58 protein-coding genes are annotated in these 54,494 nt (G+C 73.9%); 35 read left to right on the top strand and 23 right to left on the bottom strand.

Features of this window, described 5'->3' with window-relative positions; genetic code table 11:
* Positions 1-101: 101 nt before the first annotated feature.
* The 10 genes from ABZ914_RS01780 (at position 102) to ABZ914_RS01735 (ending at position 10,305) form a co-directional block, all read left to right on the top strand.
* Positions 102-1,628 (top strand): ABC transporter substrate-binding protein, encoded by a 1,527-nt coding sequence (locus ABZ914_RS01780; protein ID WP_500190964.1) that lies wholly within the window; start codon positions 102-104, stop codon positions 1,626-1,628.
* 28 nt (positions 1,629-1,656) lie between these two features.
* Complete coding sequence (locus ABZ914_RS01775; protein WP_500190963.1) at positions 1,657-2,328, top strand: TetR/AcrR family transcriptional regulator; 672 nt, start codon at positions 1,657-1,659, stop codon at positions 2,326-2,328.
* Entirely contained in the window at positions 2,322-3,263 is a 942-nt protein-coding gene (locus tag ABZ914_RS01770) for an ABC transporter permease (RefSeq protein ID WP_500190962.1), read from the top strand. Before ABZ914_RS01775 ends, ABZ914_RS01770 begins: the two co-directional genes overlap by 7 nt.
* Positions 3,260-5,056 (top strand): dipeptide/oligopeptide/nickel ABC transporter permease/ATP-binding protein, encoded by a 1,797-nt coding sequence (locus ABZ914_RS01765; protein WP_500190960.1) that lies wholly within the window; start codon positions 3,260-3,262, stop codon positions 5,054-5,056. Before ABZ914_RS01770 ends, ABZ914_RS01765 begins: the two co-directional genes overlap by 4 nt.
* Positions 5,053-5,913, top strand: coding sequence for an ATP-binding cassette domain-containing protein (locus ABZ914_RS01760; protein ID WP_500190959.1), 861 nt, complete (start codon positions 5,053-5,055; stop codon positions 5,911-5,913). Before ABZ914_RS01765 ends, ABZ914_RS01760 begins: the two co-directional genes overlap by 4 nt.
* A gap of 45 nt (positions 5,914-5,958) precedes the next feature.
* Complete coding sequence (locus tag ABZ914_RS01755) at positions 5,959-6,432, top strand: nuclear transport factor 2 family protein (protein WP_500190957.1); 474 nt, start codon at positions 5,959-5,961, stop codon at positions 6,430-6,432.
* Between the two features lie 108 nt (positions 6,433-6,540).
* A complete protein-coding gene (locus ABZ914_RS01750; RefSeq protein WP_500190956.1) occupies positions 6,541-7,749 on the top strand; it encodes a hypothetical protein in 1,209 nt (402 codons plus the stop codon).
* Positions 7,749-8,534 (top strand): SDR family oxidoreductase, encoded by a 786-nt coding sequence (locus ABZ914_RS01745; RefSeq protein ID WP_500190955.1) that lies wholly within the window; start codon positions 7,749-7,751, stop codon positions 8,532-8,534. The genes ABZ914_RS01750 and ABZ914_RS01745 overlap by 1 nt, the downstream gene beginning before the upstream one ends.
* A gap of 29 nt (positions 8,535-8,563) precedes the next feature.
* Positions 8,564-9,724: a sulfotransferase family protein gene (locus tag ABZ914_RS01740; RefSeq protein ID WP_500190953.1), complete on the top strand. Its 1,161-nt coding sequence runs from the start codon at positions 8,564-8,566 to the stop codon at positions 9,722-9,724.
* Between the two features lie 125 nt (positions 9,725-9,849).
* Positions 9,850-10,305: a tellurite resistance TerB family protein gene (locus ABZ914_RS01735; RefSeq protein ID WP_433142912.1), complete on the top strand. Its 456-nt coding sequence runs from the start codon at positions 9,850-9,852 to the stop codon at positions 10,303-10,305.
* 21 nt (positions 10,306-10,326) lie between these two features.
* On the opposite strand, the gene ABZ914_RS01730 is transcribed toward ABZ914_RS01735, so the two are convergent.
* Positions 10,327-10,710 (bottom strand): nuclear transport factor 2 family protein, encoded by a 384-nt coding sequence (locus ABZ914_RS01730; RefSeq protein WP_500190951.1) that lies wholly within the window; start codon positions 10,708-10,710, stop codon positions 10,327-10,329.
* A gap of 88 nt (positions 10,711-10,798) precedes the next feature.
* Here ABZ914_RS01730 and ABZ914_RS01725 point away from each other — a divergent pair, with 88 nt between their 5' ends.
* The gene (locus tag ABZ914_RS01725; protein ID WP_433142906.1) at positions 10,799-11,551 is read left to right on the top strand and encodes a helix-turn-helix domain-containing protein; all 753 of its coding nucleotides are present in this window, start codon (positions 10,799-10,801) and stop codon (positions 11,549-11,551) included.
* Between the two features lie 86 nt (positions 11,552-11,637).
* Here the strand turns inward: ABZ914_RS01725 and ABZ914_RS01720 are convergent, their stop codons facing one another.
* Positions 11,638-12,024, bottom strand: coding sequence for a nuclear transport factor 2 family protein (locus ABZ914_RS01720; protein ID WP_500190949.1), 387 nt, complete (start codon positions 12,022-12,024; stop codon positions 11,638-11,640).
* A complete protein-coding gene (locus tag ABZ914_RS01715) occupies positions 12,021-13,211 on the bottom strand; it encodes an MFS transporter (protein WP_500190947.1) in 1,191 nt (396 codons plus the stop codon). Before ABZ914_RS01715 ends, ABZ914_RS01720 begins: the two co-directional genes overlap by 4 nt.
* A gap of 90 nt (positions 13,212-13,301) precedes the next feature.
* On the opposite strand from ABZ914_RS01715, the gene ABZ914_RS01710 reads away from it, so the two are divergent.
* Positions 13,302-13,853: a TetR/AcrR family transcriptional regulator gene (locus tag ABZ914_RS01710; protein ID WP_500190945.1), complete on the top strand. Its 552-nt coding sequence runs from the start codon at positions 13,302-13,304 to the stop codon at positions 13,851-13,853.
* A gap of 112 nt (positions 13,854-13,965) precedes the next feature.
* Here ABZ914_RS01710 and ABZ914_RS01705 read toward each other — a convergent pair whose 3' ends face one another.
* Entirely contained in the window at positions 13,966-14,244 is a 279-nt protein-coding gene (locus tag ABZ914_RS01705) for a hypothetical protein (protein WP_500190943.1), read from the bottom strand.
* Positions 14,245-14,407: 163 nt separating this feature from the next.
* On the opposite strand from ABZ914_RS01705, the gene ABZ914_RS01700 reads away from it, so the two are divergent.
* Positions 14,408-14,677, top strand: a complete 270-nt coding sequence (locus ABZ914_RS01700; RefSeq protein WP_500190942.1) for a winged helix-turn-helix domain-containing protein — start codon at positions 14,408-14,410, stop codon at positions 14,675-14,677.
* 154 nt (positions 14,678-14,831) lie between these two features.
* Positions 14,832-15,404 carry a dihydrofolate reductase family protein gene (locus ABZ914_RS01695; RefSeq protein WP_500190940.1) on the top strand — a complete coding sequence of 191 codons (573 nt, stop codon included), beginning with the start codon at positions 14,832-14,834 and terminating at the stop codon, positions 15,402-15,404.
* A 9-nt stretch (positions 15,405-15,413) separates the two neighbouring features.
* Here ABZ914_RS01695 and ABZ914_RS01690 read toward each other — a convergent pair whose 3' ends face one another.
* Entirely contained in the window at positions 15,414-16,349 is a 936-nt protein-coding gene (locus ABZ914_RS01690; RefSeq protein ID WP_500190939.1) for an alpha/beta hydrolase, read from the bottom strand.
* 154 nt (positions 16,350-16,503) lie between these two features.
* On the opposite strand from ABZ914_RS01690, the gene ABZ914_RS01685 reads away from it, so the two are divergent.
* The gene (locus ABZ914_RS01685; protein ID WP_500190937.1) at positions 16,504-17,373 is read left to right on the top strand and encodes a helix-turn-helix domain-containing protein; all 870 of its coding nucleotides are present in this window, start codon (positions 16,504-16,506) and stop codon (positions 17,371-17,373) included.
* Between the two features lie 24 nt (positions 17,374-17,397).
* Here the strand turns inward: ABZ914_RS01685 and ABZ914_RS01680 are convergent, their stop codons facing one another.
* Entirely contained in the window at positions 17,398-17,868 is a 471-nt protein-coding gene (locus tag ABZ914_RS01680) for a VOC family protein (RefSeq protein ID WP_500190935.1), read from the bottom strand.
* A gap of 77 nt (positions 17,869-17,945) precedes the next feature.
* The gene (locus ABZ914_RS01675) at positions 17,946-18,557 is read right to left on the bottom strand and encodes a TetR/AcrR family transcriptional regulator (RefSeq protein ID WP_500190934.1); all 612 of its coding nucleotides are present in this window, start codon (positions 18,555-18,557) and stop codon (positions 17,946-17,948) included.
* 74 nt (positions 18,558-18,631) lie between these two features.
* Here ABZ914_RS01675 and ABZ914_RS01670 point away from each other — a divergent pair, with 74 nt between their 5' ends.
* A complete protein-coding gene (locus ABZ914_RS01670) occupies positions 18,632-19,084 on the top strand; it encodes an ester cyclase (protein ID WP_500190932.1) in 453 nt (150 codons plus the stop codon).
* A gap of 6 nt (positions 19,085-19,090) precedes the next feature.
* Complete coding sequence (locus ABZ914_RS01665) at positions 19,091-19,585, top strand: DUF3237 domain-containing protein (protein WP_500190930.1); 495 nt, start codon at positions 19,091-19,093, stop codon at positions 19,583-19,585.
* Here ABZ914_RS01665 and ABZ914_RS01660 read toward each other — a convergent pair.
* From ABZ914_RS01660 to ABZ914_RS01650, 3 genes are all read right to left on the bottom strand, one after another.
* Complete coding sequence (locus ABZ914_RS01660; protein ID WP_500190929.1) at positions 19,561-20,616, bottom strand: AF_0692 family protein; 1,056 nt, start codon at positions 20,614-20,616, stop codon at positions 19,561-19,563. The genes ABZ914_RS01665 and ABZ914_RS01660 overlap by 25 nt on opposite strands.
* Positions 20,617-20,715: 99 nt before the next feature.
* On the bottom strand, positions 20,716-21,381 hold the full coding sequence (locus ABZ914_RS01655; RefSeq protein WP_190866937.1) for a response regulator: 666 nt from the start codon (positions 21,379-21,381) through the stop codon (positions 20,716-20,718).
* The gene (locus tag ABZ914_RS01650; protein WP_500190927.1) at positions 21,378-22,496 is read right to left on the bottom strand and encodes a sensor histidine kinase; all 1,119 of its coding nucleotides are present in this window, start codon (positions 22,494-22,496) and stop codon (positions 21,378-21,380) included. Before ABZ914_RS01650 ends, ABZ914_RS01655 begins: the two co-directional genes overlap by 4 nt.
* Positions 22,497-22,673: 177 nt before the next feature.
* Between ABZ914_RS01650 and ABZ914_RS01645 the strand changes: the two genes are divergently transcribed.
* On the top strand, positions 22,674-24,170 hold the full coding sequence (locus ABZ914_RS01645; RefSeq protein ID WP_500190925.1) for a sigma-70 family RNA polymerase sigma factor: 1,497 nt from the start codon (positions 22,674-22,676) through the stop codon (positions 24,168-24,170).
* A 13-nt stretch (positions 24,171-24,183) separates the two neighbouring features.
* Here ABZ914_RS01645 and ABZ914_RS01640 read toward each other — a convergent pair whose 3' ends face one another.
* A complete protein-coding gene (locus ABZ914_RS01640) occupies positions 24,184-24,972 on the bottom strand; it encodes a CAP domain-containing protein (protein WP_500190924.1) in 789 nt (262 codons plus the stop codon).
* A gap of 237 nt (positions 24,973-25,209) precedes the next feature.
* On the opposite strand from ABZ914_RS01640, the gene ABZ914_RS01635 reads away from it, so the two are divergent.
* Entirely contained in the window at positions 25,210-26,616 is a 1,407-nt protein-coding gene (locus ABZ914_RS01635) for a hypothetical protein (RefSeq protein ID WP_500190922.1), read from the top strand.
* A 45-nt stretch (positions 26,617-26,661) separates the two neighbouring features.
* Here the strand turns inward: ABZ914_RS01635 and ABZ914_RS01630 are convergent, their stop codons facing one another.
* From ABZ914_RS01630 to ABZ914_RS01610, 5 genes are all read right to left on the bottom strand, one after another.
* Complete coding sequence (locus tag ABZ914_RS01630) at positions 26,662-28,020, bottom strand: sensor histidine kinase (RefSeq protein WP_500190920.1); 1,359 nt, start codon at positions 28,018-28,020, stop codon at positions 26,662-26,664.
* Positions 28,021-28,159: 139 nt separating this feature from the next.
* Positions 28,160-28,837 carry a response regulator transcription factor gene (locus ABZ914_RS01625; RefSeq protein ID WP_500190919.1) on the bottom strand — a complete coding sequence of 226 codons (678 nt, stop codon included), beginning with the start codon at positions 28,835-28,837 and terminating at the stop codon, positions 28,160-28,162.
* A 91-nt stretch (positions 28,838-28,928) separates the two neighbouring features.
* A complete protein-coding gene (locus ABZ914_RS01620; RefSeq protein ID WP_500190918.1) occupies positions 28,929-29,792 on the bottom strand; it encodes an SDR family NAD(P)-dependent oxidoreductase in 864 nt (287 codons plus the stop codon).
* Positions 29,783-30,757, bottom strand: coding sequence for an alpha/beta fold hydrolase (locus tag ABZ914_RS01615; protein ID WP_500190916.1), 975 nt, complete (start codon positions 30,755-30,757; stop codon positions 29,783-29,785). Before ABZ914_RS01615 ends, ABZ914_RS01620 begins: the two co-directional genes overlap by 10 nt.
* 79 nt (positions 30,758-30,836) lie before the next feature.
* Complete coding sequence (locus ABZ914_RS01610) at positions 30,837-31,307, bottom strand: MaoC/PaaZ C-terminal domain-containing protein (protein ID WP_387030809.1); 471 nt, start codon at positions 31,305-31,307, stop codon at positions 30,837-30,839.
* A gap of 213 nt (positions 31,308-31,520) precedes the next feature.
* On the opposite strand from ABZ914_RS01610, the gene ABZ914_RS01605 reads away from it, so the two are divergent.
* Positions 31,521-32,246, top strand: coding sequence for an HD domain-containing protein (locus ABZ914_RS01605; RefSeq protein ID WP_500190914.1), 726 nt, complete (start codon positions 31,521-31,523; stop codon positions 32,244-32,246).
* Positions 32,247-32,272: 26 nt separating this feature from the next.
* Here the strand turns inward: ABZ914_RS01605 and ABZ914_RS01600 are convergent, their stop codons facing one another.
* Positions 32,273-33,820, bottom strand: a complete 1,548-nt coding sequence (locus ABZ914_RS01600) for a class I adenylate-forming enzyme family protein (RefSeq protein WP_500190912.1) — start codon at positions 33,818-33,820, stop codon at positions 32,273-32,275.
* Positions 33,821-33,833: 13 nt separating this feature from the next.
* Positions 33,834-34,412 (bottom strand): VOC family protein, encoded by a 579-nt coding sequence (locus ABZ914_RS01595; protein ID WP_433142834.1) that lies wholly within the window; start codon positions 34,410-34,412, stop codon positions 33,834-33,836.
* A 147-nt stretch (positions 34,413-34,559) separates the two neighbouring features.
* Here ABZ914_RS01595 and ABZ914_RS01590 point away from each other — a divergent pair, with 147 nt between their 5' ends.
* The 10 genes from ABZ914_RS01590 (at position 34,560) to ABZ914_RS01545 (ending at position 45,371) form a co-directional block, all read left to right on the top strand.
* Complete coding sequence (locus ABZ914_RS01590) at positions 34,560-35,204, top strand: TetR/AcrR family transcriptional regulator (protein ID WP_500190911.1); 645 nt, start codon at positions 34,560-34,562, stop codon at positions 35,202-35,204.
* A gap of 160 nt (positions 35,205-35,364) precedes the next feature.
* Entirely contained in the window at positions 35,365-36,912 is a 1,548-nt protein-coding gene (locus ABZ914_RS01585) for a long-chain-fatty-acid--CoA ligase (protein ID WP_500190909.1), read from the top strand.
* A complete protein-coding gene (locus ABZ914_RS01580; RefSeq protein WP_500190907.1) occupies positions 36,909-37,757 on the top strand; it encodes an HpcH/HpaI aldolase family protein in 849 nt (282 codons plus the stop codon). Before ABZ914_RS01585 ends, ABZ914_RS01580 begins: the two co-directional genes overlap by 4 nt.
* On the top strand, positions 37,754-38,869 hold the full coding sequence (locus ABZ914_RS01575; protein WP_500190906.1) for an alpha/beta hydrolase family protein: 1,116 nt from the start codon (positions 37,754-37,756) through the stop codon (positions 38,867-38,869). The genes ABZ914_RS01580 and ABZ914_RS01575 overlap by 4 nt, the downstream gene beginning before the upstream one ends.
* Positions 38,866-39,879, top strand: coding sequence for a phosphotransferase family protein (locus ABZ914_RS01570; protein ID WP_500190904.1), 1,014 nt, complete (start codon positions 38,866-38,868; stop codon positions 39,877-39,879). The genes ABZ914_RS01575 and ABZ914_RS01570 overlap by 4 nt, the downstream gene beginning before the upstream one ends.
* Positions 39,876-41,159, top strand: coding sequence for a phosphopyruvate hydratase (gene eno / locus ABZ914_RS01565; protein ID WP_500190902.1), 1,284 nt, complete (start codon positions 39,876-39,878; stop codon positions 41,157-41,159). The genes ABZ914_RS01570 and eno overlap by 4 nt, the downstream gene beginning before the upstream one ends.
* Positions 41,156-42,112 carry an NAD(P)-dependent oxidoreductase gene (locus tag ABZ914_RS01560; RefSeq protein WP_500190901.1) on the top strand — a complete coding sequence of 319 codons (957 nt, stop codon included), beginning with the start codon at positions 41,156-41,158 and terminating at the stop codon, positions 42,110-42,112. Before eno ends, ABZ914_RS01560 begins: the two co-directional genes overlap by 4 nt.
* Positions 42,109-43,509, top strand: a complete 1,401-nt coding sequence (gene leuC, locus ABZ914_RS01555; protein ID WP_500190899.1) for a 3-isopropylmalate dehydratase large subunit — start codon at positions 42,109-42,111, stop codon at positions 43,507-43,509. Before ABZ914_RS01560 ends, leuC begins: the two co-directional genes overlap by 4 nt.
* Positions 43,509-44,108, top strand: a complete 600-nt coding sequence (gene leuD / locus ABZ914_RS01550; RefSeq protein WP_500190898.1) for a 3-isopropylmalate dehydratase small subunit — start codon at positions 43,509-43,511, stop codon at positions 44,106-44,108. The genes leuC and leuD overlap by 1 nt, the downstream gene beginning before the upstream one ends.
* A 96-nt stretch (positions 44,109-44,204) precedes the next feature.
* Positions 44,205-45,371 carry a cytochrome P450 gene (locus ABZ914_RS01545; RefSeq protein WP_500190896.1) on the top strand — a complete coding sequence of 389 codons (1,167 nt, stop codon included), beginning with the start codon at positions 44,205-44,207 and terminating at the stop codon, positions 45,369-45,371.
* An 11-nt stretch (positions 45,372-45,382) separates the two neighbouring features.
* Here the strand turns inward: ABZ914_RS01545 and ABZ914_RS01540 are convergent, their stop codons facing one another.
* Complete coding sequence (locus ABZ914_RS01540) at positions 45,383-45,775, bottom strand: nuclear transport factor 2 family protein (protein WP_500190895.1); 393 nt, start codon at positions 45,773-45,775, stop codon at positions 45,383-45,385.
* A 4-nt stretch (positions 45,776-45,779) separates the two neighbouring features.
* Positions 45,780-46,931: an MBL fold metallo-hydrolase gene (locus ABZ914_RS01535; RefSeq protein WP_500190893.1), complete on the bottom strand. Its 1,152-nt coding sequence runs from the start codon at positions 46,929-46,931 to the stop codon at positions 45,780-45,782.
* 131 nt (positions 46,932-47,062) lie between these two features.
* Here ABZ914_RS01535 and ABZ914_RS01530 point away from each other — a divergent pair, with 131 nt between their 5' ends.
* The gene (locus tag ABZ914_RS01530; RefSeq protein WP_500190892.1) at positions 47,063-48,538 is read left to right on the top strand and encodes an aldehyde dehydrogenase; all 1,476 of its coding nucleotides are present in this window, start codon (positions 47,063-47,065) and stop codon (positions 48,536-48,538) included.
* Between the two features lie 53 nt (positions 48,539-48,591).
* Here ABZ914_RS01530 and ABZ914_RS01525 read toward each other — a convergent pair whose 3' ends face one another.
* Positions 48,592-49,155 (bottom strand): MarR family winged helix-turn-helix transcriptional regulator, encoded by a 564-nt coding sequence (locus ABZ914_RS01525; RefSeq protein WP_190864598.1) that lies wholly within the window; start codon positions 49,153-49,155, stop codon positions 48,592-48,594.
* A gap of 214 nt (positions 49,156-49,369) precedes the next feature.
* On the opposite strand from ABZ914_RS01525, the gene ABZ914_RS01520 reads away from it, so the two are divergent.
* Genes ABZ914_RS01520 through ABZ914_RS01505 form a run of 4 tightly spaced genes read left to right on the top strand, consistent with a single transcriptional unit; the run spans position 49,370 to position 53,360 of the window.
* On the top strand, positions 49,370-50,455 hold the full coding sequence (locus ABZ914_RS01520) for an ABC transporter substrate-binding protein (protein ID WP_500190891.1): 1,086 nt from the start codon (positions 49,370-49,372) through the stop codon (positions 50,453-50,455).
* Positions 50,456-50,458: 3 nt separating this feature from the next.
* Positions 50,459-51,241, top strand: a complete 783-nt coding sequence (locus tag ABZ914_RS01515) for an ABC transporter ATP-binding protein (protein WP_190864594.1) — start codon at positions 50,459-50,461, stop codon at positions 51,239-51,241.
* On the top strand, positions 51,238-52,164 hold the full coding sequence (locus tag ABZ914_RS01510) for an ABC transporter permease (protein ID WP_500190889.1): 927 nt from the start codon (positions 51,238-51,240) through the stop codon (positions 52,162-52,164). The genes ABZ914_RS01515 and ABZ914_RS01510 overlap by 4 nt, the downstream gene beginning before the upstream one ends.
* The gene (locus ABZ914_RS01505) at positions 52,161-53,360 is read left to right on the top strand and encodes an alcohol dehydrogenase catalytic domain-containing protein (RefSeq protein ID WP_500190887.1); all 1,200 of its coding nucleotides are present in this window, start codon (positions 52,161-52,163) and stop codon (positions 53,358-53,360) included. The genes ABZ914_RS01510 and ABZ914_RS01505 overlap by 4 nt, the downstream gene beginning before the upstream one ends.
* 154 nt (positions 53,361-53,514) lie before the next feature.
* Here ABZ914_RS01505 and ABZ914_RS01500 read toward each other — a convergent pair whose 3' ends face one another.
* Positions 53,515-54,027 (bottom strand): cupin domain-containing protein, encoded by a 513-nt coding sequence (locus tag ABZ914_RS01500; RefSeq protein WP_500190885.1) that lies wholly within the window; start codon positions 54,025-54,027, stop codon positions 53,515-53,517.
* A partial coding sequence (locus ABZ914_RS01495) for an alpha/beta fold hydrolase (protein WP_500190884.1) occupies positions 54,024-54,494 on the bottom strand: 471 nt, incomplete at its 5' end. The genes ABZ914_RS01495 and ABZ914_RS01500, both read right to left, overlap by 4 nt.

The raw sequence follows: 54,494 nt of genomic DNA, 5'->3' as shown, positions 1-54,494 counted from the left end.
AGATTACGGTTTTCGCCAATCGACGGACCGCCGTCCCCGCTGCGGCGCCGTCCCGGACGTCCGCCGGCGACGCTGGTCCCGGCCCTCCAGACGGAGAGATCATGACGAGGTACTCCACCCGGATCGCGGCCTCGGCGGCCTGCGCCGCGGCCGCGCTGGTGCTGACGGCCTGCGGAGGCGGCGGCTCGGCGAGCGGCGGCGCCGCCGAGCTCGACGTCGCGACGCTGACCAACGCGCAGAGTCTGGACCCGGCCGACGCCATCGGCAGCGCGCTGCCCTTCTTCCAGGCGACCTACGACACGCTGATCAAGCGGGACGCCGACGGCTCGTACAAGCCGATGCTCGCCACGCAGTGGTCCTACGACAAGGACCGCACCCACCTGTCGCTCACCCTGCGCACCGGCGTGAAGTTCACCGACGGGACGGCCTTCGACGCCGCCGCCGTCAAGGCGAACCTGGACCACTTCAAGAACGGCGGCGGGGGCGGCGCCAAGTACGCGAAGTCCGTCAAGGACGTCAAGGTCCTCGACCCGGCGCACGCCGTGCTGGAGCTGTCCGAGCCCGACCCGGGCCTGCTGTTCTACCTCAGCGACGCCGCCGGGCTCATGGCCAGCCCCGCCAAGCTCAAGGACGGGAGCCTGAAGACCGCCCCGGTCGGCACCGGCCCCTACGTCCTGGACAAGTCCAAGACCGCGGTCGGGACCAAGTACGTCTACCAGCGCCGCGACGACTACTGGGGCGACAAGGCGAAGTTCACGACGCTGACGATCAGCGTCTTCGACAACGAGACCGCGGTCGTCAACGGGCTGAAGACCGGGCAGATCGACACCGCGGTCCTCCAGGACGCGGGGCAGCAGCAGGCCGTGGCGTCCGACGGCCGGCTGACCAGGACCCCGTTCGCCTTCGACTTCCAGGGCCTGCTGCTGTTCGACCGGAACGGCGTCCGCACCCCGGCGCTGAAGAAGCCCGAGGTGCGCCAGGCGATCAACTACGCCCTCGACCGCAAGACGATGCTGGACAAGATCCGGCAGGGCCGCGGCGAGGTCACCGACCAGGTGTTCGGGCCCCGGACCAAGGGCTACGACCCGAGCCTCGACGCCTACTACCCGCACGACCCCGCCAAGGCCAAGCAGCTCCTCGCCCAGGCCGGGTACGGGAGCGGGTTCACGCTGAAGCTGCCGCGCGTGCCGTCGATGGGCGACGCGCTGGCCTCCTCGATCCAGACCGACCTCGGCGCGGTCGGCATCAAGGTCGCCTGGGACCAGATGGACGCCGCGGGCGCCGTGCAGAAGGTGTACCGCGACCGCGCCTACTCGGCGATGGTGATGAACATCGGGCAGCCGGACGTCGACTGGCTGACCGACCAGGACCTCGTGACGCCCGGGGCGTTCAACATGTTCGGCACCACCGACCCGGCCGTGCAGCGGCTGCTCGGGCAGGTGCAGGCCGGCGACGACGCCGCGGCCGCCGCCGCGTCCAAGGAGCTGAACAAGCACCTGGTCGAGCAGGCGTGGTTCGCGCCCTTCTACCGGATGAAGTACCTGCTGGTCGCCGGGGACGGCGTCAAGGCGGTGCCGCAGTCGGGCATGGGCGTCCCGTCGATCTACGACTACGCGCCCGCGTCCTGACGCGGCGGAAGCGCGAGCCGACACCGCCATGGCGAGACGGGGGCCGTACGAGAAGGGCCAGGCCAAGCGCAAGGAGATCCTCCTGGCCGCGCTGGAGGTCTTCGCGGCGGAGGGGTACCGGGGGACCTCCCTGCGCAAGGTCGCGGACCGGTGCGGCCTCAGCCTGCCCGGCCTGATGCACTACTTCGAGTCCAAGGAGGACCTCTTGGCGCAGGTGCTCCGGATGCGCGACGAGACGGCCCGCCTCCGGCATCCGGACCACACCCCGGAGACCTACCGGCGGATCGTCCGGGAGGGGACGTCCACGCCCGGGCTCGTGGAGCTGTTCGTGTCGATGGCGGCGGCGGCCGGCGACCCGCGGCATCCCGCGCACGGCCACTTCGCGGAGCGGTACCCGCTGATCCGCGGCCAGGTCGCCGCGTTCCTGCGCGGCCGCATGGACGAGGGGCGGATGCGCTCGGACGTCCCGCCCGACCGGCTCGCGGCGCTGTTCGTCGCGGTCGCCGACGGCGTCCAGATGCAGTGGCTCGTGGACCGCTCGATGGACATGGAGCAGCCGATCGCCGACGTGATGCGGCTCCTCACGCCCCCGGACGCGGTCGCGGTCCCGGCCGCCGACGCGGTCCCGGCCGCAGACGCGGCGGGGGCGGCCCACGCCGGGGACGGGGCCGGGGACGGAGAAGGAGGAGGGCGATGCTGAGGTTCGTCGTGCGGAGGCTGGCCGGGGGAGCGGTGCTCCTGTTCGTCATCTCCCTGCTGTCGTACCTGCTGCTGTCGATCCCGGACAACGACGTCGGGCGGCAGCTGCTCGGGCAGAGCGCGGACCAGGCGGCGGTCGACGCGAAGAACGCCGCGCTCGGCCTCGACCGGCCCGTGCTCGTCCAGTACGCCGACTGGCTGTCGCACGCCGTCCGCGGCGACCTTGGCGCGTCCTGGTTCACCAGTGAGGACGTCACGCAGGCGATCGCCAACCGGCTGCCGGTGACCGTCAGCCTGATGGTGGGCGTCACGCTGGTCACCGCCGTCGTGTCGTTCCTGCTCGGCGTGTGGGCCGGGGTGCGGCGCGGCGCCGTCGACCGGTTCGTGCAGGTGCTCGGCGTCGCCGGGTACGCGCTGCCGGGCTTCCTGGTGACGCTCGTCCTCGTGCTGGTGTTCGCGGTGAAGCTGGACTGGTTCCCCGCGATCGGCTACACCCCGTTCGCCGAGTCGCCCGGCGGCTGGCTGTCCACGATCACGCTGCCGGTGGCGTCGCTGTCGATCGCGTCCGTCGCGGGCGTCTCGCAGCAGGTGCGCGGCGCCGTCATCGACGTCCTGCGCCAGGACTACGTCCGGACGCTGCGCGCCCGCGGCCTGTCCGCGCCGCGGATCGTGTTCAAGCACGTGCTGCGCAACGCGTCCGCGCCGGCGCTGGTGCTGCTCGGCATGCAGTTCGTCGGGCTGCTCGGCGGCGCGGTGCTGGTGGAGCAGATCTTCGGGCTGCCCGGCATCGGCAGCATGACCGTCACCTACACCTCGCGCGGCGACATCCCGGTGGTCATGGCGCTCGTCATGCTCACCGTCGTCGGCGTCGTCCTGATCAACCTGGTCACCGACGTGCTGATCGGCTGGCTGAACCCGAAGGCGAGGCGGTCATGACCGAGGGAGTGACCGAGGGCGTGACCAAGGGCGTGACCGAGGGCGTCCGCCGCCGGGGCGCGTTCGGCCGGCTGGTCCGCAACCCGCTCGGTGCCGCGTCGCTGCTGCTGCTGGCGCTGCTCGTGGTGGCCGCGGTGCTGGCGCCGCTGCTCGCGCCGCAGGGCCCGCAGGCCGCGTCGCTCGCCCACGCCTTCGACGGGCCGAGCGGCGGGCACCCGCTCGGGATGGACTCGGCGGGCCGCGACATCCTGTCCCGCCTGCTGTACGGCGGTCGCGCCACGCTCGGCGGCGCGGTCGTCAGCGTGGTGATCGCGCTGGTCCTCGGCGTCCCCGCGGGCCTGTACGCGGGGTACCGCGGGGGCGGGTTCGACGCCGCCGCGAGCTGGACGGCCAACCTGGTGATGGCGCTGCCCGCGATGGTGGTGCTGCTCGCGTCCCGCGCCGTCCTCGGCTCGAACGTGTGGGTCCTGATGGTCGTCCTCGGGTTCCTCGTCGCGCCGTCGTTCTTCCGGCTGGTGCGCGGCATCGTCGCCGACGTGCGCGGCGAGCCGTACGTGGACGCGGCGCGCGTGTCCGGGCTGTCCGACCTGCGGATCGTCGCCCGGCACGTGCTGATGGTGGTGCGCGGGCCCGTCATCATCCAGATCGCGCTGGTCGCGGGGCTGGCCATCGGCCTGCAGGCGGGCCTGGAGTTCCTCGGCGTCGGCAGCGGCTCCGCCGCGACCTGGGGCGCGATGCTGAACGAGGCGTTCCAGAACATCCAGCGCGCCCCGATGCTGCTGCTGTGGCCGGGCCTCGCGCTCGGCGTGACGACCGGCGCGCTCGTCCTGCTCGCCACCGCGCTGCGGGACGCGTTGGAGGACCGCACCGGCACGCCGCCCGCCCGGCGCCGCCGCCGTGCCGCCGCCCCGGCTCCGGCCGAGGTCCCGGCGGGGGAGGTCTCCGAGGACGACCGCGCCGAGCTGCTGTCGATCCGCGGGCTGGCCGTCGCCTACGCGCGTCCCGACGGCTCCGAGGCCGAGGTCGTCCACGGCATCGACCTCGACGTCCGGCCCGGCGAGATCGTCGGGCTGGTCGGCGAGTCCGGGTCGGGGAAGACGCAGACCGCGTTCTCGGTGCTCGGGATCCTGCCGGACGGCGGGCGCGTCACCCGCGGCAGCGTGATCGTCGCGGGCCAGGAGGTCGCCGGGCTGTCCGAGCGGCGGCACCGCAGGCTGCGCGGGACGACCGTCGCGTACGTCCCGCAGGAGCCGATGAGCAACCTCGACCCGGCGTTCACCATCGGCAGCCAGCTCACCGAGCCGATGCGGCACGTCATGGGCCTGTCCCGCAAGCAGGCCGCCGAGCGTGCCCTCGACCTGCTCCGCATGGTGGAGATCCCGGAGCCCGAGCGGGTGCTGCGCCGCTTCCCGCACCAGATCTCCGGCGGGATGGCGCAGCGGGTGCTCATCGCCGGGGCGATGTCCTGCGACCCTGCGCTGCTCGTCGCCGACGAGCCCACCACCGCGCTGGACGTTCGCGTCCAGGCCGACGTCCTGGACCTGCTGCGCCGCCTCCAGGCCGAGCGCGGCCTCGGCGTCCTGCTCGTCACCCATGACCTCGGCGTCGTCGCCGACCTCTGCGACCGCGTCGCGGTGATGAACGGCGGGCGGATCGTCGAGACGGGCCCCACCGACCGGGTCCTGCGGGACCCGCGCGACCCCTACACCCGCAGGCTGCTGGACGCCGTGCTGGACGACGCGCCCCCGCGCCCGCCCTGGCGGCCCGTCGAAGCGAGGAGCGAGACCGCGTGAGCACCGCATCACCGCAGGCCGCGGCACCGGAGGACGGGGCGCTGCTGTCGCTGCGCGACGTCCGCGTGTCCTTCCCGGGCGGGCGGCGGCGCGCCCGCACCGAGGTGCTGAAGGGCGTCGACCTGGACGTCCGGCCCGCCGAGACGCTCGGCCTCGTCGGCGAGTCCGGCTCGGGGAAGACGACGATCGGCCGGGCGATCCTCGGCCTCGTCCCGGTCGCGTCCGGCACGGTCGTCTTCGCCGGGGAGCGCATCGACACCGCGACCGCCGCCCGCCGCCGCGCGCTCAGCCGCGACCTCCAGGTGATCTTCCAGGACCCGTACACGTCGCTGAACCCGTCGCTGACGATCGGCGACACCCTCGCCGAGCCGCTCATCGCGCAGGGCGGCGACGCGCGCGGCACCCGGGCCCGCATCGCCGCGCTGCTCGACCGCGTCCACCTGCCCGCCGACGCCGGGCACCGGCTCCCGCGCGAGTTCTCCGGCGGGCAGCGGCAGCGGATCGCCATCGCCCGCGCGCTCGCGCTGCGGCCGCGGCTGATCGTCTGCGACGAGCCCGTGTCCGCGCTCGACCTCACGACCCGGCGCACCATCCTCGACCTGCTGCTGGAGATCCAGGAGGAGACCGCCGTCGCCTACCTGTTCGTGTCGCACGACCTGTCGGTGGTGCGCTCCATGAGCCACCGCGTCGCGGTGATCCACCGCGGCCGGATCGTCGAGACGGGCGAGTCCGCACAGGTCACCGCGGCCCCCGAGCACCCGTACACCCGCACGCTCCTGCTGTCGGCCCCGGTCGCCGACGTGGCGGAGCAGCGCCGCCGCCGCGCGGCGCGGGCCGCCGCGTCCGGGGATTTTTAGAACGTGTTCTTGTCTTGTGCGGGCGGACCGGTCAGGCTGTCTCGCATGGACCTGGAAGCCCTGGAAGAGATCCGCCGGCTCAAGCACCGCTACCTGCGCTGCGTCGACCTCAAGCAGTGGGACGAGTTCGCCGGGCTGTTCCTCCCCGGCGCCGTCGCCGAGTACGACACCCCCGTGCTCCGCAAGACCCTCCGCCTGGAGGGACGGGACGCGATCGTCGAGTACATGCGCGGCAACCTGGGCGACGACAAGATCAGCGCGCACACGGCGGGCGCCCCGGAGATCGACATCGACGGCGACCGGGCGACCGGCGTCTGGTCCCTCGACGACACGATCATCATTCCGGAGCACCGGCTGCTCATCCGGGGCGCCGCGTTCTACCACGACGTCTACCGGCGCGGCGAGGACGGCCGCTGGCTGGTGGAGCGGACCGGGCACAGGCGTACGTACGAGTACATGGTGTCGCTCGACGACGTCCCGAGCCTGAAGTTCACCACGCCGGTGCCCGGCTCCCGGTGATCGGGACCCGTCCGTTGACCCGCACATAGAACGCGTTCTACCGTCCGGTCCGATGCGCGCGAGCAGCGCCCCGCGCACGCGCCGATCCCGCGTCCCCAGGAGAGCCCGGTGGCCACCGACGCAACAGACCGTTCCGACGCCGCGACGCGCCCGTTCGCCGACGCGATCGTCGAGGCCGAGCAGATCATCCGCAACGCGCCGTTCGTCAAGACGGACCAGGACCTCGCCGAGGGGCTGGACTACCTCGCCGGCAGCATCAAGGCGTCGCTGCACATGGTCGGCGCCTACCAGCACGACCACCCGTACTTCGCCTCGTCCACCGGCCCCTACACCAAGCTGGGCCTGGACAACCCGGACACGCTGTACTTCCACGCCTACCTCAGGGACGACGCCGAGTACGTCGTCACCGGCCGCCGCGGCACCACCGCCGACCTCAGCTTCCAGATCATGAACGGCGACTACTCGCCGACGCAGTCGCCCGACAGCCTCACCGCGTTCGACGACCGCAAGCTGACGATCGGTGAGGACGGCAGCTTCCGGCTGCGGTTCGGCCCGCCGAAGGACGGCGAGGGGGGTGACTACGTCGCGCTCGCCCCCGGTTCGGCGATGCTGATCGTCCGCGAGGTGTTCTCCGACTGGGACAACGACCGGCCCGGCGAGATCCGCATCCACCGCGCCGACACCCTCGGGACGTCCCCGGAGCCCGTCCCGTCGTCCAAGATGGCGCGGCGGTACGCGGTGGCCGGGAAGATGCTGGTGTCCCGCATCAAGACCTTCCTCGCGTTCCCGGAGTGGCACTACCTGAAGCTCCCGGTCAACACGCTGACCGAGCCGCGCGCGACGCCGGGCGGCCTCGCGACGCAGTTCTCGTCCGTCGGGCACTACGACCTGGCCGACGACGAGGTCATGGTCATCACCGCGCCCGCCGCCGACCCGTCGGTGGCGCCGTACATGGGCTTCCAGCTCGGCAGCATGTGGTACATCTCGCTCGACTACATCAACCACCAGACGAGCCTCACCCGCGACCAGGCCCGCGTGGACCCGGACGGCAAGATCCGGTACGTGGTCAGCGAGCGCGACCCCGGCCTCGCCAACTGGATCGAGCGGACCGGCCACAGCCGCGGCTACCTGCAGTTCCGCTGGCAGCGGCTCACCCGCGACCTCACCCCCGCGGACGGCCCGACCGCCGAGATCGTCAAGTTCGACGAGCTGCCGCGCGTCCTGCCGCACTACGAGGCCCAGCGCGTCACCCCCGGGGAGTGGAAGGAACGGATCGCGGCCCGCCAGGTCGCCGTGGCGCGGAGGATGCTCGGCTGATGGGTTCCGGACTGCTCAAGGACAAGGTCGTCGTCGTGTCGGGCGTCGGCCCCGGGCTCGGCCGCGGCCTCGCGCTCCAGTGCGCCAAGGCCGGCGCCGACGTCGTCCTCGCCGCGCGCAACGAGACCCGGCTCGCCGAGGTCGCCAAGGAGGTCGAGGACCTCGGCCGCCGCGCCGTCACCGTCCCGACCGACATCAACGACGCCGCGGCCTGCGAACGGCTCGCCGAGACCGCCGTCTCCTCGTTCGGACGGGTCGACGGCCTCGTCAACAACGCGTTCGCGACGCCGCCGCTGCGGGACCTGATGAAGGTCGACATCGACGCCGTGCGGGCCGGGTTCGAGACGAACGTGCTCGCCGCGCTGCGCCTGACGAAGCTGCTCGTCCCCGCCCTGGAGGAGCACGGCGGCTCCGTCGTGATGATCAACTCGGCGGTGCTGCGGCACTCGCGGCGCACCTTCGGCGCCTACAAGATGGCGAAGGCCGCGCTGCTGGCGATGACGCAGAACCTGTCCACCGAGCTCGGGCCGCGCGGCATCCGCGTCAACACCATCGCGCCCGGCTACATCTGGGCCGACAACCTCCAGTGGTACTTCAACCACCTCGCCGAGAAGCGCGGCGTCCCGACGCAGCAGGTGTACGACGAGAACGCCGCCACCACCGACCTGCGCAGACTCCCGGAACCGGACGAGGTCGCCGACGCCGTCGTGTTCATGCTGTCGCCGCTGGCACGCGCGGTCACCGGGCAATGCCTGGACGTCAACTCCGGCGAGTGGCACCACTAGGAAGGCGCCCTGTTGAGGAAGGCACAGCGATGAGCGCAGGCCGCGACAGCGTGGGGACCGTCGAGGACCTCCACGCGTCCGCGAGCAAGGTCACCGGCATGACGGAGTTCGGTGACGACGACTACCTCGGCGGGCTGGAGGTCCTGCTCGACTCGCTGGCGAAGGACGCCGGCCTCACCCCGGCCGGGAACAAGGCGCAGCGCGCGATGCTGCGCGGCGCCCTCGCCGCCCGGCAGTTCTCCGAGGCCGCCTGGAAGAAGCATCCCGGGTACGCGGACGTGCCGATCGAGCGGCCCATCTTCGTCACCGGGCTGCCCCGCACCGGCACCACGGCGCTGCACCGGCTCCTCACCGCCGACCCCGCCCACCAGGGCCTCGACCTGTGGCTCGCGGAGATCCCGCAGCCGCGCCCGCCCCGCGAGACCTGGGCGGACGACCCGCTCTACCAGGCGATCGACGCCGCGTACCGCAAGCACCACGTCGAGAACCCCGAGTTCATGGGCGTCCACTACATCTCGGCGGACTCCGTCGAGGAGTGCTGGCAGCTCCTCCGGCAGAACATGCTGTCGATCTCGTTCGAGTGCCTGGCGCACCTGCCGACGTACTCGTCCTGGCTCGCCGCGCAGGACTGGACGCCCGCCTACGCCCGGCACCGCCGCAACCTCCAGCTCATCGGCATGAACGACGCCGGCCGCCGCTGGGTGCTGAAGAACCCGAGCCACCTGTTCGCGCTCGACGCGCTGCTGGAGGTCTACCCGGACGCGCTGATCGTCCAGACGCACCGGACGCCGCGCACCGCCATGGCGTCCATGTGCAGCCTCGCCGCGCACGCCACCGCCGGCTGGTCGGACGTCTTCACCGGCGCGACGATCGGCCGTGACCAGCTCGACCTGTGGAGCCGCGGCCTGGAGGCGTTCCGCGCCGAGCGGGCCAAGCACGACCAGGCGCGGTTCGCGGACGTGCACTACGACGACTTCGTCCGCGACCCGATCGGCACGGTCGAGGGCGTCTACGCGCACTTCGGGCTGCCGTTCACCGACGAGGCCCGGACGGCGATGGCGCGCCTGCACGGCGAGAGCACCACGAGCGCCGCGAAGCCCGCGCACCGCTACTCGCTGGAGGACTTCGGCCTCACCGCCGAAGAGGTGGACGAGCGGTTCGCCGACTACACCAGCGGCCTGCGGGCCTGAGACACCGGACGCGAGGGCGGGGCCGCGGCGGCCCCGCCCTCGTTCCGTGCCCGGGAACCTTCCCTCAATTACTACAGTTGTAGAAGAAGGTGCGGACCGTCCGCACGGCGATGGGAAGGGAAGCGATGGCTCTCTGGAACAGGCTCCGCGAGTCGACCCAGACGATGCAGACGCAGCTGCTCAACAAGAAGAACGAACTGACCAGCGGAGCGTTCCGCGACGCGAGCATGGCGATGTGCGCGCTGGTCGCGGCGGCCGACGGCAGCGTGGACCCGGCCGAGCGGCAGCGCACCGCGTCGCTCATCATGGGCAACGAGGTGCTGCAGAACTTCCCCGCCGACGACCTGCAGCGCCGCTTCAACGACTACGTGGCCAAGCTCACCGCCGACTTCGACTTCGGCAAGGTCGCGGTCCTCCAGGACATCGGCAAGGTGAAGAAGAAGCCTGCCGAGGCCCGCGCCGTCATCCAGATCGGCATCGTCATCGGGGGCGCCGACGGCGACTTCGACGACGCGGAGAAGGCCGTCGTCCGCGAGGCGTGCTTCGCCGTCGGCCTGCCGCCCGCCGAGTTCGAGCTGTAGCCACCGGCCCCGGTCGGCGGGTCACCGGGCGGCGGGCTCCCACCAGGTGAGGTTGGCCGCGGCGTGGGCGGTCGGCTCGATGATCTCCCACGCCTCGGCGATCAGCCCGCCGTCGACCCGCCAGATGTCGACGACCGCGATCTCCGGCCCGCCGTCCGGGAGCCGGCGCCGCGTGTGCAGCACCACGTGGTCCCCGTCGGCCAGCAGGTGCCGGATCTCGACCTGCATATCGGCGAGCGGGGTGAGCGCCGCCTGCACGTTGGCGAGCCATTCGGCCTTGGTCGAGGAGGTCGCGTCCGGCCTGTGGTGGACGAAGTCGTCGCTGAGCAGCGGCGCGAGCCCGGCGGTGCTGCCGGTCGCGATCAGTTCGGACAGTGCCTGCCGAACGGTGTCCTTGTTCGTCATGGATCGCAGTGTTTCCGCGGCGGCCGCGGATTGTCGATGAAATCCCATTTCATGGCGTCCGGCGCCACGATGAGTACGCTCGGGAACCGTGCACACGGTCGGGGAGCTCCTGCGGCAGTGGCGGCATCGCCGGCGGCTCAGCCAGCTCGACCTCGCGATCGCGGCCGACGTGTCGGCGCGGCACGTCAGCCTCGTCGAGACGGGGCGCTCCAACCCGAGCGCCGACATGGTGTTGCGGCTCGCCGACCAGCTCGACGTGCCGCTGCGCGACCGCAACCGGCTGCTGCTCGCGGCCGGCTTCGCGCCCCGGTACGCCGAACGGCCGCTCGACGACGCCGCGCTGTCCGCCGCCCGGAACGCGGTCGAACGGGTGCTCCGCGCGCACGAGCCGTACCCGGCGCTGGCGTTCGACCGCCGCTGGAACATCGTCATGACCAACGCCGCCGTCGAGCCGTTCCTCGCCGAGGTCGACCCCGAGCTGCTCCGGCCGCCCGTCAACCTGCTGCGGCTCGGCCTGGATCCGCGCGGGCTCGCCCGCCTCGTCGTGAACATGGCCGACGTCCGCGCGGTGTTCCGCTCCCGGGTCCGGCGCCAGCTCGCCGCCGCCCCGGACCCTGGCCTGGCCGCCCTCTACGAGGAACTCCTTGAACCCGGCCCGGACGACCCTCCGGCGGACTCCGACGTCGTCATCCAGATGATCGTCCGCCACTCCGGCCGCGAGCTGCGGCTCTTCTCCACCATCACCACGTTCGGCACCCCACAGGACATCACCCTCGACGAGGTCGCCATCGAGTCCTACTACCCGGCCGACGCGGAGACCGCCGCCCACTTCGAGCGCTGACCTGTGGCGTGTTGCGCCGATGCGATCCGACCGAAGGGCAACACGCCACAACTCAACGAGAACAACGGCGCGCGGTGCTCTCCGCGTCAGCCGAGTTGTGCTTGGAAGATCCTCTGGTCGAAATAGGCCCGCGCCTCGCGGATGAGGCCGTCGCCGTCCAGTTCGTAGACGTTGATGCCCGACCAGTTCACGGGTGCCCCCGACAGCGAGACGGCCGCGCCGCGCCAGGCGACGGCGACGGACCGGCCCACCGTGTGGGCCTCCATCGGGGTCAGCCCGAGGAAGGGCCGGAACCTCGGCAGCACCGAGGCGATGAAGTCGCGGATCGCGTCCCGGCCGACGATCGGCGGCTGCCCGACCGGGTCGTGGAACGCGCCGTCCTCGGCGAAGGCGGACGCCCAGGCCGCGGCGTCGCCCTCCTGCGAGGCCGTGAAGAAGCGCAGGACGGCTGCGGGCATGGCGGGGAAGGTCATGACGATCCTTTCGAGTCGTGGCGCCGGACGGCGGGAACCACCGCCAGCCCGGCGAGGGCGAGCAGGGCCTGCACGGCGCAGACGCCGCCCCATCCGTACGAGCCGTAGACGGCGCTCGCCAGCGCCGCGGAGACGGCGCCGCTCAGGAACGCCGCGACCATGTAGACGGTGTTGGCGCGGCTGCGCGCGTCCGGGACGCGGGCGAAGATGCGCGCCTGGTTGGCGAGCTGACTCCATTGGATGGCGAGGTTGCCCAGCAGGATGGCCGCCACCATGCACGCCAGGACGGCGCGCCCGGCGGCGTAGGCCCCGGCGGCGACCAGCGTCAGCACGGCCGACGCCGCCAGGATCGGGGTCGGCCCGCGCCGGTCGACGAACCGGCCCGCCCATGGCGCCCCGACCGTTCCGGACAATCCGAGCAGGCCGAACAACCCGGCCTCCGCGCTGCTGTAGCCGTACGGCTCGTGCGTCAGGACGAGCACCAGCGTCGTCCAGGTGGCGGTGTAGGCACCGAACAAGGCGCCGTGCAGAAGGCAGGCGTGCCGTAGTGCGGGCTCTCGCCGCACCAGTCCTGGCAGTGACGCTAGAAGCCGTCCGTAGGACGCGCCGCCCCGCTCGCTCTCCGCGGGAAGCAGCCACACGGTGACCAGACCCGCCAGGCCGGTCAGCAGGGCCGCCAGAAGGTAGACGGACCGCCAGCCCAGCGCCTCGCCGACGACGCCGCCCACGACCCGCGCGCCGATGATGCCGGTCATCAGGCCGATCTGGACGTTGGCGACGACGCCGGCCCGCCTCTCGGGCGGCGCCAGTTCGGCGGCCATCGGAATCAGCACCTGCGGCACCACCGTCGCACCGCAGGCCAGAGCCGTCGCCGCGGCGAGCACACCGAGGCCGGGCGCCGCCGCTGCCGCCAGCAGCATCACCACGGTGACGCCCAGCATCGCGGCCAGCAGCGGCCTGCGGCGGCGCGCGTCACCGAGCGGCACCAGGAACAGGATGCCGCCCGCGTACCCGAACTGTGCGCAGGTGACGACGGTTCCGGCCGCCGCAGGCGAGACGCCGAGCCCGCGGGCGAACAGGTCCAGCAGCGGCTGGGCGAGGTAGACGTTGGCGACGGCGGCGCCGCTGCACACCGCCATCGCCGTGAACAGCGCCGGCCGTGCCGCCGGCGCCCGTACTGCGACCATCCGGTCCTCCAATCGAACGAACTAGTTGGTTCGATCTTGGAGTACGACGGTGCCCCGTGTCAAACGAACCGGTTCGTTAGAATGCCGGGCATGGGCTATGACTCAGCGGCGACCCGGGAACGCATCCTCGCGGCGGCGTCCGCCGAGTTCGCCGAGCACGGTGTCGCCGGCGCCCGCGTCGACCGCATCGCCGCGAACGCCGAGGCCAACAAGCGGGCCATCTACGACTACTTCGGCGACAAGAACCGGCTCTTCGCCGCCGTCCTCGAACGCCTCATGACCGACCTCGCCGCGGCGGTCCCGGCGGACGGCGGCGACCTCGGCGCCTATGCCGAGCGGCTGTTCGACTACCACCGCGACCATCCCGAGGCCCTGCGCCTGCTGCTGTGGGAGGCGCTCGAACTCGGCGACGGCCCCGTCCCCGACGAGGCGGCCCGGACGGCCCACTACCGGGACAAGACCGACGCCGTGGCCAGCGCCTCCGGCGACCCGGCCACCCTGATGCTCCTCACCCTGGGCCTGGTCGCCTGGCCCCTGGCGATGCCCCAGATCAGGCGCATGCTCCTCGGCCCCGACCACTCCCTGGACGAGCTCCGTCCCGCCATAGCCGACGCCGTCCGGACCCTCGCCACCGAGCGCTAGAACGGCGCGCGGTGCCTGCCGACGTACCTGGGGCGGCGGCCGACGGTGAGCGCGGTCGCCCAGCTCGCCGACACCGCCGCGGCGAGCGCGATCGCCGCCGTCACGAGCGCGGTCACGGCGCCCCGTCCAGCAGGCCCTTGATCGCGAGGACGGCGTCCGCCACCCGGTCCGCCTCCGCGACCGGATGGCGCCACCCCGTCCAGAACCACGGCCGCCCCGCGTCCTCTGGGCGGGGTTCCACGGTCATGACGAGGCAGGGGTGGACGGTGCAGCAGCCCTCCGCGTCCGGGTTCTCCACATGAAGGCCGTCCGGCGTGAACCGCGCGCTCAGCCCGTGCGCGCGCAGAACGGTCCCGAGCGCCTCAAGCCGCGCCCTAGCATCGGGTGTCATGGGTCGTTCGCCTCCCAGGGCGTCCGGTCCTAGCCCCGTTCGGACGGTCGCAACGTCCGGACGGGGCGCTTCTGTTTCGGCACCCCAAGCTTAGGCAACCTACGCACGCTACGCAGCCTATGCGAGCTAAGAAGCATACGCGACATGCGCATACCGTTGGATCATGGTCGAGCTGGACGGCGAGGCGCCGCTGCGGGTGCAGCTGGCGGACCTGGTCGCCGCGCGCATAGCGGACGGGACGTACCCGCCCAGGACGGCCATCCCCTCCGGGGCCGAGCTGGCCGAGGAGTGCGACGTCTCCCCGCGCACCGCGACGGAGGCGGTGAAGATCCTCAAGGCGCGGGGTCTGGTGCGGGGTGTGCCGGGTAAGGCCGTCATCGTGAAGGCGGACGCGCTGGACGTCCTGAAGAGCGCGGCGCCGGGGGCCGGGTAGCGGCCGACCGGGGTGCGGGCGGCCGGAAGTGGTCTTCGGCGGCGATGAGTTCTGAACCGGCGGGCGGTCTGCCAAGGTGGGGCGAATGGCCCCAGGGTGGACGTGATCCCGTCCGCCCGTTGAGAACCATCACGAGAGGCTCGGGAGATCCCAGATGCGCACTCTGATCAGCACCGCTTTCGTCTCGCTCGACGGCGTCGTCGAGGGTCCCGGCGGCGAGCCGGAGTACCGCAACTCCGGATGGACCTTCAAGGACATCGAGTTCCTCCCGGAGGCCTACGAGCTCAAGGGCCGGGAGCAGAAGGAGGCCGCCGCGATGATGATGGGCCGGGTCAGCTACGAGGCGTTCAGCCCCGTCTGGCCGGGCATGGCGGAGTTCGCCGACTACAAGGTCATGCCGAAGTACGTCGTCTCCACCACCCTCACCGACGGCGACCTCGTCTCCGACTGGGGCGAGACCACGATCCTGCGCTCGCTGGACGACGTCGCCGCGCTGAAGGAGACCGACGGCGGCCCGATCATCATCCACGGCAGCGCCACCCTCAACCGGGACCTCTCCGACGCGGGCCTCATCGACCGCTACCACCTGCTCGTCTTCCCGGTGCTGCTCGGCGCGGGCAAGCGGCTGTTCAGCGGCACCGACAAGGACGCGCAGAAGCTGAAGCTCGTCGAGCACGAGGCGTACGCGAACGGCATCCAGAAGAACGTGTTCGACGTCGTCCGCTGACGCCCCCGGCTAGGCGGCCCGCGCCCGGGACTCGGCGAGCGCGGCGGTGAAGAACGCGGCGAGCTTCTCCACCGCCGGCCCGACGTACCGCTCCCTGTCGTAGAGGTCGACGTGGCTCGCGCCGTCGATCCAGTGGATCTCCTTGGGGCCGGTGGCCTTCTGGAACGCCTCGACGCTCATCCAGGACGTGACGGCGCGGGTCCCGACGATCATCAGCAGCGGGCGCGGGCCGATCAGCGGGACGGGCGCGAAGGCGTCGAAGGCGGCGATCCGGTCGACGCTGGACCAGGTGAGGGCCGTCGCCGAGCGCGGGTGCTCGGCGCGCGGGGTCCGGTAGTAGTCGAAGCCTTCGGCTCCGTGCTCGCCGCCGAGCCGGCGCGCCTCCTCGACGGTGGCGGGGAACAGGGGCAGCGCGCCCGGGTCCTCGCCGCGCGCGGCGGTGGTGCGGGCGACGGCGGCGGCGTCGAGCATGCCCTGGAAGACCGCCGGGGCCTGGGTGCCGTCGGCGCCGAGCCGGAACTGGCGGGCGATGTCGACGGCGCTGACGGTGGCGACGGCCCGGACGCGGTGGTCGCCGGCGGTGGCGGGCAGCACGTAGCCGCCGGAGGCGCAGATGCCGAGCGCGCCGATGCGTCCGGCGTCGATCTCGGGGCGCGTGGTAAGGAACGAGACGGCGGCCTTGAGGTCCTCGACGCGCTGGGCCGGGTCCTCCAGACCACGGGGTTCGCCGCCGCTCTCGCCCTGGTAGGCGGCGTCGAAGGCGAGGGCCGCGAAGCCCCGGGCGGCGAGCCGGGACGCGTAGAGTCCCGCGGTCTGCTCCTTCACGCCGGTGCCGGGGTGGCCGACGACCACGCCCGGCCACGGGCCGCCGTCCGGCGCGTCGGGCAGGTGGAGGTGGCCGGCGAGGGTGATGCCGTTGCTGTCGAAGGCGACATCGATCTTCATGGGATTGCTCCAGTGCTTCGTGGGGCCGCCGCCGGTGGTTCCGGCGGCGTGGTTCCACGGTGGCGCTCCCATGAGGCGCCCGTAAGAGGCGGGTTCTTGCCTGGGAAGGATCCTGCCCTCCCAACGCGTCCCCCGTCCGCCGACAATGGACGGTATGACCGCTTCATCGCAGGCCGGGGACCTCGGGGTCTTCCTCAAGGCGCGCCGGGCCCAGCTCACGCCGCGCGACGTGGGCCTGCCCGACGACGACGGGCGCCGCAAGGTCGCGGGCCTGCGCCGCGAGGAGGTCGCGCGGCTCGCCGCGATCAGCGTCGACTACTACACCCGGCTGGAGCAGGGCCGTGTCCGGGCGTCCGCCGGGGTCCTCAAGACCCTCGCCGACGCCCTGCGCCTGGACGAGGACCAGCAGACCTACCTCTACGAGATCGCGGGCAAGACCGACGCCCGGCCGCGCCGCCGCCGCGCCGCCCAGAGGGTGCGGCCTGCGGTGCGGCGCCTGCTCGACCGGCTCCCGGGGACGCCTGCGGTCGTGCTCGGCAAGCGGATGGACGTCCTGGCGTGGAACGACGCGGCCGCCGCCCTCTACACCGACTTCGCCCGGGTGCCCGCCGGTGAACGCAACTACGTCCGCCTGATGTTCACCGACCCGGGCATCCGCGGCATGCACCTGGAGTGGCGGCACGACGCCCGCGACGCCGTCGCGGCCCTCCGCATGGAGGCGGCGAAGGACCCCGACGACCCCGAGCTCGCGCGGCTCGTCGGGGAGCTCTCCGTCCAGGACGCCGACTTCCGCACCTGGTGGGCCGAGCACCGCGTCAACTCCGCGGGCCACGGCACGAAGCGCTACCGGCACCCCGTGGTCGGCGACCTCACGCTCGACTGCGACACCTGGAACAGCCCGGACGGCGGCGGCCAGCGGCTCATGGTCCTCACCGCCGAGCCGGGGACGCCGTCCGACGACGCGCTCCGCATCCTTCTCTCCTGGGCGCCGCAGGACCGTCCGGCCACGGCACCCGGCGCCTAGCGCGGCCGCCCCGAGTGACACGGGTCAGTCGAGGCAGAACTCGTTGCCTTCGGGGTCGGCCATGATGATGTGCCCGGCACCGAGCGGGGGAGCGGGCTCGAAGCGCTGGAGGCGGGCGGCGCCGTGCTCGACGAGCCGCTCCGCCTCCGCCTCCAGGGCCGCCATCCGCGCGTCGCCCGTGAGGCCGGGCGCCGCCCGCACGTCGAGGTGGACGCGGTTCTTGACCTGCTTGGACTCCGGGACGCGCTGGAAGAACAGGCGCGGCCCGTCGCCCGCCGGGTCGACGACCGCCGAGGCGTCGTTGCGGCGCTCGGGCGGCACGCCCATCGCGTCGAGGGCCTCGTCCCAGGTCCGGAAGTCGCCGGGCGGGTCCTGGAGCCGGTAGCCGAGGGCCTCCGCCCAGAACGCGGCCAGGGCCGCCGGGTCGGCGCAGTCGAAGGTGATCTGGATCTCGCGGGCCGTCACGGCGCGCGTTCCGCTGGTGTTCGAGGTCATGGTGCAAGCCTCGCGGACAATCCGGACAGCTTCGTTCCGCGAACGGTGAAAGTTCTGCCGGGAGATCGCCCGGCGGGTCAGGGAGGGGCGAGGAGGCCGTCGATCGCGCGGCGGGCCATGGCGGTCGCGCCGGGCTCGTCCAGGCGCAGGGCGGTGTTGGCGGCGGTGAGGACGGCGTCGGTCTGGAAGGCGGCCAGGTCGGCGTCGAGCGGCGCGATCTCGCCGGCGGCCGCCGCGCGGCGGTACTCGGCGGCGAGGAGGGCCAGCCAGTCCCGGTGCTGGCGGGCCAGGGCGTCGCGGACGGGGCCGGGCCTGCTGTCGAAGTCGGGGAGGTTCGCCGCCCAGAAGCAGCCGCCGGTGAACAGCGGCTTCTCGGCGTAGTCGATCCAGTTCGCGACGAGCGCGCGCAGCCGGGCCGCGCCGGGCGGGGCGGACCGCGCGGGGCGCACGACCGCGTCGACGAACAGCTCGCGGGCCGCCTCGACGGTCGCGAGGTGCAGGTTCTCCTTGGACCGGAACAGGGTCTGGATGCCGCTCTTGGACATCCGCAGGTCGGTGGCGAGGCGGCCGAGGCTGAGGCCGTCGAGCCCCTCGGCCGAGGCGACGTCGACGGCGTGCCGGGTGACGGTCTTCCGGGTCCGCGCGCCGCGCAGCAGCCGGCCGTCGGCCGGGAGGTCGTCCTCGCTCATCGGGTCCATCGTGCCAGATTGCCTATACGTACGATCGATCGTATTGTTTTCTCGTCGGCGGGAGAGGAGCGGGCATGGACCCCGATCGCATGGTCGAGCTGGCGGAGGCGCTGGCCGCCGCCAAGAGCCGCCAGGACGTGCCCGCGGCCATGGCGCTGCTGCACCCGGAGATGGTGCTGGAGAGCCCGGCCTTCGGGACGACCGCGCGCGGCCCGGCGGAGAACGCGGTGGCGCTGCGCCGGTTCTTCGCCTCGTTCCCGGACTACGACGTCGCCTTGCAGGGGCATGCCGCGAACCGCGACGCCCTGGTCTGCTGGGGGACGGCCCGGATGACCCTCACCGGCACCCGGTTCGGCGTCGAGCCCAGCGGGCGCCGCGCCGAGCTGCCGGTGTTCATCCGGTTCGCGTTCAAGGACGATCTGATCGCCGGTGAGTACTTCTTCTTCGACCTCGCGGAGCTGTGCGCGCAGTCCGGCGTCTCGGCCGACGCCGTCCGGCGCCGCCTGTTCCGCGACCGGGAAAGGTGATGGCGCATGCTCGCGGACCCGCGTGTGAAGGACGTCGGGGAGATCCGGACGGAGCTCCTGTTCGACATCGTGGTCGATCTGGACCCGCCGCTGGACTTCGGCAGGGGACCGGCCGGGCGGCGCGTCCTGTTCGGCGCCGCGGGCGGCGGGTTCGAGGGACCCCGCCTGCGCGGAGAGGTGCTGCCGGGGGGCGGTGACTGGGCGCTGTTCCGTCCTGGCGGGACGATGTGCCTGGACGTGCGGCTCGCGCTGCGCACTGACGACGGAGCCCTCGTGCACATGACCTACGGCGGCCGCTACACCACCCCGCCGGAGCTGCGCGACGAGATGGCCGACACCGCCACCCGGCACCGCGTCGACCCGTCCCGCTACTACTTCAGGACGAACCCGCTCTTCGAGACGGGCGCCGAGCGGTACGCGTGGCTGAACGACGCCGTCTGCGTGGGGACGGGCTACCTCGTCGAGGGCGGCATCGCCTACAAGGTCTCCCGGGTGGTGTGAGCCGGGCGGGCCGGTCCGGGTGCGGCGAGGCGGCGGCCGAGGGCGGCGAGCAGGGCGACCATCGCGGCGGCGACGACGATCAGGCCGAGGGCGTCCGGGACGTTCCCGGTGTTCGCGACCAGCCCGAACGCGGTGTGCGCGACGAGGGCGCCGGAGATCGCGGCGAGGCGGTGGCGGTCCGTCCAGCCGCCCGCCCGGCACAGGAGGACGGCGGTCGCGGCGGCGAGGAGCGCGGCGGCGGCCATCGGGACGGGCGTCCACGCGCGCGGGACGAAGGCGGAGTGGTCGGCGCCGGCGAACGGGAACAGCAGGGCGAGGTACCCGAACGACGCGGCGCCGCAGACGACGCCGAGCACCCGGGGCGCAGGCAGGGCGCCCCGTAGCGGCGGGCGGGGGAGACGGGGCAGGTGGGGTAGAACGCCCAGGGCCAGGACGGTCAGCGCCGCGCACAGCGCGAGGATGATCAGCGCGGCCCCGCCCGGCAGCGCGTAGTGCGGGTCCTCGGACGGCGGGACCGAGACGCGGAGCAGCAGCGCCCCGAGGGCCGCGACGAGACCGGTGACGACCAGGCCGCCGCGCCGCAGGTAGGCGGCGCGGCCGTGGCGGCGGAACACCAGCTCCACGAGCGCGATCGGGATGAGGACGCTGAACACCGCGTGGTACGGCAGGTTCAGCTCCGCGTACGGGGCGTTGACGCCGAAGGGGCGCGGCCCCCAGTCCGCCGCGCCGTACAAGTGCGGGCTGGTCAGGCTCTGCAGCGCCAGCCCCTCCTCGACCAGTCCGTACACCAGGCCCATCGCCAGGACGCTGCTCCACCCGCCGCCGAAGCGGCGGACCAGCTCCCGGATCAGCAGCACCCCGGCGCCGTAGACGGGCACGTAGAGCAGCACCAGCCAGAACATCCGGACCGGGACGGTGCCGAGGGTGAGCTCGGCGACCGCGGGCGCGACCAGGACCAGCGTCCACGCCGCCCGCCGCGACCGCTGAGCCTTCCCCGGACGCTGGGCCGTCCCCGAACGCCGCTTCGTCATGCCGTCAACGCTAGGAACGCGCGGCCTGGGGCGCTTCCAACGAAGGATCGGTCTCCGCCCTGCGACTTTCGTCGGAGAGCCGCCCCGGAACGCGGGTTTCTATGCGGAGGGGCGGGGGCGGACCAGGCCGAGGTCGTAGGCGAGGACGACCGCCTGCACGCGGTCCCGCAGGCCGAGCTTGCGCAGGATGCTCGACACATGCGTCTTCACCGTCGCCTCGGTGACGACGAGCCGAGCGGCGATCTCGGCGTTGGACGCGGCGCGCGCGACGAGCTCCAGCGTCTGCATCTCGCGGTCGGTCAGCTCCGCGAGCGCCTCCGGCCGGACGGGCGCGCGCGGTTCGGTCGCGGTGAACCGGTCGAGCAGCCGCCGGGTCACCGACGGCGCGAGCAGCGCGTCGCCGCGGGCGACGACCCGGATCGCCTCGGCCAGGTCGTCCGGCCGGACGTCCTTGAGCAGGAACCCGGCGGCGCCCGCCCGGAGCGCCGCGTAGAGCGGCTCGTCCAGGTCGAACGTCGTCAGGATGATCACCTTGGGCGGGTCGGCGGACGCGGTGATGCGCCGGGTGGCGGCGATGCCGTCGACGCCGGGCATCCGGACGTCCATCAGCACGACGTCGGGACGCAGCCGCTCGGCCGCGCGGACGGCGGACTCGCCGTCCCCGGCCTCGCCGACGACGGTGAGGTCGTCCCGCGCCTCGATGATCATGCTGAAGCCGGCGCGGACGAGGTCCTGGTCGTCGGCGACCAGCACGCGGATCGTCACCCGGCCTCCCCGACCGGCAGCGACGCCCGCACCCGGAACCCGCCGTCCGGGTCGGGGCCGGCCTCGAACGTGCCGCCGAGCAGCAGGGCGCGCTCCCGCATCCCGGCGATGCCCTGCCCGCTCCCGGCGAGGCCCGTGCCAGCGGATGCCGTGTCGCCGGGGGCCGTGAGGGCGCCCGGGCCGTCGTCGCGGACGTCGACGTCGAGGCGCCCGCCCGCGTACCGCAGCACGACGTCGGCGCGGCCCGCGCGGGCGTGCCGCAGCGCGTTCGTCAGCGCCTCCTGGACGATCCGGTAGACCGCGAGGCCCACGCCGGACGGAACCCGCACCTCGGCCATCCCCTCCCGCTGGATCCGGACCCGCAGCCCGGCGCCGGTGACGGAGGCGGCGAGCCGGTCCAAGTCTCCCAGGCCGGGGACGGATCCGTCCGGCTCGCCGCCGTCGGCGTCCCGGACCGACCGCAGGAAGTGCCGCAGCTCCGCGAGCGCCTGCCGCCCCTCGGCCTCCAGGTTCCGGACGGCCCGCCGCGCGAGCCCGGGGTTCGCGTCGAAGACGTCGTCCGCGGCGGCGGCCTGCACGACCATGACGGACACGGTGTGGGAGAGGACGTCGTGCAGCTCCCGCCCGATGCGCGCCCGCTCCTCTACGGCCGCGCGCCGCGCCTCGGCGTGCCGGCGCGCCGCTTCCGCGCGTCCGAGCGCGCCCCAGCTCCAGGCGAGCAGGGCGGCGACGGGCCACAGGGCGACCAGCCGGTCCTGCGCCGCGGCGACGGCGGCGGTCACGGCGGCGACGGCGCCCATGCCCCACAGCGAGGTTCGCGCGGGGCGCAGCCACGCGAACGCGCACAGCACCACGAAGAGGATGCCGGGCCCCAGCTCGGGCCCGAGCGCCTGGATCCCGGCGCCCGCGGCGGCCGTCACCGCGAGCGCGGCCTCCGGGCGGTCGCGCATCAGCCATCCCGCCGCGGCTCCCTGGACGAGGAGCAAGGCGACGATGGCCGCCCGCGCGGTCCAGCCCGCGTCCAGGAACGGGACGGCTCCCGCCGCGCCGAGCGCGCAAGCCCCGGACACCGCTCGCCACCAGGACGGCAACACCGCCGCATACCGATCCCGCACGCTCGCCGACGCTACCAACCCGGTCCCCTGGACGGGGCGGGAGCGGAACCTCCGGGGCGCCCGGCGCCGTACAGAGGGTGGGGGACTTGCCGGAGATAGTGCGCTTGTTGTTATCTGCGGTGTTTTAGGAGGTCTCCAGGGGGTCGGGGGCGATCCGCTGGAGGGACGGTGACGCGCGTGGGCGAGGACGTGGACCTGCTGGTCCGGGCGGCGCAGGACGGCGACCCCGAGGCCAGGGAGCGGCTGGTCGCCGCGCACCTGCCGCTGCTCTACAACGTGGTCGGCTGGGCCCTCGACGGCCACGCCGACGTGGACGACGTCGTCCAGGACTCGGTGCTGCGCGCGCTCGGCGGGCTGCACGGCCTGCGCGAGCCGGGACGGTTCCGCTCCTGGCTCGTGTCCATCGCGATGAACCAGGTGCGCCGCCGCTGGACGTCGCTCCAGCGCGGGACGCCCATGGACCCCGACGCCCTCGCGCGGGTCGCCGCGTCCGAGGCCGACTTCGCCGAGGCCGCCGTCCTGCGGCTGGAGCTGTCCGGGCAGCGCCGCGAGATCGCCGAGGCGACCCGCTGGCTCGACGCGGGGGAGCGAGAGCTGCTCGGCCTGTGGTGGCTGGAGGCGTCCGGCCACCTCACCCGCGGCGAGCTGGCCGACGCACTGGGCGTGTCGGCGGCGCACGCGGCGGTCCGGGTGCAGCGGATGAAGAAGCAGCTCGCGACGTGCCGCGCCGTCGTGCGGGTCGTGGCGGCGGAGCGGCGCTGCGAGGCGCTCGTCCCGGTCCTCGCGCGATGGGACGGGCGGCCGTCCCCGCTGTGGCGCAAGCGCGTCGCCAAGCACGTCCGCCGCTGCCGGGACTGCGGCTCCCGGCAGCGGGACCTGCTCCCGCCGGAGGCGCTGCTCGCGGGCCTGGTCATGGTGCCGCTGCCCGCCGCGCACCCGCTGCACGCGCTCCCGGCGGCGTTCACGGCCTCGTCCACGCCGACGGCCGCCGCGTCCGGCGCGGGCGGGGCGGGCGCCGCAGGCGGGGCAGGCACGGCGGGCACGGCGGGCGCGGGGAAGGGCGCCGGTCTCGCGGCGGCCAAGTGGGTGGCGGGCGCCGCGGCCGTCGGCGTCGCCGGCGCGGCGGAGGTCTTCTGGGGCACGCGGGGCGGCTCGCCCGCCGAACCGCCGCCCCGCGACGTCCCGCCCGCCGCCGCGCACCGGACCCCGTCGCGCACCCCGGCGCCGCGTCCCGGCGCCACGTCCGTCAAGGAGCACCTCGCGCCGCCGCGGCCGTCGAAGACCGCGAAGCCGGGCGTCGAGCAGCAGGTCGTCGCGCTGGTCAACCGGAACCGGGCCAAGGCCGGATGCCGCCCGCTGCGAGTCTCGCCCGCCCTGCACAAGGCCGCGCAGGCGCACACCGAGGACATGGCGTCCCGGCACGCCCTCGATCACGGCGGCGCCGACGGAGACGATCCGGGCGACCGGATCACCGCCGCCGGCTTCCGCTGGAGCGCGTGGGCGGAGAACATCGCGCAGGGCCAGGCGTCCCCGCCCGCCGTCGTCACGGCCTGGATGAACAGCTCCGGCCACCGCGCCAACATCCTGAACTGCCGCCTGACGATGATCGGAGTGGGCTTTGTGCCGGGGTCCGGCGGCCCTTGGTGGACCCAGGACTTCGCGACCCCCGCCTGAGGCCCCGGAGCGGTCAGCGGCTCGTGCCGAAGTCCTGCGTCCAGTACGGGCCGCCGCTCAGCACCACGCCGACGCCGATCTCCTTGAACCCGCAGTTCAGGATGTTCGCGCGGTGGCCGGAGCTGTGCATCCACGCGTCCATCACGCTCGCGGGGGTCGCCTGGCCCTTGGCGATGTTCTCGCCGTAGGAGGACCAGCGGTAGCCCGCGGCGGTGATCCGGTCGCCGGGGTCCTTGCCGTCCGGGTTGGTGTGGTCGAAGAAGTTCCGGGCGTGCATGTCGGCGGAGTGGCCCTGCGCGGCCCGCGCCAGCTTGCCGTTGACCGTCAGGGCGCCGCAGCCGTGCTTGGCGCGTTCGGCGTTGACCAGCGCGACGACCTGCGAGGCGTACCGTCCGGCGGTCCCGCCGGCGGGCGCGGCCGGGGCCTTCGGCTTCGCGGGAGCCTTCGCGGGCGCCTTCGTGGCGGGACGGTGGCTCGTCGCGCGCGGCGCCGGCTTGTGCGACGCCTTGGCCTTCCTGTGCTTCGGCCGCGGCGCGCGGCTCGGTGCCGTCCGCGGCGCGTCGGCGACCGGGGCGGTCGGCGCGGCGCTCGGGGAGAACGACGAGCCGCTCGCGGTGGGCGCGCCGTCCGCGCCGTCCCCGAACGCGCCGGCGGCCGTCCCGGCGACGCCGCCGATCACCAGCAGGCCCGCCGCGCCCGCGGCCGTCCAGACGGCGACGCGGCGGGACGCCCTGCGCGGCCGTCCCGGGCGCGGCCTCGCGGGACGCGGCCGTCCGGTGCCGCGGGCAGGGGGGTAGCTCATGGCGATGCCACATCCTTCTCTCGTCGGGGCTGTGCGAACACGCAGCGGACCCCGCGCGGGACGGGCGATAACCAAAAATCCAGGGCTTCTTCAGAAGCGCCCAAGACGCGGCGCCGGGACGGGCCAAGAAAGGGGCAAGACCGCATGTCGGACGGCACGCCCACGGAGGCAGGGCTCTCTGATTGACCACCGGAGGGCACAGCGCCCGCCTGGTCCGGGCAACCGAGGAGTCACGCCGTGAAGAGAAGCTGGAAGGCCGCGATCGCCGCCGCCGGGGCGACCGCCATGACGACCGCCTCCGTGGCATGGCCCGCGCCCGCCGGGAACGCGTCCGGGAACGGCGTCGGCGCGTCCGGCAAGGGGCGCTGGGTCCTGCTGGACGCCGAGGACTTCGACCGGCCCCTGCGCGTCGACGGCGCGCCGTGGCGGCTGGACCCGCAGGGAAGGCGCAGCCCGTGGAACGTCGACGCGTTCGACGACGACGGCGAGGCGTGGACGACGATGAGCGGCCCGCTGTTCAAGAAGCAGATGGCCACGCTGAACGTGTTCCGCAAGCGCGTCGCGTTCGGCCGGAAGGGATGGCTGACCGCCGAGGTCGCCGCCGTCGACAAGGACCACGACGGCCGTCCCGACTCCCGTCCCGGCCTGTCGACGGTCACGCTGCCCGGCGGGCAGCGGGCCGCGCGGCTCTCCGAGCCGAGCTGGGACGCGGGCGTGCTGATCCGGCCGACCCGCCCGCTGCCCCGGCACTACCGCGTCGAGATGACGCTGCGCGGCATCGACTTCGGCGGGAAGCGGAACGGCACGTTCGACTACAACGGCCGCCACAACGGCTACACGAAGGAGCCGTGCAAGACCCGCTTCCCGTGGACGTTCACCGGCGCCCTCCCTGGCCAGTCGCGGTGCCAGTACCACGACGTGACGCGGGAGAACGGCTTCTACTACATGACGATCCTCGACTACGCGACGCCCGCGCCGCACGGCAACCCGGACATCCACTTCCGGCGCAAGGTCATCATGGACGGCTACTACAGCGACCTCCCCCGCTGGAAGCACGCCGCGACCTGCGACCCGAAGACCCGCAAGATGTACCGGACGTTCGACGGCACCTTCAACGGCGTGAACGCGCTGTTCGCGCGCGGCGACAAGTTCATCGGCGGCCCGGACAACAACATCAGCACCGAGTACTACGCCAAGACCGCCTGCGGCAACGCGTCCCTGGACAAGCCGTACGGGCCGGGGAAGCGGTTCGAGGGGCACCTGACCAGCGCGGAGCTCCAGCCGCAGCTGCTGCCGAAGGCGTCGTACCGGTTCGCCGTGGAGCGCGACGACACCGGGTACACGCTGGAGATGAGCGGCCCGTTCCGGTTCATCGGGCAGGCGACGCTGCGCGTCCACCACGACTTCGTCGAGCACGGCCGCCCGATCTGGCACTACAACCAGACGCCCGGCGAGTACGACGGCCGCTTCGACCGCAAGCTCGTCCACAAGGGCCCGCACGGGACGTGGATCACCCGGCACACCTGGCCGAAGGGCTCGGCGTACCCCGACTCGTTCGTCATCGGCGACCCGCACCTGAACTACTACGAGGGCGAGGCGGTCATCGACGACATCCGCCTCTACGTCCCCCGCAAGGACAGGTGACCCGCTGAGTGACGGCGTCCGTGGCGCCCGTGGCACCCGCGGCGGCTAGCCGCGGGCGCCGCGGCGAGGACGGCGGGGGCGGCGGGGCCGGCGCGCGGTCCGGCGGGACGGCGCGCGGGACTCGGTGCGCAGCCACAGCTCGATCTGCGCGCCGCCCAGCGGCGACGTGCCGATCTTCAGCGTCCCGCCCGTCGACTCGGCGAGCCGGCGGGCGATGTCGAGGCCGAGGCCGGTCGAGCCGGTGCCGCTCGCGCCGCGCCGCAGCGCCGCCTCCGCGTCCGGGATGCCGGGCCCGGCGTCGCCGACCAGCAGGCCGGTGGAGTACCGCCCCCGGTGCAGCGTGACCGACAGCGCGGTCCGCTGCGGCGTGTGCCGGAAGACGTTGCCGAGCAGCGCGTCCACGGCGGCGACGAGGTCGTCCTCGCCGACCGGCACCGGGACGGCGCCGTCCGGGACCACCGCCTCGCAGTCGCGGCCCTGGTCGGCGGCCAGCTCCGACCAGAACTCCAGCCGCCGCCGGACGACGCCCGCCGCGTCGCACCCCGGCGGCTCGCCCGCCGGCCGCCGCGCCGTCGCGATGATCCGGTCGACGGCCTCCTCCAGGCGGCTCAGCGCGTCCTGGCTGTGCGCCATCCGGACCGGGTCGGCGGGGTTCGCGGCCAGCCCGTTGAGGTTCACCCGCAGCGCGGTCAGCGGGGTCCGCAGCCGGTGCGACAGGTCGGCGGCGGACTCCCGCTCGGCCTCCAGCAGCCGGACGAGCCGGTCCGCCATCCGGTTGAACGCCGTCCCGGCGGCGCGCAGCTCCGGCGGCCCGCCGGGCGCGACGCGGGCGGCGAGGTCGCCGTCGCCGACCCGGGTCACCGCGCTCGCCAGCCCGTCGGCGGCCCGGACGACCCGGACCGCGAGCCGGTCCGCCATCGCCACCGACACCAGCACCAGCGCGACCGCGACGAGCCCGAGGACCGTGCGGGACCGCGCGACGCCCCGGTTCAGGTCCGCGTCGGGCACGTACACCTCGATGACGGCGACGCGGTCGGAGTCCAGCAGCGCGGGCGTGAGCAGGACCGTCCCGCCGGCCGCGGCGGCGGTGAACGCCCGGCGCAGCCCGCGCGCCTTCCGCACGTCGGCGTCCGACGCGTGCGCGGCGCCGATCGCGGCGCCCTGCGACGGGTGCAGCGCGAGCCGCCCGGCCGCCCCGGCGGGGGTGGAGCCGACCGCGTCGGCGAGCGAGGCGGGCGCGGAGGTGACGGTGAGGACGGGTTCGAGGGAGGCGGCCTGCTGCGCGGCGGCCGACAGCGCCCGGTCGTGCGCCATCTGCCCGACCAGGAGGCCGAGCGGCACGACGAACGACAGCGCCACCATGGCGGTCACGGCCGTCGCGATCCGCGCCAGCGCACCTCTCATCGGCTTCCCCCCGGAATCACGCATTCAGTTGGTCTATGGAAGGACCGCAACTGGTTCCGGAGATGATAGGCCAATGCGAGGTGGTTTCCGTGCCCCCGCAGGGTGCCGCTCTGGGCGCGGCTTGTGCGCTGCTCGTGCGCTATTCGGGGCCGACGAGCATGACGCCGACGCCCCGGACGGTGTGCAGGTAGCGGGGCGCGGCGGCGTTCTCGCCCATCTTGCGGCGCAGCCACGACAGGTGCGTGTCGATGGTCTGGTCGTCGCCGTAGGGCTGCCGCCACACCTCCGCGAGCAGCTCCCGCCGCCCGACGACCCGGCCCGCGTTCTCCGCGAGGTAGCCGAGCAGGTCGAACTCGCGGCGCGACAGCCGCAGCGGCGCGCCGCCCATGGACGCCTGCCGCCGCTCCAGGTCGACGCGCAGCTCGCCGAGCACGACCGCGTCGCGGCGGCGCGGGGAGCGGGCGCGCCGCAGCACCGCCTCCAGCCGGGCGTGCAGGTGGTCGGCGGAGAACGGCTTCACCACGTAGTCGTCGGCGCCCGCGCCGAGCAGCCGGATGATCTCCGCCTCGCCGTCCCGCGCGGTCGCCACGATCACCGGGACGTCGGAGACCGCGCGCAGCATCTTCAGCGCCTCGCCGCCGTCGAGGTCGGGGAGCCCGAGGTCCAGGACGACGGCCTCCGGCGCGTTCGCCGTGGCCTCCCGCAGCGCGTCGAGCGCCCGGCCCGCGCTGCGCACCGAATGCCCCAGCTCCGTCAGCTCCCGGATCAGCGCGCGCCGCACGTGCTCGTCGTCTTCCACCAGCAGGATCGAGGCCACGCTTGGACGATAAGGCATCGCGCGGGCGCCCGGAGAACGGAAAGGCGCGCCTTTCCGGAACGCGCCTTTCCGGAACGGTGGCGCGGCGTCGCTACTCGACCACGGCCGGGTTGAATTCCGGCGGGTCGCCGAGCATCGCGCGGTGCGAGCGCGGCCGGCTCCCGTCGACGTCGGTGACGCCGAGCTCCGCCCCGATCTCCGCGCCGATGAGGACCCGTCCCGTCCATTTCATCGGCTCCGGGGAACGGGCGAGCGCGTCGATGACCCGGCCGCTGAACTCCGGCGACTCGGCTCTGGCGGCGAACGAGGCGTACTTGTCCGGGACGCCCTCGAAAAGGGCCCGGTTCCGTTCGGTCTTGAGCAGCCCCATCCACAGCGAGACGACGGCGACGTTGTAGGGGCGGAAATCGACCGCCATATCGTGGGCCATCTTGTCCACGGCGGCCTTTCCGGCGCCATAGGCGGGGCCGTGCATGTAGCAGCGGCCGCCGAACGACGACGTGTTGACGACGAGCCCGCCGCCGCCGCGGATCAGCAGCGGCGCCGCGTAGTACGTCGCGACGTAGGCCGACCGCATCCCCACGTCCAGCATGCTCTGCAGCGCCAGCGGCTTCTCCCAGAACGGGCCCTTGCGGGTCAGGCCGTCCGGGATCGTGAACGCGTTGTTCACGAGGACGTCCAGCCCGCCGCGCTCCCGCTCGACCTGCTCGAACAGCGCCCTGACCTGGTCGTCGTCGGAGTGGTCGCAGATCACCGGGACGCCGGTGCCGCCGCGCTCGCCGATCTCCTTCGCGGTGGTGTGCACGCTGCCGGGCAGGTCGGCGTCGCCGTCGGCGCGGGTGCGTCCGGTCACGTAGACGGTCGCGCCGGTCTCGCCGAGGGCGAGCGCGATGCCCTTCCCGGCGCCGCGGCTCGCCCCGGTGACCACCGCCACCCGGTCTCCGGTCAGGCCCATTCGCCGCTCCTCGCGAGGAATTCCAGCATGGTCGCGGTCGTCTCCTCGGGTCGCTCCATCTGCATCATGTGGCCCGCGTCCTTGAGCATCCGGACGTCGCGGACGTCCTCGTGGTGCTCGTGCAGCCTGTCCAGCGGGTCGTCGCCGTGCCAGCCCTCCAGGTCGGCGTCCTGCTCGCTGCCGATGAAGTAGAACGGCGCGGGGTTCTTGCGGCCCGCGTACGACTTTCGGTACTCCCAGGACAGGTCCATCGCCCGGTACCAGTTGAGCCCGCCGGTGAACCCGCTGCGGCTGTAGGCGTCGACGTAGAACTCCAGTTCCAGGTCGGTGAGCCACGGCCACGGGAGCGCCGGAGTCTCCGGGAGCGCGTCGATGTACGTCGTCCCGGGCGGCTTCCGCCAGACGTCGAGGTAGTGGTAGTCGCTGGAGAGCGCGTAGAAGACCTTGCGCAGGAACTCGCGGGGCGCCGCGCCGAGGTCGCGGTCGGCGACGCCGGGCTCGGCGAAGTAGTGGATGTGGTTGAAGTGCCGCTTCGCCTGCCGGGCGGCCAGCGTCAGCGGCGACTCCTCGCTCGGCGTGAAGAACGGGTTCTCCAGCCCGATGATCGCCGCGACGCGCTCGGGATGGTGGTAGGCGAGGTCGTAGGCGGCGAACAGGCCGAAGTCCAGGCCGCTGAACGCCGCCCGCTCCGCGCCGAGGTGGTCGAGGAGGCCGGCGACGTCGCCGACGATGTGCTCGACGCCGTACTCGCGGGGGTCGTCCGGGCCGCTCGTCCCGCCCATGCCGCGCATGTCGGGCGCGACGACCCGGAAGCCGGCGTCGGCGATCGGCCCGATCTGGTGCCGCCAGCTGAACCACAGGTGCGGGAACCCGTGCAGGAGGACGACGAGCGGCCCTTCGCCCTGCTCCACGTAGTGGACGTCGAGGCCGTTGATGCGCGCGTACCGATGAGTCCAGCCGGCCATGCTGCGGTTCCTTCGCGACGAGGGACCTGACCTTCGGACTGTGCAGGACGGCGCCGCCGTTGGCAGCGCGGTGTCTCGCTCAGTGGGAACCCGCTTCCGCGCTCCGCGCGCCGTCCCGCGCGAAGAACGTGATCCAGTCGGCGACCATCGCCGGGGCGCCCGCGCCTTCCACCTCCAGCTCGTTCCGGGTGAGCACGCGCGTCCCGGCGTCCTTCTCCCGGACGTCGAGGAGCGTCGCCCGCACGCGGACGCGGCTGCCGGTCGGCACCGGGCGCAGGAACCGGACCTTGTCGAGGCCGTAGTTCAGCCCGTTCGCGCCGCGCAGCTCCAGCTCCCGCTTGTGGAACGCGACCAGCATCGACAGGAGCAGGAATCCGGAGACGAGGCGCTCGCCGTCCGGGGCGCCGGACGGGGGCCGGCCGAGGAAGTCCTCGCGCAGGAACGTCGCGTGCCCGAACGCCTCCTCGTCCTCGTCGCGGAGGGGCACCCAGTCCGAGCGGAACAGCTCCTTGCCGACCAGGTCCGGGAAGTCGGCGAGAGAGTAGGCCATGCGAGTCGTGTCCTTTCGCCGTGCGGGGCGGTGCGGGGCGGTGCGGGGCGGTGTGGTGCGCGCCGCGTCGGGTCGGGAGGGGCCGATTCTCGCGCACCGCGTGATCCGTCCCGGAACGCGGAACCGGATGATCACGGTCCGCGTCCGATCTGTACGCGGGAACGGATCGCACACTCCGAACCCGGGGACTCCTTCCCGCGAGAGGGGAGCACGGTGCCCGGCTTTCTCGAGACCCTTCCGCTTCACACGATCACCGCGGTGTACGGCGAGGCCGGCCTCCGCGACCGGTTCGCCCGCGAGATCCTCCGCTTCCCCGAGGCGGACTGGCGGCGCCTCAGCACCGCGCTGGCCCTGGCGAGCGACCTGCACCGGCAGGACCGCCGGGTCAGCGAGCCCGTCGTCAACCACCTGCTCCGCGTCACGCTGCGCGTGATGTGCCACTACCGGGTGGACGACGTGGACGTCCTCGCCGCCGCGCTGCTGCACGACTCCGTCGAGGACCACCCCGCCGACCTGGCCGGCGACGGGCACGACGACCCGCGCGAGGCCGCGCTGGACGTGCTGGAGGCGGAGTTCGGGCCGCGCGTCGCGAGGCTCGTCCGCGCGGTGACGAACCCCGTCTACGACCGGGGCGGCGACGTCCACGCCCAGTACCGCGCCCATGTCGCCGAGAGCCTGGACCGCGAACCGGCCGCGCGCATCATCAAGGTGTCCGACTTCACCGACAACGGCGTCGGGCTGATGCACACCACGGGCCCGAAGGTCCGCAAGCTCGCCCGCAAGTACCGGCCGCTCGTCCCCCGGCTCCGCGAGCTGGTCAACCGCCCGGACACCCCGCTGGACGTCCCGGTCAAGCAGCACATCACCGGCCAGCTCGACCGCGCCGACGAGCGCTTCGCTGCGATCCTCCAGACCCACGCCCTCCGCGCCGCCTCCTGACCGGGGCGGCGGGGCGGCGGGGCGGGTCAGGCTCGGCCGGTCTCCGGTTGCCGGCGGCGGGCGTTCCGGAGGTCGGTCTTGACGACCTTGCCGGTGGCGTTGCGGGGGAGGGCGTCGGCGAACTCGATCGTGCGGGGGCACTTGAAGTGCGCGATCCGGGCGCGGATCCAGTCGATGAGGTCGGGGCCGGACGGCGCGGTGCCCGGGGCGGCGACCACGACGGCGTGGACGGCCTCGCCCCACCGCTCGTCCGGCACGCCGATCACCGCGACCTCCGCCACGTCCGGGTGCTCGGCGAGCGCGGCCTCGACCTCGGCGGGGAAGACGTTCTCCCCGCCGCTGATGATCATGTCCTTGGCGCGGTCGACGACGAACAGGTAGCCGTCCGCGTCGATGCGGACGACGTCGCCGGTGCGGTACCAGCCGTCCGGGGTGAACGCGGCGGCCGTGGCGTCGGGGTCGCGCCAGTAGCCGGTGGTCAGCGAGTCGCCGCGGATCAGCAGCTCGCCCGGTTCACCGGGCGGCACCTCCGCCCCGTCGGGGCCGACGACGCGGACCTCCCAGCCGAGGGTGACGTTCCCGGCGCTGGCCAGGTGCGGGCCGTCCGGCACGTGGTCGTCGGGGTGCAGGAGGCTGATGAACGACTGGCACTCGGTGTTGCCGTAGATCTGCCGGAACCGGCAGCCGAGGGTGTCGAGCGCGGCGCGCAGCGACGCCGGTGTGATCGGCGCGGACCCGTACTGGATCTCCCGTAGCGCGGACAGGTCGGGCCGGACGGCGCGGCCCCGCACCTCGGCGACCAGCATGTCGATGAGCGTCGGCCCGGCGGTGAAGAACTCGACGCGGTCCGTCTCGATCGCGTCGATGACGGCGCCGGGCTGGAACGCGGCGTGCACGATCAGCTCCCCGGCGGTCAGCAGGCACTGCATCGCCTGCGCGAACCCGGCGAGGTGGAACAGCGGCATCAGCTGGAGGTGCCGGGACCCGGGGACCTGGTCGCCGATCTCGATGGCGAAGCCGGACAGGCTGCGGATGAGCGAGGCGTTGTCCAGCGGGATCGCCTTCGGGCGCCCGGTGGTGCCGCTGGTGTGCATCAGCCCGAACACGCCCGTGGCGGAGAGCCGCTCGGCCGGGCGGGGAGGCGGGGGAGCGTCGAGCCCGGCGTCCGGGACCCAGCCGCCGTCCGCCGTCCCGATCACCACACGCGCGCGCAGGCCGGGGGCGGCCGCGTCGACCGTGGCGGTGAAGGCGGGGTCGGCGACGGCCGCGATGGGCGTGAGCAGCGCGTGCAGCCGCGCCAGCTCGGGCGCGGCGAGCCGCCAGTTCACGAAGGCGGGGATCGCGCCCGCCCGCATCAGCGCGAGCGCGTGGACGAGGAAGTCGGCGCTGTTGCGCGCCATGACCGCGACGACGTCGCCCTCACCGATCCCGAGCGCGGACCAGCCGCCCGCGCGGCGCTCCACGGCGTCCAGCAGCTCGCCGTAGGTGAGGCGGGCGCCGCGGTCGTCGCGGACGGCGGTCCGGTCGCGGTGCGCGGACGCGCGCCATTCGAGGACGTGGATCCAGCTCTGCACGGCCGGCGCCCCGTCAGCCCTTGAGGGGCGTGTCGCGGTCGGCGGCGGTGCGCGGTTCGTGCGCGACGTCCTCGGGCGTGAAGTCGCGCAGCCAGCACGCGAACTCCAGCAGGATGCCGTCGGGGTCCTGGAAGTAGAAGGACCGGACGTACACGCCGGGGTGCATCTCGCGGGCGACCTGGGTCTCGCTGTCGTCGTGGTTGACGATCGGCGCGACCTTCACGCCCTTGGCCTTCAGCCGGGCCCGGTACTCCTCGAACATGTCGGGCGGGACGTCGAACGCGACGTGGTTGAGCGAGCCGATGCCGCTGGTCCACTCGCCGAAGCCGGGCACGGTCACCGGCGCGGCGACGCCGGGGGTCGCCTCCGGGGAGTCCGGGAACCAGAAGAAGGCGAGGGAGTTGCCGTTGCCCGCGTCGAAGAAGAAGTGCTGGCCCATGCCGTCCGGCAGGTCCAGGGTCTTAACCAGCTTCATGCCGAGGACGCCGCTGTAGAAGTCCACGGTGCGCTTCATGTCCGAGCAGACCAGCGCGACGTGGTTGAAGCCGCGGATGCGGAAGGCCGGCTCCTCGCCGGCGGTCTCTGCGCTCATGCTCACTCCTCGGGTGGGCGGATAACCTAATGCTAACGTCAGATTTACATGCTCCCTCGCGGGGGCCTCGCTGTAAAGGTCCGGGGGCGCCCCCTGGCGGGACGCGGGGCGCCACGGTGCGAGGAGAAACCGGTGTTAGGTTCAGGTGTGGAGAAGGATCAGACCACGCGTCCGACCGTGCGCGGGCGCAGGACGCTCGCCGCGATCGAGGCCGCCGCCCGCCGGATCATCGCCCGCAAGGGCTTCCTCGCGATGACGGTCGCCGACATAGCGCAGGAGGCCGGCCGCTCGCCCGCCTCGTTCTACAACTACTACGACTCCAAGGAAGACCTGCTCGCCCACTGGGCGGACGACTTCCGCGCCGAGGCCAAGGCCCGCGCGGTGGTCGCCTACAAGCACGGCGTGCCGCACCGCGAGCGCGTCATGGAGTCGGCGCGCGCGCACTGGATGACCTATCGCGAACGGCTCGCCGAGATGGTCGGCGTCTTCCAGCTCGCCATGATCAATGAGGAGTTCGCGGGCCACTGGCGCGAGCTGTGCGACGACGCCGTGGAGAGCATCGCGGAGAGCGTCCGGCGCGCCCAGCGGGAGGGCTACTGCCCCGGCGTCGACCCGGGCCTCACCGCCGCGGCGATCGTCGCGATGCTCAACCAGTTCTGCTACGACCGGCTCGCCGGCGCGGGCGAGGACGCCGACATCGACGACGAGGCCGCGATCCGCACGCTCGGCGAGATCTGGTACCGCGCCATCTACTGGCGGGCCGACGACCAGACCGACGGCAAGGACGGCTGACCGGGCGGGCTGACCGCGCGGGCTGACCGGGCGGGCTGACCGGGCGGGCTGACCGGGCTCGCGACCAGGGCCGACCTCTGACGGGGCGGGGGGCTTGTCAAACCTCGTGCGGCTCTAACATGATTCCAACGTCAGATTTATTTTCGGCAGAGGAGGCCGCATGGGGACGGACGGATCTCCGGCGGGGATGGTCCGGCACTGGGCGCGGGCGCGCCCGGACGCCCCGGCGGTGTCGACGGGCGGCGGCCGCTCGCTGACGTTCGCCGAGCTGGACGCGCTGAGCTCCCGCCTCGCGCGGGCGCTGCTCGCCGCCGGCGCCGCGCCGGGCGACCGCGTCGCCTTCCTCGGCCGGGACGCCACCACCTGGGCGGTGACCCTGGCCGGGGCGTCGAAGGCCAGGGCCATGGGCGTCCCGCTGAACTGGCGGCTGTCCCGGCCGGAGACCGCCGAGGTGATCGCCGACGCCGCGCCCCTCGCGGTCGTGTGCGAGCCGGAGTTCCTGCCCCTGCTCGGGCTCCCGGCGGCGGACGGCGCCGAACCCCACGTGGTCGTCGAGAGCACCGCCGTCCCGCTGGACGCGTGGCTCGCGGGCCATGACGCCGACGATCCCGGACTGCCCGCCGAGCCCGACGACGTGGCGTTCCTCTTCTACACGTCCGGCACGACCGGCCGCCCGAAGGGCGTGCAGCTCGCCAACCGGAACGTCGCCGCGAACCTCGCCAAGCCCGCGCCGTGGACGATCGGCCCCGGCGACACCGTCTTCGTGCCCGCGCCCACCTTCCACGTCTCCGGCAGCGGCTGGCTGTTCCTGTGCCTCGGCGTCGGCGCGCACGCCCTGTACGTCCGCGACATCGTGCCCGCCGGCGTGCTGCGGCTGCTGGAGTCGGAGCGGGTGACGCACGCCCTGGTCGTCCCGGCGCTGCTGCGGATGCTCGTCCGCGACCCGGTCGCGCGGCAGACCGACTTCTCCCGGCTCCGGACGCTGATCTACGGCGGCTCGCCGATCGCGCCGGCCGTCCTCGTCGAGGCCCGGGAGCTGCTCGGCTGCGACCTCGTCCAGGGCTACGGCCTCACCGAGACGTGCGGGCCGATCACGTTCCTCGGCCCCGCCGACCACGCGCCCGGCGCGCCCGAGCACCGGCTGGCGTCGGCGGGGCGCGCGGTCGAGGGCGTCGAGCTGTCCGTCCGCGACCCGGCCACCGGCGATCCGCTGCCCGCCGGGAGCGTCGGCGAGATCTGGACGCGCAGCGACATGGTGATGGCCGGGTACCGCGACCGGCCCGCCGAGCAGGCCGCCGCGATGACCCCGGACGGCTGGTTCCGCACCGGCGACGCGGGCCACCTCGACGCCGACGGCTACCTGTTCGTCACCGACCGGGTGAAGGACATGATCGTGTCCGGCGGCGAGAACGTGTACCCGGTCGAGGTCGAGAACGCGCTGATGGCGCATCCCGCCGTCGCCGACGCGGCGGTCATCGGCGTGCCGCACGAGCGCTGGGGCGAGACCGTGAAGGCCCTCGTCGTCGCGCGGGGCGAGCCGCCCGCGCCGGACGAGCTGATCGCCTTCTGCCGCGAGCGGCTCGCCCACTACAAGTGCCCGACCTCGGTCGACGTGGTGGACGACCTGCCCCGCAACCCCAGCGGCAAGATCCTCAAGCGCGAGCTGCGGGCCGCCTACTGGCCCGCGGGCGGAAGGAGTGTGGGATGACCGGGCCGGCGCGCGGCAACCGGGTGAAGCGGGCCCTCGCCGGCGGGGAGGTCGCGGTCGTCGTGGCCGGGCACTCCGCGTCGTCCGACACCGCCGACTTCGTCGGGCGGCTCGGCTTCGACGGGCTGTGGCTGGAGGGCGAGCACGGCGCGGTGACCTGGGACCGCATCGGCGACCTCAGCCGGGCCTGCGAGCTGTGGGACATGGCCGCCATGTACCGGGTGCGGACGCTGGAGCCGTCGCTGGTGGCACGCGCGCTGACCCTCGGCGTGCACGGCATCGTCGTCCCGCAGGTGAGCACCGCCGACGAGGCGCGGCGGCTCGTCGCCGCCGCCAAGTTCGCGCCGCAGGGCGTGCGCGGAGTGTCGCGAGGGCGCCGCTCGTACGGACGTCCGGGATTCCTGGACGAGGAGAACGACCAGACCGTCCTCGTCGTCCAGCTCGAAGACCCCGGCGCGCTCCGCAACGCGGAGGAGATCGCCGCCGTGCCCGGCATCGACGTCGTGTTCGTCGCGCCGAACGACCTCGCGCAGGCGATGGGGCACCAGGGCCGTCCCGACCACCCCGAGGTCGCGGGCGCCATCGACGGCGCGCTCGGCCGGATCGCGGCGACCGGCGCGGCGGCGCCCGGCACGCTGTGCCCCGCCGACCAGGTCGACCGGTTCACCGCGCTCGGCGTCCGGTTCCTCTACACCTCCTACGACGCCTGGATCACCGCCGGGGCGCGCGACTTCCGCCGCGCCCTCGACGACGCCACCGCACGGCGCGACCCTCGACAGGGCGACCCCGGACAGGGGACCGCACCCGCACCGCAGGGCACCGCACGACAGGACGGAGCAGCATGACGATCGAACGCACCTTCGTGGGCCTCCCCTCCCCGGTGATCGGGCGGGCCGGCGCGGGCGGCCACCCCTGCCAGGGCCTCTACCACCGGCGCGCGGGGACGAGGCCGAAGACCGCCTTCATCGCGACGCACTACCAGATCGACTTCTCCGAGCACTACCTCGCCGAGTACCTGGCCGAGCGCGGGTTCGGGTTCCTCGGCTGGAACACCCGGTTCCGCGGCGACGAGAGCCACTTCCTGCTGGACCACGCGCTCGTCGACATCGGCGTGGGGGTGCGGTGGCTGCGCGAGGTCGCGGGCGCCGAGACCGTCGTGCTGCTCGGCAACTCCGGCGGCGGCTCGCTGATGGCGGCGTACCAGTCGCAGGCCGTCGAGCCGAACGTCACCGCGCTGCCGGGCCTGCGCCTCGCCGCCGGCGTCGACGACCTGCCCGCCGGCGACGCGTACATCTCCGTCGCCGCGCACCTCGGCCGTCCCGACGTGCTCACGTCCTGGATGGACGCGTCGGTCACCGACGAGTCCGACCCGCTCGCGACCGACCCGTCCCTCGACCTGTTCAACCCCGAGAACGGCCCCCCGTACAGCGCCGAGTTCCTCGCCCGGTACCGCGCCGCGCAGGAGGCCCGGAACCGGCGCATCACGGCCTGGGTGAAGGACGAGCTGGCCCGGCTGTCCGCCGCCGGGTACCACGACCGGCCGTTCAGCTCGTTCCGCACCTGGGCCGATCCGCGCATGGTGGACCCGTCCATCGAGCCGACGAACCGGCGCCCGAACAGCTGCTACCCGGGGAAGCCGGAGCGCGCCAACCGGTCGGTGTTCGGGATCGCCGCCGCCTGCACGCTGCGCACCTGGCTGAACCTGTGGAGCCTGGACGACTCGCAGACCCGCGCGCACCCGCACCTCGCCCGCATCACCGTCCCGTCGCTGGTCGTCAACGCCGACGCCGACACCGGCGTGTTCCCCAGCGACGCCGCCGCGATGTACGACGCGCTCGCGGCGGAGGACAAGGAGCGCCACGACCTGTCCGGCGACCACTACTTCCTCACGCCGGACGGCGCGCGCGACGGCCTCGCCGACCTGATCGCGTCGTGGCTCGGCAAGCGCTTCCGATGACGGCGGAGGTCCCCGCGGAGATCGCCGCCGGGCTGCGGCGGCTCGGCCTCGCGGGCCCGGGCCCGGTGCGCGGCGAGCCGCTGACCGGCGGCGTCTCGTCGGACGTGTGGCGGGTCGACCTGCCGGACGGGCCGGTCTGCGCGAAGCGGGCGCTGCCGCGGCTGAAGGTCGAGGGCGACTGGCGGGCGCCGACCGAGCGGTCCGGGTGGGAGGCGCGCTGGCTGGCGCTGGCCGCCGAGCTGCTGCCCGGCGCGGCGTGCCGTCCGCTCGGCTACGACGCGGACGGCGGGGTCCTGGTCCTCGAATGGCTCGACCCGTCCGTCCACGGGGTGTGGAAGGAGCGGCTCGCGGCGGGCGACGTCGACGTGCCGGTGGCGGCCGAGGTCGGGCGGCGGCTCGCCGTCCTGCACTCCGGCGCCGCGCGCGGGCCCCTGTCCGAGTGGGAGCCCGCGCGGGAGCTGTTCGCGACGCTGCGGATCGACCCGTACCTGACCGCGACGGCGCGGGCGCACCCCCGGCTCGCGCCGCACGTCGAGGCGCTGGCCGGGGGGCTCGCGTCCGCCGCGATCACGGTGATCCACGGGGACGTCAGCCCGAAGAACATCCTGCTCGGCCCGGACGGCCCGGTGCTGCTCGACGCCGAGTGCGCGAGCCCCGGCGACCCCGCCTTCGACCTGGCGTTCTGCGCGAACCATCTGCTGCTCAAGGCCGTCTGGCGGCCCGCCGGGCGCGCCCGCTACATCGACGCCGCGCGCGCTCTGGCCGCCGCCTACCTCGACGGCGCGGACTGGGAGCCGGCCGGGGGACTGGAGGCGCGGGCCGCGCGGCTGCTGCCCGCGCTGGCGCTGGCCCGCGTCGACGGCCTGTCCCCGGTCGAGTACCTCGGCGAGGACGCCCGCCGGACCGTCCGGCACGCCGCCGCCCGCCTGGTCGAGCGGCCGCCGGACGGGTTCGCCGACCTGACCGCCCGCTGGCTCGACCTCACCGACACCCCCGGAGAACCCGCATGAGCACCGAGATCGTCTCCGTCACCGGCCACCGCCGCTGGGACTCGCGCGCCCGGCCGACCGTCGAGGTCGTGGTCCGCACCGCGTCCGGCACCGGACGCGCCCTCGCCCCCGCGGGCGCGTCGACCGGGTCCGGCGAGGCGGTCGACCTGCGCGACGGCGGCGCCGCGTTCGGCGGGCACGACGTGACCCGCGCGGTCGCGGCCGTCAACGGCGACATCGCCGAGGCGCTGGCCGGCATGGACGCCACCGCCCAGGCCGCCGTCGACCACCGCCTCGAAGAACTCGACGGCACGCCCGGCTTCTCCCGGATCGGCGGGAACGCGGCGGTCGCCACCTCGATGGCCGTCGCGCACGCCGCCGCCGCGTCCCGGGGCGTGCCGCTGTGGCGGCACCTCGACCCGGCGGCGGCGCGGCTGCCGCTCCCGGAGATCCAGGTGTTCGGCGGCGGCGCGCACGCCCACGGCCGCCTCGACCTCCAGGACCTGCTGGTCGTCCCGCTCGCGGCGGGCTCGTTCGCGCAGGCGCTGGACTGGGCCGCCGAGATCCACCGCAGCGCGGGCCGGTGGCTGGACGAGCGCGGACGGCTCGCCGGGACCGCCGACGAGGGCGGCTGGTGGCCCGCGTTCGACTCCAACGCCGAGGCCCTCGAAGCCCTCGTCGCCGCGATCGAGGGCGCCGGCCTCACGCCCGGCGCCGACGTCGGCATCGCGATCGACGTCGCCGCGACCCAGTTCGGCTCCGGCGGCACGTACCGGCTGGCCCGCGAGGGCCGCGAGTACGACCGCGACGGCTGGGGCGAGGTGCTGCTCGGCTGGCTCGACCGGTTCCCGATCGTGTCGGTCGAGGACCCGTTCGCCGAGGACGACCCCGACGGCATGGCGCTCATCACCAAGGCGGCCGGCGACCGGATCCAGATCGTCGGCGACGACTTCCTCGTCACCGACGCCGACCGCGTCCGCGCCGCCGCCGCCCGGCGCACCGCCAACACCGTGCTGGTCAAGCCGAACCAGGCGGGCACGCTCACTCGCGCGCGCGCCGCGCTGGACGCCGCCGCCGAGAGCGGCCTCGGCGCGATCGTGTCGGCCCGGTCCGGCGAGACCGAGGACGTCACGATCGTGCACCTCGCGGTCGGCTGGGGCAGCGGCGGCTTCAAGGTCGGGTCGTCGGCGCGCGGCGAGCGCACCGCCAAGTGGAACGAGATGCTCCGCGTCGAGGAGGGGCTCGGCGGCGCCGCCCGCTACGCCGGACGCGCCGGGCTCGGGCCGGGACTCGCGCCGTGACGCCCCGCGTCCTGTGCCACCTCGCGCCGACGCCCGCCCTGCGCGCCCGTCTCGCCCCCTTCCTCGACGGCCTCGACGTGCGATGGTGCGCCGAGGACGACGAGGACCGGTTCGCCGCGCTGCTGCCCGGGACCGACGTCCTGTGGCACGTGCTGCGCCCGATCACGGCGGACGACCTCGGCCGCGCCCCCGGTCTCCGGCTGGTCCAGAAGCTCGGCTCGGGCGTCAACACCATCGACCTGGACGCGGCCCGCGCGCGGGGCGTGACCGTCGCGAACATGGCCGGCGCGAACGCGCCCGCCGTCGCGGAGGCCGCGCTGGCGCTGATGCTCGCCGCGCTGCGCCGGGTCGTCCCGCTGGACGCCGCCACCCGCGCCGGGCACGGCTGGCCGCTCGACACCGCCCTGGCCGACCGGGTCGGGGAGATCGGCGGGCGCGTCGTCGGCCTCGTCGGGCACGGCGCGGTCGCCCGGCGCCTGGAGGCGCCGCTCACCGCGCTCGGCGCGACCGTGCTGTGGCACAGCCCGTCCGGCACGGCCGCCGACCCGTCCTGGCGGCCGCTGGACGAGCTGCTCGCCGCGTCCGACATCGTGTCGCTGCACCTGCCGCTGACCCCGGGCACCGAACGGCTCATCGACGCCGGCCGGCTCGCCCGGATGAGGCCGGGCGCGATCCTCGTCAACACCTCGCGCGGCGGCGTCGTCGACGAGGCGGCGCTGGTCGAGGCGCTCCGCACCGGCCGGCTCGGCGCGGCGGGGCTCGACGTGTTCACGACCGAGCCCGTCGACCCGGCGAACCCGCTGCTGGCCTTGGACAACGTGGTCGTGCAGCCGCACGTTGCGTGGCTGACCGGCGAGACGCTGGAGCGCTGCGTGGCCATCGCCGCCGCCAACGCGCGCCGCCTCGCGTCCGGGGCGCCGCTGCAGAACGTCGTCCAGGGAGCGGACTCGTGACCGCGCTCGCCGACAAGGTCTGGGACCGCCACGTCATCGAACGCGGCGACTCCGACCTCCTCTACATCGACATGCACCTGCTGCACGAGCTGACCTCGCCGCAGGCGTTCGAGGGACTGCGGATCGCTGGACGTCCCGTCCGGCGGCCCGACCTCGCGGTGGCGACCGCCGACCACAACGTCCCCACCGGGCCCGACCCGCTGTCCCTGCTCGACGGCCTCGCCGCCCGGCAGCTGCGCGTCCAGCAGGAGAACTGCGCGCGGCACGGCATCGAACTCCACCCGCTCGGCTCGCCCGGCCAGGGCGTCGTGCACGTCATCGGCCCCGAGCTGGGCCTGACCCAGCCCGGCATGACGATCGTCTGCGGCGACAGCCACACCGCCACCCTCGGCGCGTTCGGCGCGGTCGCGTTCGGCATCGGGACGAGCCAGGTCGAGCACGTCCTCGCCACCCAGACGCTCTGGATGCCGCGTCCCCGCACCATGGCCGTCACGGTGCGCGGGACGCCCCGTCCCGGGACGTCCGCCAAGGACCTCGCCCTCGCGATCACCGCCCGCGTCGGCACCGCCGGCGGCACCGGGACCCTCATCGAGTACCGCGGCGACGCGATCACCGCGCTGCCGATGGAGGGCCGCATGACCGTGTGCAACATGGCCATCGAGTCCGGCGCGCGCAGCGGCGTGATCGCCCCCGACGACACCACGTTCGCCTACCTGGAGGGCCGCGAGCGCTCCCCGCGCGGGCGGCTCTGGGAACGCGCCCTGGACGACTGGCGCACCCTCCGCACCGACGACGGCACCGCCTTCGACCGCGAGGCCGCCGTCGACGCGGCGGGCATCGGCCCGCAGGCGAGCTGGGGCACCAACCCGGGGCAGACGACCGGCATCGACGGCACCGTCCCCGACCCGGGCTCGTTCGCCGACCCCGCCGAGCGGGCCGCCGCCGAACGCGCCCTCGCCTACATGGACCTCGCCCCCGGCACCGCCCTCCGCGACATCGCCGTCTCCACCGTCTTCATCGGCTCCTGCACCAACGGGCGCCTCGCCGACCTGCGCGCCGCCGCCGGGGTGCTGCGCGGGCGCCGCGTCGCGCCGTCCGTCCGGGCGCTCGCCGTCCCCGGCTCCACCCGGGTGAAGCGGCAGGCCGAGGAGGAGGGCCTGGACGAGGTGTTCCGCGCCGCCGGATTCGAGTGGCGCTCCTCCGGCTGCTCGATGTGCGTCGGGATGAACGGCGACGTCGTCGAGCCCGGCGCGCACAGCGCGTCCACGTCGAACCGCAACTTCGAGAGCCGCCAGGGACCCGGCGCCCGCACCCACCTCGTCTCGCCCGAGTCCGCCGCCGCGTCGGCCGTCCTCGGGCACCTCGCGAGCGCCGCCGACCTCGGGGAGGCGCGCTGATGGAACCCGTCACGCGCGTCGCCGGACGGGCCGTCCCGCTCGACCGGTCCGACGTCGACACCGACCAGATCATCCCGGCCCGCTGGATGAAGCGCGTCGAGCGCACCGGGTACGCCGCCGGGCTGTTCGAGAAGTGGCGCCGCGACCCCGCGTTCGTGCTGAACGACCCGGCGTACCGGGGCGCGCCGATCCTGGTCAGCGGCCCGAACTTCGGGTGCGGCTCGTCCCGCGAGCACGCCCCGTGGGCGCTGCGCGACCACGGCTTCCGCGCGATCATCGCGCCGAGCTTCGCCGACATCTTCCGCGGCAACCTGCCCAACAGCGGCCTCGTCCCGGTGCAGGCGGCGCCCGCCGTCGTCGCCGCCCTGCTCGCCGCGGTCACGGCCGACTCCGCGACCGAGATCGTCGTGGACGTCGCCGGGCGGACCGTCCGCTGCGACGGCGTCTGCGACGCGCCCTTCGAGCTGGACGCGTCCGCGCACCACCGGCTCGTCCACGGCCTCGACGAGATCGACCTGACGCTCGCCCGCGACGAGGCCGTCACCGCCTACGAGCGCACCCGCCCGCCCTGGATGCCGACCGGCCGCCCCGGGATTTGAGCGCGTCCGAAACGGGGGATCCCAGCCGGGGGCGCTCGCGGAACCTATGATCGCCAGCGTGCGGCCGCGGGGCCGCGCGCGGCGGGCGGGAGTGCCATGAGCCATCCTCGGATCGACTTCGACCCGTTCGGCGAGCCCCGCCCGGCCGGGACCACCCACGCGATGCTGGACGAGCTCCGCGAGCGCTGCCCGGCCTTCCACAGCGGCGCCCGGCACGGGTTCTGGGTGCTGACCCGGTACGCCGACATCCTCGCCGCCTACCAGGACACCGCGTCGCACTCCAGCCGGGCCATCGCCGTCACCGACCCGGACCCGTCCTACCGGTGGATCCCGGTCATGCTGGACCCGCCCGAGCACACCACCTGGCGGCGGCTGCTGCGCCCGCTTTTCACCCCCGCCCGCGCAGCCGCGATGGAGGACGGCGTCCGGCGGCGATGCGGCGAACTGATCGACGCGCTGGCCGGCCGGGGGGAGTGCGACTTCGTCACGGACTTCGCCCGCCGCTACCCGACGGCCGTCTTCCTGGAGTTCATGGGCCTCCCGGTCGACCGGCTGGAGGAGTTCCTGCGGTGGGAGTACGCGATCCTGCACGCGCCCCCGGCCGAGGGCGGGCGGGCCGAGGCCATGCGGAGCGTGGCGGCCCTGTTCCGGGAGCTGATCGCCGAGCGGCGGCGGGACCCGCGCGACGATGTCGTCAGCGCCGCGCTCGCGTTCGAGCCGGACGGCAGGCCCGTCACCGACGACGAGCTGCTGCAACTGTGCACCCTGCTCTTCCTGGCCGGGCTCGACACCGTCGCCGCGCAGCTGTCGTACTCGTTCTGGCACCTCGCCCGCCACGACGCCGACCGGGCCCGGATCACGGCGGAACCCGGCATCGTCCCGGACGCCGTCGAGGAACTGCTGCGCGCCTACTCGCTGGTGCTGCCCGCCCGCAAACGCGTCACGGACGCCGCGTCCCACGGCTGCCCCATGGGCGCGGGCGACATGGTCATGCTGCCGCTCGCGATGGCCAACCGCGATCCCCGCGCGTTCCCCGACCCGCGGACCGTCGACTTCGACCGCACGCCCAACCGGCACATCGCCTTCGGCGCCGGACCGCACCGCTGCCTCGGCTCGCACCTGGCCCGCCTGGAACTGCGCGTCGCCCTGGAGGAGTGGCACCGCCGCATCCCGCACTACCGCGTCCCCGACGGCGCCCGCCCCACCGAGCACGCCAGCCTCGTCCTGGGCCTGGACACCCTCCCCCTGGCCTGGGGCTCCTGACACGCCACGACTCAGCGGGCGGGGCGGTAGGGGTCCAGGCAGCGGCTCTGGGTCGGGTCCATGTACTCGTCCAGGCGGGTGATGCGGTCGTCCTTCACCGTCACGATGAAGCAGGCCCGCAGCGTCAGCTCCGTGCCGTCCGGCACGACGCCCCGCAGGACGTGCTGCTGGACGTACCCGTCCGGCGTGAGCCGGCGCCGGATCTCGGTGTACCGCATGTCGCGGAGGGTGGCGGTGAGCCAGCTCAGCACCCGCAGGTTCTCCTCGGGGCCGATCACCTTGTCGTCGGTGTTGTGCCAGATCTCCGCGTCCGGGGCGTAGAGGGACGTGCGGACGGCGTCCAGGTCCCCGGCCTCGACGGCGGCGATGAACTCGTCCGCGAGGCGCTCGATGGATCGTTCCACGACGTCAGCCCCGCTTCCGCGCCAGCGGGACCGTGACCAGGTCGTTCCCGACGACCACCGGCCCCCGGTACGACGTGCGGGCGCCCTGGTACCAGACGCGGTCCGGCACCATGCTCGGCTTCGCCGGGCCGAGATGGCTGAGCACGAGCTTCCCGGCGCCCGCCAGCCGCGCCACGTCCCCGACCTGCGTGACGTCGGTGTGCGCCTCCTTCAGGTGCTCGATGAACGCCTCGTTCTGGTTCTTGTCCTTGTAGTAGTCCACGCTGACGGCCTCGTGGACGAGGACGTCGCTGCCGTGCGCCAGTTCGATGATGTTCTCGTGGTAGCCGGTGTCGCCGGAGAAGGCGATCACCCCGTCCGGCGTCTCGCAGCGGAACCCGAACGCGGGGAACACCAGGCCGTGCGCGCCGAGCGTCGCCTGCACGCGGATCCGGTCGTCCTCGAACACCGTGAACGGGCGGATGCGCGGGGCGCGGTTCTTCAGCGGGTCCGCGCCGGTCCGGGACACGTCGATCTCGGTGAGGTCCAGGATCGACTCCGGGTGGAGCGGCGTCGCCCCCTCCCGCCCGTAGATGTTGAACGTGTAGGCGTTCGCGGCCAGACTGCCGTTGATCAGGTCCTTCAGGCCCGGCGTGGGGTCGTCCGGGTTGACGTTCGGGACGGGGCGCGGCCCCGCGAACGGCGGCCCCATCGCTCCGGCCGGGCCCGGCCCGAGCACCCGCACCGGCGGCACCAGCGCGTCACCGTCCGGGCTCGCCTGCGCCAGCATCAGGTAGTTGAACAGGTCGGCGGTGTGGTCGGCGTGCAGGTGCGTCACGAAGACGGCCCGCAGCGACTTCAGCGGCAGCCCCGCCCGCACGTACTGGCTGACCGATCCCCGCCCGGCGTCGAACAGGTACGTCCGGTCGCCGACCACCACCGCGCTGGAGATCCCGAACCGCTCCGCGATCGGCACCGGCCCGCCCGCCGTGCCGAGCAGCACCAGCCTCGTCCGCGCGTCCGACGGGCCGGGGTCGGGCCGCGCCGGCGCCGCGAGCGCCCGGCCCGGGGCGCCGACCGCGCCGAGGGCGGCCATCCCCGCCACCGCCGCCGATCCGATGACCGCCCGCCGCGACGGCCGTGCCGCCGCCGTCCCGTCCGCCTGCCCGTCGCACATGCCAGCTCCGATCCGTGCCGAGAATGAAGCTGACATTAGATTCAGAAAGAGTCCGGGCGCAATACCCCGAAAAAGCTGGGTTCTTGATATCTTTGCTCCAAGCTATCTACGGACACGGGAGGGCCGAGGCGATGGACGCTGGCGGTGCGGACGAGATCCTGGTCGGCGGGATCTGGCGGCGCGGGTCCGGGGCGGAGTTCGCCTCGCTCAGCCCGCTGGACGGCACGGTGATCGCCCGCCTGCACGGCGCGGACGCCGCCGACGTGGACGAGGCGGTGCGGGCCGGCGCCGCCGCGGCGGCCGACCCCGCCTGGCGCGACCTGCTGCCGCACGAGCGCGCCCGGTACCTCGTCCGGATCGCCGACGGGATCGCCGGCTCGGCCGAGCGGCTCGCGGCGCTCCAGACGCGCGACACCGGCAAGTCGATCAACGAGACGCGCGCGCTGGTGCACAGCGCGCAGGCCACGTTCCGCTACTTCGCGGCGGCGCTGGAGACGCTGGAGGGGGACCTCACGCCCTCGCGCGGGCCCTACCTGAGCATGAGCGTGCACGAGCCGATCGGCGTGGTCGGCGCCATCACCCCGTGGAACTCGCCGATCGCCAGCGACGCGCAGAAGATCGCCCCGGCGCTCGCGGCGGGCAACGCGGTCGTGCTGAAGCCGGCCGAGTGGACCCCGCTGGTGGCGCTCGCCCTCGGCCGGGTGGTCGAGGAGGCCGGGCTGCCGGCGGGCCTGCTGTCGGTCCTGCCCGGACCGGGCGGCGTCACCGGCGACGCGATCGTCCGGCACCCCGGCGTCGGCAAGGTGTCGTTCACCGGCGGCACCGCCACCGGGCGCGCCATCGGCGCGGTGGCCGCGGAGAAGATCATGCCGGTCTCGCTGGAGCTGGGCGGGAAGTCCCCGACGATCGTGTTCCCCGACGCCGACCTGGAGCGGACCATCGCGGGCCTGCTGTTCGGCGTCTTCTCCTCGTCCGGGCAGAGCTGCATCGCCGGCTCGCGCGTCTTCATCCACTCCTCGGTATACCGGCAGGTCGTGGACGAGCTCGTGGCGCGCGCCGGGCGGCTCCGCGTCGGGCCGGGGACCGACCCGGCGACGCAGGTCGCGCCGCTGGTGACGCACGCCCACCGGGACCGGGTCGCCGGGATGGTCGACCGGGCCCGCGCGGAAGGGGCGCGGGTGCTGTGCGGCGGGCGGGCGCCGGAGGGCGACGCGTGGGCACGGGGCGCCTACTACCTGCCGACGGTCCTGGACGGGCTGCCGAACGGCTCGGCCACGTGCCAGGAGGAGATCTTCGGGCCCGTCCTCGTGGCGCTGCCGTTCGAGGACGAGGACGACCTGATCGCGCAGGCCAACGCCTCGGTGTACGGGCTGGCCTGCGGGATCTGGACGCGCGACTACCGGCGGGCCTGGCGCGTCGCCCGCCGGATCGAGGCGGGCACGGTCTGGATCAACACCTACAAGCAGTTCAGCATCTCGACGCCGTTCGGCGGCATGAAGGCCAGCGGGATCGGCCGCGAGAAGGGCCGCGAGGGGATCCTCGCCTACGCGCGGCAGAAGAGCGTCTACTGGGACCTGGCGGAGGAGCCGCTCCCCTGGGCCTCATGAGGAACAGTGCCCGTGAGGAGCGGGCCCCCGTGAGGAGCGGCGCCTCCCGGACGTCAGACGGAGTTGCGGGACGAGCGGCGCGGGCGGCGCGGCGGGGCGACGGCACGGCCGGCGACGGCGGACTCGATGGACCGCTGCAGCAGGAGCAGGCCGTCGATGACCCGCGCGCGCTGCTCCGCCGTCAGCCCGGCGAGCAGGGTCTCCTCGTTCGCCAGGTGGCGGGCGAACACGTCGTCGATGAGGCCGAGGCCGACCTGCGTCAGCTCGGCGAACATCACCCGCCGGTCGTTCGGATGGGGGCTGCGCCGGATGAGGCCCTGCCGTTCGAGCGCGTCCAGCCGGCCGGTCATCGCGCCGCTGGACAGCAGCGAGGACTCGGCGAGCTCGGACGGCGTCTTGCGGTAGGGCGGGCCGCCGCGGCGCAGGTTGGCGAGCACGTCGAAGGACTTCGGCGTCAGGTCGTACGGGGCGAGGAACGCCTCGAGCTCCTGGCGGGAGAGTTCGGCGACGTGGCGGAGGCGGCCGAAGACGCCGATCGGCGAGGGGTCGAGGTCCGGACGCTCCCGGCGCCAGTCGTCCAATGCCTTCCCGACCGTGTCCGTTGCACCGTCGTCCATTGCACCGTCCGTGTGATGAGAGTGGGGCGGATCCGTGAGCCGTCCGAAACAATAGCGGAACCAAGATATCTTGACACAAGTAATTTAGGTCCCAGATACTTCGGGACGAACCACCTGCCGCCGAGCCCCCGGCGGGACACCGCTCGGACGGCCGCGCACCGCCACGGACGGCCCCCAGCCCGCGCCGCCGAGCCAGCTTTCACACGAGGTCACGATGCACATAGCTTTCGCCGCGGTCCGCACGGCCCGCCGGAGCCGCCGGGGCCGCCGGGCCCTTTCCGGCGCCGCACTGGCGCTGACGGCGGCACTCGCCCTCTCGGCATGCGGGGACTCGAAGCCGGAGAAGGACGCCTCCGGACGCACGAAGGTCACCGTCCGCACCGACGTCTTCTACACCGGCGCCGTCCTGCCCCTCATCGTGGGCGTGCAGAAGGGCATCTACGCCAAGCACGGCCTCAACGTCACGCTCAACCCGGGGAAGGGGTCGGCGACCACCCTGCAGACGGTCGCCAACGGCTCGGACGACATCGGCTACGCCGACGCCGGCGCGCTGGTGCAGGCCGTCGGCAAGCACATGCCGGTGAAGATGGTCGCCGGGATGGTGCAGAAGTCGCCGCTGGCCGTCTTCGCCCGCAAGGACTCCGGCATCACCGGCGCCAAGGACCTGGCGGGCAAGACCGCCGGGTTCACCGCCGGCTCCGCGCCCGAGACGGTCTTCCCCGCGTTCGCCAAGGCCACCGGCCTCGACCCGGACTCGGTCAAGCTCAACAAGGTCGACGTGCCGACCCGCGACAGCCTGTTCGTCCAGGGCAAGACGCAGTTCACCTTCGGGCTCCTCAACGTCACCGAGCCGAACATGAAGGTCAAGTGCAAGTGCGACCTGACCGTCCTCGGCTACGCCGACTCCGGTCTCGACGTGCTCAGCTCCGGCATCGTCACCTCGAAGAAGTTCGCCGACGGCGACGCCGGCACGCTGCGCAAGTTCCTCGCCGCGACGGCGGAGGCGGTGCAGACGACCGACGCCGACACCGACGCGGCGGTGGAGTCCTTCTTCGCGTTCGTGAAGACGACCAGCCTCTCCAAGGAGGTCGTCAAGCAGCAGTGGCAGGCGTCCGCGAAGCTGCTCACCACCGACCGGACGAAGGGCCAGCCGTTCGGCTGCACCTCCGCCGAGGACTGGAAGAGCACCATCCGGGTGATGGAGCAGTACGGCGGCGTCGACCCCGGCAAGATCACCCCGGCGGACGCCGCGAGCAACGCCTTCCTGTCCGGCTGCTCCGACGCGTTCGGAGGGAAGTAGCCGATGGCCGGCGCGACCGCCCCCTTCATCGAGTTCGACCGGTTCACCAAGTCCTTCGACGCGGTCACCGCGGTCAGCGAGATGTCCTTCGAGCTGGAGCGCGGCGAGTTCCTCGCCATCGTCGGGCCGAGCGGCTGCGGCAAGAGCACCCTGCTGATGGCCCTCGCCGGGCTGACCCAGCCGTCCACCGGCCAGGTGCGGGTGCAGGGCGAACCAGTCCTCAAGCCCTACACCGACCTCGGGTTCGTCTTCCAGGGCGCGGAGCTGCTGCCCTGGCGGACGGCGCTGCAGAACGTCCTGCTGCAGAGCGAGATCCGCCGCGCGCCCCGGCAGGAGGCCGAGCGGCGCGCCCGCGAACTGCTCGGGCAGGTCGGCCTCGGCGGGTTCGAGGACTCCTACCCCGACGAGCTGTCCGGCGGCATGCAGCAGCGCGTGGCGCTGTGCCGGGCGCTGCTGCACGACCCGCAGATCCTGGTGATGGACGAGCCGTTCGGCGCGCTCGACGCCCTCACCCGCGACCAGATCCAGATCGACCTGCAGCGGATGTGGATGGAGCGCCGCAAAACGGTCGTCTTCGTCACCCACAGCATCGACGAGGCCGTCTTCCTCGCCGACCGGGTGCTGGTGTTCTCGCCGCGCCCGGCCCGCATCGCGGCCGAGTTCCGGGTGCCGCTGGAGCGCCCGCGGCACCTGAGCGCGCGGACCGGCCGGGAGTTCGCCGACCTCGTCGGCGAGATCCGCGGCGTCTTCGAGAACCTCGGCGTCCTGAGGGAGGAGCCCAAGTGAGCGGCACGGTGCGGTCCAAGCACGCCCGGAAGGGGACAGGGCAGGGGCCGGGACCGGCGGGCGGCGGGGCGACGCCGCCCGCCCCGGAACGGCCCGCCGCCCGTGCGCGGGCGGCCCGGCGTCCGGCGGGGAAGCGGTTCCTGGAGTCCCGGGCCGCCGACTGGATCCTGCCGCTGATCCTGGTCGCGATCATCGTCGCGGTGTGGCAGGCCGTCTGCGCGTCCGGCGCGGTGGAGGAGTACGTGCTCCCCGCGCCCGGCGACGTCATGGGGAAGATGTTCGGCGACTTCGGCACGTTCGCCGACCAGTCCGTGCCGACCATCGTGGCGATCTTCGCCGGGTTCGCGCTGGCCGTGGTGGTCGCGCTGCCCATCGCGGTCGCCATGGTCTACAGCGGCGTCGCGCGGCGCGCGATCTACCCGCTGCTGATCATCGCGCAGGTGGTGCCGAAGGTGGCGATCGCGCCGCTGTTCATCATCTGGTTCGGCTTCGGCCAGCTGCCGAAGGTGCTGATGGTCGCGCTGATCTGCTTCTTCCCGGTGGTCATCGACTCGCTCGTCGGCTTCAAGGCGGCCCGCCCGGAGAGCCTGATGCTGGTCCGGTCGATGGGCGCGAGCCGCTGGCAGGCGTTCTGGAAGATCCGCTGGCCGTGGGCCCTGCCGAGCATCTTCGCGGGCGTCAAGGTCGGCATCACCCTCGCCGTCGTCGGCGCCGTGGTGGCCGAGTTCGTCGGCGCCGACAAGGGCCTCGGCGTCCTGCTGATCACCGCCCGCGGCGACATGGACAGCCTGACGGTGTTCGCCTCGATCGCCTGGCTGACGGTGATCGGGTTCGTGCTGTTCGTCCTCGTGGAGGTGCTGGAGCGGGTCCTGCTGCCGGGCAAGCGCGGCGGGCGCTCGCACGAGGCGTCGGGCTCGCTGTGACCGGCGGGGGAGCGTCCCCGAACGGGACGCAGCGCGCCGTCGTGTACGCCGGGCCCGGACGCGCGGTGGTGGGCGAGGCGCCGATGCCCGCCCTGGAGACCCGGGCGGCGCCCGGCGTGCTGCCCCGCCGCTGCGACCACGGCGTGATCGTGCGGACGCTGGCGACCTGCGTCTGCGGGTCCGACCTGCACACGCTGCACGGGCCGGGCGCCGCCGAGGGCATGGTGCTCGGGCACGAGCTGACCGGCGTCGTCGTCGAGACGGGCCGGGACGTGGAGCGCGTCAGGGCCGGCGACGTGTGCTCGGTGCCGTTCAACGTCGCCTGCGGGCGGTGCGCGAACTGCCGGGCCGGCCGCACCGGGCACTGCCTGCGCACGAACCCGGCCCGGCCCGGCGCCACCTACGGGATGGGCGAGGGCTTCGGCGGATGGGCCGGCATGCAGGCCGAGTACGCGCTGGTGCCGTACGCGGACTTCAACCTGCACGTCTTCGCCGACGCCGACCGCGCCCGCGAGCGGCTGCTGGACGTCGCCATGATCGGCGACATCCTGCCCACCGGCTACCACGCGGCCCGCTCCGCCGGCGTCGGCCCCGGCTCCACCGTCTACGTCGCCGGGGCCGGGCCGGTCGGCCTCGCCTCGGCGGTCGCGTGCCGGATGCTCGGCGCCGCCGCCGTGATCGTCGGCGACCTCAACGCCGAGCGGCTCGCGCACGCCCGCGCCGCCGGGTTCGCCGCCGCGGACCTGGCGTCCGGCGAATTGGCCGAGATCGTCGCCGAGACCGTCGGCGTCCCGTACGTGGACGCGGGCATCGACTGCGTCGGCGTCTCCGACGCGACGGTGGCGGCGGCCGGAGCGGACGGCCGGACCCCCGTCGCGGCGGCGCTCAACGACATCATCGGGGTGGTGCGCCACGGCGGCGCCATCTCCGTCGCGGGCGTGTACCCGGCGGGCGCCCCCGGTGCGCGGCCGCCCCTGGGCGTCTGGCTCGGCGGCATCTGGTCCAAGGCCATCACGGTCAGCTCCGGCGCGACGCCCGTCCGGCGCTACCAGGACGAGCTCGCCGCCGCCGTGCTTCTCGGCGGGGTGGGGATCGCGGACGCCGTCCGCGCCACCGCGGTCCCGCTGGAGCAGGGCGCCGACGCCTACGCGCAGTCCATGGCGGGGGCCGGACGCAAGTTCGTCCTCGTCCCGTGAGGCGCGCGCCCGCCGGATAACGCCCGACCGCACGACGGCGCCGGGACCGATGTCGGTCCCGGCGCCGTTCGCCGTTCCTCGGTTGCGCGGCGGCCGCCTCCAAAGGAGTGGTCCCGGTCCCGGAGGCTTCCGGGACCGGGACCTGCCCGGACGCTCAACCGCGCGTGACGCCGTGCATCGGGGAGGTCGGCGGGTAGGTCGGGAGCTGCGGCTTCTGCGTGCCGATGATCACGCAGAACAGGGCCTCGCCCTCGCCGACGTTGCGCAGGCTCCGCGGCACGCCCGCCGGGACCCGGATGAGGTCGCGGTAGCCGAGCACGCGGCTGGCCGTCCGGGTGCCGTCCTCGACGTCGTGCACGGAGACCTCCAGCTCGCCCTCCAGGACGAAGAAGACCTCCTCCACGTCGTGGTGGGTGTGCTCCGGGCCGACGCCGCCGACCGGGAGCCGCATGTTCGAGAACGTGAAGTGCTCGGACGGCAGGATCCGCGCGTCGGTCTCGTGGTTCCCCGTCGCGCCGGACCCGATGTAGCGGATCTGGGCGCGGCGGAACTCGTCCCCGGCCTTGGCCTGGAAGGCGAGCGTGTCCCAGTCCTCGAAGCGGCTCTCGCGGCTCGCGATGCAGGAGTCGATGAGCTGGTCCAGGTCGGTGGCGGTCTTCTCGGTCATGCTGGGTTCTCCTCTGCTTGTGAACGGGGAAGAAGGAAGTCGCGCACGGCGCCGGCGAACGCCTCGGGCCGCTCCTGGTGGGCGAGGTGGCCGGCCCCGGGGATCTCGGCGTACCGGGCGCCGGGCACGGAGGCCGCGATGAGCCGGCTCTCCGCCGGCGGGCAGACCGCGTCGTGCTCGCCCACGAGCACGAGCGTCGGAGCGGTGATCCGGGCGAACGCGTCGCCGTGGTCGGTGGCGGCCATCGACTCGGCCGCGTGGCCGTAGCCGGGCAGGCGGATCGCGGCGGCCATGGCCTCGGCGACGCGCGCGACGTCCGCGGGCGACGCGCCCGGGGAGAGCAGCCGCGGCGCGCGGGCGCGGGCGAACTCCGCCGGGCCGCGCTCGGCCAGCTCGGCGGCGCGCGGCCGCCTGGGCGGGGCCGTGGGGGGGGCGGGGGCGGGGCCGCCGGGGGGGTGGGGGCGGGC

Source organism: Spirillospora sp. NPDC046719 (assembly GCF_040645715.1).
GTDB lineage: Bacteria > Actinomycetota > Actinomycetes > Streptosporangiales > Streptosporangiaceae > Spirillospora.
The sequence above is the reverse complement of the archived record's forward strand: the minus strand, read 5'-3'. Positions and strand labels throughout refer to the sequence as shown.

Coding starts and splice junctions, on each gene's coding strand:
- ABZ914_RS01780 (WP_500190964.1), top strand. CDS start 102: ATGACGAGGTACTCCACCCGGATCGCGGCCTCGGCGGCCTGCGCCGCG.
- ABZ914_RS01775 (WP_500190963.1), top strand. CDS start 1,657: ATGGCGAGACGGGGGCCGTACGAGAAGGGCCAGGCCAAGCGCAAGGAG.
- ABZ914_RS01770 (WP_500190962.1), top strand. CDS start 2,322: ATGCTGAGGTTCGTCGTGCGGAGGCTGGCCGGGGGAGCGGTGCTCCTG.
- ABZ914_RS01765 (WP_500190960.1), top strand. CDS start 3,260: ATGACCGAGGGAGTGACCGAGGGCGTGACCAAGGGCGTGACCGAGGGC.
- ABZ914_RS01755 (WP_500190957.1), top strand. CDS start 5,959: ATGGACCTGGAAGCCCTGGAAGAGATCCGCCGGCTCAAGCACCGCTAC.
- ABZ914_RS01745 (WP_500190955.1), top strand. CDS start 7,749: ATGGGTTCCGGACTGCTCAAGGACAAGGTCGTCGTCGTGTCGGGCGTC.
- ABZ914_RS01740 (WP_500190953.1), top strand. CDS start 8,564: ATGAGCGCAGGCCGCGACAGCGTGGGGACCGTCGAGGACCTCCACGCG.
- ABZ914_RS01735 (WP_433142912.1), top strand. CDS start 9,850: ATGGCTCTCTGGAACAGGCTCCGCGAGTCGACCCAGACGATGCAGACG.
- ABZ914_RS01730 (WP_500190951.1), bottom strand. CDS start 10,710: ATGACGAACAAGGACACCGTTCGGCAGGCACTGTCCGAACTGATCGCG.
- ABZ914_RS01720 (WP_500190949.1), bottom strand. CDS start 12,024: ATGACCTTCCCCGCCATGCCCGCAGCCGTCCTGCGCTTCTTCACGGCC.
- ABZ914_RS01715 (WP_500190947.1), bottom strand. CDS start 13,211: ATGGTCGCAGTACGGGCGCCGGCGGCACGGCCGGCGCTGTTCACGGCG.
- ABZ914_RS01710 (WP_500190945.1), top strand. CDS start 13,302: ATGGGCTATGACTCAGCGGCGACCCGGGAACGCATCCTCGCGGCGGCG.
- ABZ914_RS01705 (WP_500190943.1), bottom strand. CDS start 14,244: ATGACACCCGATGCTAGGGCGCGGCTTGAGGCGCTCGGGACCGTTCTG.
- ABZ914_RS01700 (WP_500190942.1), top strand. CDS start 14,408: ATGGTCGAGCTGGACGGCGAGGCGCCGCTGCGGGTGCAGCTGGCGGAC.
- ABZ914_RS01695 (WP_500190940.1), top strand. CDS start 14,832: ATGCGCACTCTGATCAGCACCGCTTTCGTCTCGCTCGACGGCGTCGTC.
- ABZ914_RS01690 (WP_500190939.1), bottom strand. CDS start 16,349: ATGAAGATCGATGTCGCCTTCGACAGCAACGGCATCACCCTCGCCGGC.
- ABZ914_RS01685 (WP_500190937.1), top strand. CDS start 16,504: ATGACCGCTTCATCGCAGGCCGGGGACCTCGGGGTCTTCCTCAAGGCG.
- ABZ914_RS01680 (WP_500190935.1), bottom strand. CDS start 17,868: ATGACCTCGAACACCAGCGGAACGCGCGCCGTGACGGCCCGCGAGATC.
- ABZ914_RS01675 (WP_500190934.1), bottom strand. CDS start 18,557: ATGAGCGAGGACGACCTCCCGGCCGACGGCCGGCTGCTGCGCGGCGCG.
- ABZ914_RS01670 (WP_500190932.1), top strand. CDS start 18,632: ATGGACCCCGATCGCATGGTCGAGCTGGCGGAGGCGCTGGCCGCCGCC.
- ABZ914_RS01665 (WP_500190930.1), top strand. CDS start 19,091: ATGCTCGCGGACCCGCGTGTGAAGGACGTCGGGGAGATCCGGACGGAG.
- ABZ914_RS01660 (WP_500190929.1), bottom strand. CDS start 20,616: ATGACGAAGCGGCGTTCGGGGACGGCCCAGCGTCCGGGGAAGGCTCAG.
- ABZ914_RS01640 (WP_500190924.1), bottom strand. CDS start 24,972: ATGAGCTACCCCCCTGCCCGCGGCACCGGACGGCCGCGTCCCGCGAGG.
- ABZ914_RS01630 (WP_500190920.1), bottom strand. CDS start 28,020: ATGAGAGGTGCGCTGGCGCGGATCGCGACGGCCGTGACCGCCATGGTG.
- ABZ914_RS01620 (WP_500190918.1), bottom strand. CDS start 29,792: ATGGGCCTGACCGGAGACCGGGTGGCGGTGGTCACCGGGGCGAGCCGC.
- ABZ914_RS01615 (WP_500190916.1), bottom strand. CDS start 30,757: ATGGCCGGCTGGACTCATCGGTACGCGCGCATCAACGGCCTCGACGTC.
- ABZ914_RS01610 (WP_387030809.1), bottom strand. CDS start 31,307: ATGGCCTACTCTCTCGCCGACTTCCCGGACCTGGTCGGCAAGGAGCTG.
- ABZ914_RS01595 (WP_433142834.1), bottom strand. CDS start 34,412: ATGAGCGCAGAGACCGCCGGCGAGGAGCCGGCCTTCCGCATCCGCGGC.
- ABZ914_RS01585 (WP_500190909.1), top strand. CDS start 35,365: ATGGGGACGGACGGATCTCCGGCGGGGATGGTCCGGCACTGGGCGCGG.
- ABZ914_RS01580 (WP_500190907.1), top strand. CDS start 36,909: ATGACCGGGCCGGCGCGCGGCAACCGGGTGAAGCGGGCCCTCGCCGGC.
- ABZ914_RS01575 (WP_500190906.1), top strand. CDS start 37,754: ATGACGATCGAACGCACCTTCGTGGGCCTCCCCTCCCCGGTGATCGGG.
- ABZ914_RS01570 (WP_500190904.1), top strand. CDS start 38,866: ATGACGGCGGAGGTCCCCGCGGAGATCGCCGCCGGGCTGCGGCGGCTC.
- eno (WP_500190902.1), top strand. CDS start 39,876: ATGAGCACCGAGATCGTCTCCGTCACCGGCCACCGCCGCTGGGACTCG.
- leuD (WP_500190898.1), top strand. CDS start 43,509: ATGGAACCCGTCACGCGCGTCGCCGGACGGGCCGTCCCGCTCGACCGG.
- ABZ914_RS01545 (WP_500190896.1), top strand. CDS start 44,205: ATGAGCCATCCTCGGATCGACTTCGACCCGTTCGGCGAGCCCCGCCCG.
- ABZ914_RS01535 (WP_500190893.1), bottom strand. CDS start 46,931: ATGTGCGACGGGCAGGCGGACGGGACGGCGGCGGCACGGCCGTCGCGG.
- ABZ914_RS01530 (WP_500190892.1), top strand. CDS start 47,063: ATGGACGCTGGCGGTGCGGACGAGATCCTGGTCGGCGGGATCTGGCGG.
- ABZ914_RS01525 (WP_190864598.1), bottom strand. CDS start 49,155: ATGGACGACGGTGCAACGGACACGGTCGGGAAGGCATTGGACGACTGG.
- ABZ914_RS01520 (WP_500190891.1), top strand. CDS start 49,370: ATGCACATAGCTTTCGCCGCGGTCCGCACGGCCCGCCGGAGCCGCCGG.
- ABZ914_RS01515 (WP_190864594.1), top strand. CDS start 50,459: ATGGCCGGCGCGACCGCCCCCTTCATCGAGTTCGACCGGTTCACCAAG.
- ABZ914_RS01500 (WP_500190885.1), bottom strand. CDS start 54,027: ATGACCGAGAAGACCGCCACCGACCTGGACCAGCTCATCGACTCCTGC.